The 57,671-nt window shown below is 43.5% G+C and carries 46 protein-coding genes (2 of these 46 running past the window's edge); 26 read left to right on the top strand and 20 right to left on the bottom strand.

The genetic code is table 11. The annotated features are described in order from the left end of the window. The 13 genes from A7985_RS19305 to A7985_RS19245 form a co-directional block, all read left to right on the top strand. Positions 1-889, top strand: the 3' portion of a protein-coding gene (locus A7985_RS19305) for a homocysteine S-methyltransferase family protein (RefSeq protein ID WP_065792084.1). Its footprint begins 203 nt before the window's first position; only the last 889 of its 1,092 coding nucleotides appear in the window; its start codon lies off the left edge, out of view; it ends in the stop codon at positions 887-889. A gap of 11 nt (positions 890-900) precedes the next feature. Then, the gene (gene metH / locus A7985_RS19300) at positions 901-3,528 is read left to right on the top strand and encodes a methionine synthase (protein ID WP_065792082.1); all 2,628 of its coding nucleotides are present in this window, start codon (positions 901-903) and stop codon (positions 3,526-3,528) included. A 459-nt stretch (positions 3,529-3,987) separates the two neighbouring features. After that, on the top strand, positions 3,988-4,698 hold the full coding sequence (locus tag A7985_RS19295; protein WP_065792078.1) for an ABC transporter ATP-binding protein: 711 nt from the start codon (positions 3,988-3,990) through the stop codon (positions 4,696-4,698). 369 nt (positions 4,699-5,067) lie between these two features. Further along, a complete protein-coding gene (locus A7985_RS19290) occupies positions 5,068-5,757 on the top strand; it encodes an ABC transporter ATP-binding protein (protein ID WP_065792076.1) in 690 nt (229 codons plus the stop codon). Continuing rightward, positions 5,754-7,097, top strand: coding sequence for an ABC transporter permease (locus tag A7985_RS19285; protein WP_256096807.1), 1,344 nt, complete (start codon positions 5,754-5,756; stop codon positions 7,095-7,097). Before A7985_RS19290 ends, A7985_RS19285 begins: the two co-directional genes overlap by 4 nt. Before the next feature lie 11 nt (positions 7,098-7,108). Then, the gene (locus A7985_RS19280) at positions 7,109-8,317 is read left to right on the top strand and encodes an ABC transporter permease (RefSeq protein WP_065792074.1); all 1,209 of its coding nucleotides are present in this window, start codon (positions 7,109-7,111) and stop codon (positions 8,315-8,317) included. 340 nt (positions 8,318-8,657) lie between these two features. Beyond that, on the top strand, positions 8,658-9,341 hold the full coding sequence (locus A7985_RS19275; protein ID WP_065792072.1) for an ABC transporter ATP-binding protein: 684 nt from the start codon (positions 8,658-8,660) through the stop codon (positions 9,339-9,341). An 8-nt stretch (positions 9,342-9,349) separates the two neighbouring features. After that, positions 9,350-10,684, top strand: coding sequence for an ABC transporter permease (locus A7985_RS19270; RefSeq protein WP_065792070.1), 1,335 nt, complete (start codon positions 9,350-9,352; stop codon positions 10,682-10,684). Between the two features lie 9 nt (positions 10,685-10,693). Further along, positions 10,694-11,902, top strand: a complete 1,209-nt coding sequence (locus A7985_RS19265) for an ABC transporter permease (RefSeq protein ID WP_065792069.1) — start codon at positions 10,694-10,696, stop codon at positions 11,900-11,902. 285 nt (positions 11,903-12,187) lie between these two features. After that, positions 12,188-13,081 carry a hypothetical protein gene (locus A7985_RS19260; RefSeq protein WP_065792068.1) on the top strand — a complete coding sequence of 298 codons (894 nt, stop codon included), beginning with the start codon at positions 12,188-12,190 and terminating at the stop codon, positions 13,079-13,081. Continuing rightward, positions 13,078-14,940 (top strand): sensor domain-containing diguanylate cyclase, encoded by a 1,863-nt coding sequence (locus tag A7985_RS19255; RefSeq protein ID WP_065792067.1) that lies wholly within the window; start codon positions 13,078-13,080, stop codon positions 14,938-14,940. The genes A7985_RS19260 and A7985_RS19255 overlap by 4 nt, the downstream gene beginning before the upstream one ends. 71 nt (positions 14,941-15,011) lie before the next feature. Beyond that, positions 15,012-17,447: an ATP-dependent helicase HrpB gene (hrpB, locus tag A7985_RS19250; RefSeq protein WP_065792066.1), complete on the top strand. Its 2,436-nt coding sequence runs from the start codon at positions 15,012-15,014 to the stop codon at positions 17,445-17,447. A gap of 114 nt (positions 17,448-17,561) precedes the next feature. Further along, the gene (locus tag A7985_RS19245; protein WP_065792065.1) at positions 17,562-18,791 is read left to right on the top strand and encodes an MDR family MFS transporter; all 1,230 of its coding nucleotides are present in this window, start codon (positions 17,562-17,564) and stop codon (positions 18,789-18,791) included. Between the two features lie 46 nt (positions 18,792-18,837). Here A7985_RS19245 and A7985_RS19240 read toward each other — a convergent pair whose 3' ends face one another. Then, positions 18,838-20,556, bottom strand: coding sequence for an alkaline phosphatase D family protein (locus A7985_RS19240; RefSeq protein ID WP_065792063.1), 1,719 nt, complete (start codon positions 20,554-20,556; stop codon positions 18,838-18,840). 582 nt (positions 20,557-21,138) lie between these two features. Continuing rightward, on the bottom strand, positions 21,139-22,668 hold the full coding sequence (locus tag A7985_RS19235; RefSeq protein WP_065792061.1) for a hypothetical protein: 1,530 nt from the start codon (positions 22,666-22,668) through the stop codon (positions 21,139-21,141). A gap of 246 nt (positions 22,669-22,914) precedes the next feature. Between A7985_RS19235 and A7985_RS19230 the strand changes: the two genes are divergently transcribed. Further along, the gene (locus A7985_RS19230; RefSeq protein ID WP_141685400.1) at positions 22,915-25,221 is read left to right on the top strand and encodes a methyl-accepting chemotaxis protein; all 2,307 of its coding nucleotides are present in this window, start codon (positions 22,915-22,917) and stop codon (positions 25,219-25,221) included. 57 nt (positions 25,222-25,278) lie between these two features. Here the strand turns inward: A7985_RS19230 and A7985_RS19225 are convergent, their stop codons facing one another. Then, positions 25,279-25,971, bottom strand: a complete 693-nt coding sequence (locus A7985_RS19225) for an SOS response-associated peptidase family protein (RefSeq protein WP_065792057.1) — start codon at positions 25,969-25,971, stop codon at positions 25,279-25,281. A gap of 148 nt (positions 25,972-26,119) precedes the next feature. Between A7985_RS19225 and imuA the strand changes: the two genes are divergently transcribed. The 3 genes from imuA to A7985_RS19210 are packed head-to-tail and all read left to right on the top strand — an operon-like array spanning position 26,120 to position 31,311. Next, positions 26,120-26,821 (top strand): translesion DNA synthesis-associated protein ImuA, encoded by a 702-nt coding sequence (imuA, locus tag A7985_RS19220; RefSeq protein WP_065792055.1) that lies wholly within the window; start codon positions 26,120-26,122, stop codon positions 26,819-26,821. Positions 26,822-26,824: 3 nt separating this feature from the next. Continuing rightward, complete coding sequence (locus tag A7985_RS19215; protein WP_065792053.1) at positions 26,825-28,240, top strand: Y-family DNA polymerase; 1,416 nt, start codon at positions 26,825-26,827, stop codon at positions 28,238-28,240. Beyond that, on the top strand, positions 28,240-31,311 hold the full coding sequence (locus tag A7985_RS19210; RefSeq protein WP_065792051.1) for an error-prone DNA polymerase: 3,072 nt from the start codon (positions 28,240-28,242) through the stop codon (positions 31,309-31,311). Before A7985_RS19215 ends, A7985_RS19210 begins: the two co-directional genes overlap by 1 nt. A 90-nt stretch (positions 31,312-31,401) precedes the next feature. Here the strand turns inward: A7985_RS19210 and A7985_RS19205 are convergent, their stop codons facing one another. The 3 genes from A7985_RS19205 to A7985_RS19195 all read right to left on the bottom strand — a co-directional run bounded on the left by A7985_RS19205 (position 31,402) and on the right by A7985_RS19195 (position 34,564). Beyond that, positions 31,402-32,064 (bottom strand): hypothetical protein, encoded by a 663-nt coding sequence (locus A7985_RS19205; RefSeq protein WP_065792049.1) that lies wholly within the window; start codon positions 32,062-32,064, stop codon positions 31,402-31,404. A gap of 94 nt (positions 32,065-32,158) precedes the next feature. Further along, positions 32,159-33,346, bottom strand: a complete 1,188-nt coding sequence (locus A7985_RS19200) for a GGDEF domain-containing protein (RefSeq protein ID WP_065792047.1) — start codon at positions 33,344-33,346, stop codon at positions 32,159-32,161. 180 nt (positions 33,347-33,526) lie between these two features. Continuing rightward, positions 33,527-34,564, bottom strand: coding sequence for a GGDEF domain-containing protein (locus A7985_RS19195; protein WP_065792045.1), 1,038 nt, complete (start codon positions 34,562-34,564; stop codon positions 33,527-33,529). Between the two features lie 193 nt (positions 34,565-34,757). Between A7985_RS19195 and A7985_RS19190 the strand changes: the two genes are divergently transcribed. Continuing rightward, positions 34,758-35,222: a hypothetical protein gene (locus A7985_RS19190; protein WP_065792044.1), complete on the top strand. Its 465-nt coding sequence runs from the start codon at positions 34,758-34,760 to the stop codon at positions 35,220-35,222. 14 nt (positions 35,223-35,236) lie between these two features. On the opposite strand, the gene A7985_RS19185 is transcribed toward A7985_RS19190, so the two are convergent. The 5 genes from A7985_RS19185 to A7985_RS19165 form a co-directional block, all read right to left on the bottom strand. Further along, entirely contained in the window at positions 35,237-35,767 is a 531-nt protein-coding gene (locus A7985_RS19185) for a methylated-DNA--[protein]-cysteine S-methyltransferase (RefSeq protein ID WP_065792043.1), read from the bottom strand. Next, complete coding sequence (locus A7985_RS19180; protein ID WP_065792042.1) at positions 35,764-37,194, bottom strand: DNA-3-methyladenine glycosylase 2 family protein; 1,431 nt, start codon at positions 37,192-37,194, stop codon at positions 35,764-35,766. The genes A7985_RS19185 and A7985_RS19180 overlap by 4 nt, the downstream gene beginning before the upstream one ends. A gap of 159 nt (positions 37,195-37,353) precedes the next feature. Further along, positions 37,354-38,727, bottom strand: a complete 1,374-nt coding sequence (locus A7985_RS19175; RefSeq protein WP_065792041.1) for a nicotinate phosphoribosyltransferase — start codon at positions 38,725-38,727, stop codon at positions 37,354-37,356. A 61-nt stretch (positions 38,728-38,788) separates the two neighbouring features. Then, a complete protein-coding gene (locus tag A7985_RS19170) occupies positions 38,789-39,850 on the bottom strand; it encodes a bifunctional nicotinamide-nucleotide adenylyltransferase/Nudix hydroxylase (RefSeq protein ID WP_065792040.1) in 1,062 nt (353 codons plus the stop codon). Between the two features lie 194 nt (positions 39,851-40,044). Further along, a complete protein-coding gene (locus A7985_RS19165) occupies positions 40,045-41,442 on the bottom strand; it encodes a hypothetical protein (RefSeq protein ID WP_065792038.1) in 1,398 nt (465 codons plus the stop codon). Positions 41,443-42,272: 830 nt separating this feature from the next. Between A7985_RS19165 and A7985_RS19155 the strand changes: the two genes are divergently transcribed. From A7985_RS19155 to A7985_RS19135, 5 genes are all read left to right on the top strand, one after another. Continuing rightward, positions 42,273-43,157 (top strand): DMT family transporter, encoded by an 885-nt coding sequence (locus A7985_RS19155; protein WP_065792035.1) that lies wholly within the window; start codon positions 42,273-42,275, stop codon positions 43,155-43,157. 258 nt (positions 43,158-43,415) lie between these two features. Continuing rightward, positions 43,416-43,916, top strand: coding sequence for a winged helix-turn-helix domain-containing protein (locus A7985_RS25840; protein WP_081310634.1), 501 nt, complete (start codon positions 43,416-43,418; stop codon positions 43,914-43,916). A 262-nt stretch (positions 43,917-44,178) separates the two neighbouring features. Continuing rightward, positions 44,179-44,640 (top strand): proteasome subunit alpha, encoded by a 462-nt coding sequence (locus A7985_RS19145; protein ID WP_065792034.1) that lies wholly within the window; start codon positions 44,179-44,181, stop codon positions 44,638-44,640. 102 nt (positions 44,641-44,742) lie between these two features. Beyond that, a complete protein-coding gene (locus A7985_RS19140; RefSeq protein WP_065792033.1) occupies positions 44,743-45,474 on the top strand; it encodes an SIR2 family NAD-dependent protein deacylase in 732 nt (243 codons plus the stop codon). Further along, positions 45,458-46,060, top strand: a complete 603-nt coding sequence (locus tag A7985_RS19135; RefSeq protein WP_256096806.1) for a GNAT family N-acetyltransferase — start codon at positions 45,458-45,460, stop codon at positions 46,058-46,060. The genes A7985_RS19140 and A7985_RS19135 overlap by 17 nt, the downstream gene beginning before the upstream one ends. Here A7985_RS19135 and A7985_RS19130 read toward each other — a convergent pair. Beyond that, positions 46,057-46,764, bottom strand: a complete 708-nt coding sequence (locus A7985_RS19130) for a hypothetical protein (RefSeq protein ID WP_065792031.1) — start codon at positions 46,762-46,764, stop codon at positions 46,057-46,059. The two genes, A7985_RS19135 and A7985_RS19130, sit on opposite strands and share 4 nt — an antisense overlap. A gap of 161 nt (positions 46,765-46,925) precedes the next feature. Here A7985_RS19130 and A7985_RS19125 point away from each other — a divergent pair, with 161 nt between their 5' ends. Both A7985_RS19125 and A7985_RS27230 read left to right on the top strand, forming a co-directional pair. Continuing rightward, positions 46,926-47,147, top strand: coding sequence for a hypothetical protein (locus A7985_RS19125; protein WP_065792029.1), 222 nt, complete (start codon positions 46,926-46,928; stop codon positions 47,145-47,147). Positions 47,148-47,204: 57 nt separating this feature from the next. Beyond that, complete coding sequence (locus A7985_RS27230) at positions 47,205-47,585, top strand: ACT domain-containing protein (protein ID WP_256096805.1); 381 nt, start codon at positions 47,205-47,207, stop codon at positions 47,583-47,585. An 89-nt stretch (positions 47,586-47,674) separates the two neighbouring features. On the opposite strand, the gene A7985_RS19115 is transcribed toward A7985_RS27230, so the two are convergent. The 6 genes from A7985_RS19115 to adhP all read right to left on the bottom strand — a co-directional run bounded on the left by A7985_RS19115 (position 47,675) and on the right by adhP (position 54,275). Then, complete coding sequence (locus A7985_RS19115; RefSeq protein ID WP_065792027.1) at positions 47,675-48,841, bottom strand: hypothetical protein; 1,167 nt, start codon at positions 48,839-48,841, stop codon at positions 47,675-47,677. 2 nt (positions 48,842-48,843) lie between these two features. Further along, positions 48,844-49,638, bottom strand: coding sequence for an outer membrane lipoprotein-sorting protein (locus A7985_RS19110; RefSeq protein WP_065792025.1), 795 nt, complete (start codon positions 49,636-49,638; stop codon positions 48,844-48,846). A 65-nt stretch (positions 49,639-49,703) separates the two neighbouring features. Beyond that, complete coding sequence (locus tag A7985_RS19105; RefSeq protein WP_256096804.1) at positions 49,704-51,701, bottom strand: efflux RND transporter permease subunit; 1,998 nt, start codon at positions 51,699-51,701, stop codon at positions 49,704-49,706. Beyond that, positions 51,683-52,054, bottom strand: a complete 372-nt coding sequence (locus A7985_RS26980) for a hypothetical protein (protein ID WP_256096803.1) — start codon at positions 52,052-52,054, stop codon at positions 51,683-51,685. The genes A7985_RS19105 and A7985_RS26980 overlap by 19 nt, the downstream gene beginning before the upstream one ends. Positions 52,055-52,210: 156 nt before the next feature. Then, a complete protein-coding gene (locus A7985_RS19100) occupies positions 52,211-52,993 on the bottom strand; it encodes a TetR/AcrR family transcriptional regulator (protein WP_065792024.1) in 783 nt (260 codons plus the stop codon). A 268-nt stretch (positions 52,994-53,261) separates the two neighbouring features. Beyond that, positions 53,262-54,275 (bottom strand): alcohol dehydrogenase AdhP, encoded by a 1,014-nt coding sequence (adhP, locus tag A7985_RS19095; RefSeq protein ID WP_065792022.1) that lies wholly within the window; start codon positions 54,273-54,275, stop codon positions 53,262-53,264. A gap of 322 nt (positions 54,276-54,597) precedes the next feature. Between adhP and A7985_RS19090 the strand changes: the two genes are divergently transcribed. Next, positions 54,598-55,971 carry an MATE family efflux transporter gene (locus tag A7985_RS19090; protein ID WP_081310633.1) on the top strand — a complete coding sequence of 458 codons (1,374 nt, stop codon included), beginning with the start codon at positions 54,598-54,600 and terminating at the stop codon, positions 55,969-55,971. A gap of 41 nt (positions 55,972-56,012) precedes the next feature. Here the strand turns inward: A7985_RS19090 and A7985_RS19085 are convergent, their stop codons facing one another. Beyond that, entirely contained in the window at positions 56,013-57,491 is a 1,479-nt protein-coding gene (locus A7985_RS19085; RefSeq protein WP_065792020.1) for a HAMP domain-containing sensor histidine kinase, read from the bottom strand. Continuing rightward, positions 57,488-57,671: the 3' portion of a response regulator transcription factor gene (locus A7985_RS19080; RefSeq protein WP_065792018.1), read on the bottom strand. Its footprint extends 548 nt past the window's final position; the window shows 184 of its 732 coding nt (coding positions 549-732); its start codon lies off the right edge, out of view — the gene reads right to left on this strand; its stop codon occupies positions 57,488-57,490. The genes A7985_RS19085 and A7985_RS19080 overlap by 4 nt, the downstream gene beginning before the upstream one ends.

The raw sequence follows: 57,671 nt of genomic DNA, 5'->3' as shown, positions 1-57,671 counted from the left end.
GAGCTTGACCCAACCAGAAGTGATTCGACAAATCCATAGAGAATATCTCGAAGCGGGTGCCGACATTATAGAAACAAATACCTTCAATGCGACGACCATTTCGATGGAAGATTATGACATGGCCAGTTTAAGTCGTGAGATAAACTTTGAGTCGGCAAAGTTGGCGCGCGAAGTGTGTGATGAATTTACTGCAAAAGACCCAAGCAAGCCACGCTATGTAGGTGGTGTGTTGGGCCCAACATCTAAAACCTGCTCGATTTCACCTGATGTAAATGACCCTGGTTATCGTAATGTTACGTTTGATGCGCTGGTGGAAGCGTATATAGAATCAACGCTCGCCCTAATAGAAGGGGGAGCGCATTTAATTCTCATTGAAACTATATTTGATACGCTGAATGCCAAAGCAGCAGCTTATGGCGTAGAAGAAGCGTTTGAGCAAGCAGGTATTCGATTGCCAGTGATGATTTCAGGTACTATTACAGATGCGTCAGGCCGTACACTGTCGGGTCAAACAACAGAAGCTTTTTATAACTCTATTCGTCATATCAAACCGATTTCAATTGGCCTTAATTGTGCTTTAGGCCCTGATCTATTGCGCCCTTACGTTGAAGAGCTATCGCGTGTCTGTGAAACCTTCACCTCTGTACACCCGAACGCGGGTTTACCCAATGAGTTTGGAGAATATGACTTAGAAGCTGATGAAATGAGCGTAGAGATAGTTGACTGGGGTAAAGAGGGCTTTATCAACATCGTAGGTGGGTGTTGTGGCACCACACCTGAGCATATCAAAGCATTTGCAGATAAGCTTGCTGAGGTTAAGCCTCGTCCACTGCCCGATCTCGAAGTTCGCATGCGCTTATCAGGTTTAGAAGCCTGTAACCTGAATTAGGAAGTATCACTATGACGCAATCTACAGCCATTTTTACTAACGTCGGCGAGAGAACCAATGTTACGGGTTCGGCGCGTTTTAAGCGCCTGATTTTAGAAGAAGACTACGAAACTGCACTCGAAGTTGCGAGAGAGCAAGTAGAAGGTGGTGCGCAGGTCATTGACATCAACATGGATGAAGCCATGTTGGACTCTAAGATGGCCATGGTGAAATTCCTTAATCTAATCGCTTCTGAGCCTGAAATCTCGAAAGTACCAATCATGGTTGACTCGTCGAAGTGGGATGTCATCGTGGCGGGCCTAAAGTGCATTCAAGGCAAGGCAATCGTTAACTCAATCTCTTTAAAAGAGGGGAGAGAACCTTTTGTAAAGCAAGCAAAAGTCTTAAAGCGCTTTGGCGCTGCGGTTGTGGTAATGGCTTTCGATGAAGTTGGTCAAGCGGAAACCGCGGATCGCAAGTATGAAATTTGCGAACGCTCTTATAAAATCCTCGTGGATGAGCTGGGCTTTCCGCCAGAGGACATTATCTTTGATCCCAATATTTTCGCGGTTGCGACAGGTATCGAGGAGCATGATAACTACGCAGTTGAATTTATTGAAGGGACGCGTCGTATTAAGCAGAACTTGCCTCACTGTAAAGTGTCGGGCGGTGTGTCCAATGTATCATTCTCATTTCGCGGCAATAATCCAGTTCGTGAAGCGATTCACTCAGTGTTTTTATACCATGCGATTAAGGCTGGTATGGACATGGGTATCGTGAATGCCAGCCAGTTAGCGGTTTATGACGATATCCCTCTTGAGCTTCGAAATGCCGTTGAAGATGTGATACTTAACACAGACTCCGGAGCGGGTGAGCGCCTTGTTGAGATTGCCCCCAAATACTCAGGCATGGCACAAGCTGAGAAGAAAGAAGATTTGGAATGGCGTACTTGGCCCGTTACTAAGCGACTAGAGCATGCTTTGGTTAAAGGTATTACTGAATACATCGAAGAAGATACTGAAGAGTGCCGCGTGAGCTTTGATAAACCTATTCAGGTTATCGAAGGGCCATTGATGGATGGTATGAATGTCGTTGGTGATTTATTTGGTGCTGGCAAGATGTTCTTACCTCAGGTTGTTAAGTCAGCTCGCGTGATGAAACGTGCAGTTGCTTACCTTGACCCATTTATCGAAGCTGAAAAAGAGGAAGGGGCGAGTAACGGTAAGATTATCATGGCAACGGTAAAAGGCGATGTGCACGATATCGGTAAAAATATCGTGGGCGTTGTGTTGCAATGTAACAACTATGAAGTGGTCGACCTTGGTGTGATGGTACCTGCTGAAAAAATATTGCAAACCGCCATTGATGAAAATGCCGATGCGATAGGGTTATCGGGCCTCATCACGCCATCGCTGGATGAGATGGTGCATGTCGCAAAAGAAATGACTCGTCGCGGTTTTGAAATACCTTTACTAATTGGTGGTGCGACAACATCTAAGGCACATACTGCGGTTAAGATTGAACCGCAATATGATAAGGGGGTGATTTATGTTAACAATGCGAGCCGAGCTGTAGGCGTGGTTTCAAGTTTACTTAGTGCAACGCAAAAACCAGTATTTTTAGAAAAAACCGCCAATGAGTATGTCAAAGTACGCGAACAACAAGCGCGTAAAAAGCCACGCTCAAAGCCTGTAACTTTGGCACGTGCGCGAGACAATGCAGCTAAACTCGATTGGGACAATTATACGCCCCCTAAGCCCAAAAAACTGGGTATTACCGAATTTAAAGATGTGAGCATTCAGACTTTACGTAAGTATATCGACTGGACTCCTTACTTTATGACCTGGTCTTTGGCGGGTAAATATCCGCGTATTCTTGAAGATGAAATTGTCGGTGAAGAGGCTAAAAAGTTATTTGCAGACGCAAATGCGATGCTAGACGAACTAGAGCGCAGCGGCTCGCTACAGCCTCTTGGTGTCATTGGATTATTTCCTGCCAACCGTGTGGAAGACGACATCGAAATCTATAAAGATGAGTCGCGATCAGAAGTATTGTTACGTTCTTGTCAGCTACGTCAACAAACTGAAAAACCAGATTTTCCTAATTACTGTCTTGCCGACTATATCGCGCCTAAAGGGGTTGAAGACTATTTTGGTGCCTTCGCTGTGACTGGTGGACTTGAAGAAGACGATCTCGCTGATGCATTTGATGCGCAGCAAGACGACTACAACAAGATCATGGTCAAGGCGGTCGCAGATAGATTAGCAGAGGCATTTGCAGAGTACTTGCATGAGCAAGTACGTAAAGAATATTGGGGATTTGCGGCTGATGAAGCGCTGAGCAATGAAGAGCTGATCCGTGAAAATTATCAAGGTATTCGACCAGCTCCGGGCTATCCTGCATGCCCAGAGCATACTGAAAAACGCAAAATTTGGGAACTTTTAGATGTTGAAAGCCGCATTGGTATGAAATTAACAAGCTCTTACGCAATGTGGCCAGGTGCAGCGGTTTCTGGCTGGTACTTCTCGCACCCAGACTCCAAGTACTTCGCCGTTGCGACAATCCAAAAAGACCAAGTTGAGGACTATGCGACACGCAGCAACATGTCTCTAGAAGAGGCTGAGCGCTGGCTTTCACCTAATTTAGGGTATGATGTGTAAAAATATTGCACCTTTGATTATGCAGTAATTTAGCGGCTATGGCTCTGAATTACTGCATTGTCCATACACACCGTGCTTTTTGCTTCTAGGCACATGTCTAAACTGTACTTGATAACATAATGCTAATTAGCACACCCAATTAAAACGCCAATTGTCTGCATTTTAGGCATTTATTTGTCCGCGAATTATTCAAGCTCGAGTAGGATGGTTCTCTAGCACTTTATATGGTTACTTTCTTGATGTTTTATCGTGACTTACGTAATCCCTTTGTGTATCTTTTGACAAGAAATAGCAATGTATAAAGTTGTATTTAGTTCGATATTCCAATCTGTTGAATACTACTGAAAAGCGGTTAAATCGAATAATAGAAAGCTCTATTATAGTCGCGAAGCCGAGATTATTTGTCTGAACAAGTCAAACTCTCTATTAAAAAATATATTAGGCTAGGAAGTATTGTATATGCTTAAAATGTCTGGGGTAGCAAAAGCTTACACAACGGATACAATTCAAACTCAGGCGTTACAGCCCTTTGACCTTGACGTTGAACAGGGCGAATTCATTGCAGTAGTTGGCCCATCTGGCTCTGGAAAAACGACATTCTTAAATATATTAGGCCTATTAGAAGATCCTTGTGAGGGGCAGTATTACTTGGATGGGGAAGCTGTTTTACAGCTTAAAGATAGGCAAAAGTCGCGACTTAGAAATTCAAAAATAGGAATTATATTTCAAAGCTTTAATTTGCTTCCAGAGTTGTCAGTTTACGACAATGTTGAGGTGCCTTTGAGATATCGTTCACTGTCTGCGAAAGAACGAAAAAATCGCGTTATGACGGTATTAGACAAGGTAGGTCTTACGAGTCGTGCACACCACAAACCGCATCAACTTTCTGGAGGGCAGCAACAACGAGCTGCAATTGCGCGGGCGCTAGTTGGTGAGCCTACAATTGTGCTCGCCGACGAACCCACGGGAAACCTTGATTCTAGCAAAGCTGAAGAAATTATGAGCTTATTACAAAGCTTTAATAGCCATGGCACGACTATCTTGATGGTAACGCATGACCCTATCTTGGCTATGAGAGCAAAGCGCACGATTGAAATTAGAGATGGTGTATTGAAAGAGCGCAGTGGCAAACACTATGCAGCACGTTGGCGCACTGAAGCGATAGCTTAATTAGCCGTTTAGTTTAGCCAAACAGCTTAAAGCTATAAGAGCTGAACGGCGCGTAAAAATGAAAGATCTACACTCGTCATTATGCTCGAGGAGGCGCTCTTTAACATAAAGACAAGTTAAAATTGCCGTGGCTTAGCAAAGATATATTAACCTTTTAAATAATAAGCGATATTAAATTAATGTTTTATTTTGGTGACTTTAAGGTTTGGTTTATGTATCTTTCAGTGCGTGATACCTTAATGTATTAAGATTTTGCATGCAGTAATTGGCCAAGTAAAGATTATCTATACTTAGTTAAAAATTAGCAATTTAGCACATTCGGGCGATGGAAAGTCCTAACTAAGTCAGCAATAGCAACAAGGAATTATAATGTTAAAAATGTCAAACGTTGCAAAAATATACGTAACAGATACAGTTAAAACGCAAGCTTTACGGTCATTTGATTTAGAGATTGAAGCTGGGGAATTTGTGTCAGTTGTCGGTCCGTCAGGTTCTGGAAAAACGACCTTCCTTAATATTGCCGGGCTATTGGAAGATTATTCTGAAGGGAATTATTACCTTAACAATCAAGATGTCACCAAGTTGACTGATACTCAGAAGTCACGTCTAAGAAATGAACAAATAGGCTTTATTTTTCAAAGTTTTAATTTGATACCTGAGCTTAATTTATTCGACAATGTTGAAATGCCATTAAGATACCGTTCGTTTTCAGCTAAAGAACGTCAGCGCCGAGTAATCGATGCTTTAACTAAAGTAGGGCTGGCGAATAGAAAATCACACTATCCGCAACAGCTTTCAGGTGGTCAGCAGCAGCGAGTTGCTATTGCTAGAGCACTTGCTGGATCTCCATCATTTTTACTGGCGGATGAGCCAACAGGTAATTTAGATTCGAACATGGCTGATGGCATCATGTCCTTGCTAAAAGATATTAACGCTTCTGGCACCTGTATATTGATGGTTACACACGATTTGGAGCAAGCTCATCTTGCGGATCGCATAATAGAAATTAAAGATGGTGTACTCACTGAAGGTATACCTTCACAAAATGTGGTGGCATGAGGTTTAGCATGTTGCGTTACTATTTTAAGCTTGCGTTTATTAGCCTTAAGAAAACGCCGTTATTGAGCTTTTTGATGATTGCGACAATCGCAATAGGCATCGCCGCTACTATGGTTACCTATACAGTTCATTACATGATGACTCAAGATCCAGTTCCTGGAAAAAGTGACCGCCTTTTCACCGTGCACCTCAGTAGTTGGGATCCCAATGTAAGCTATAAGTTAAAAGATGGAAAAGAGGATATCCCGATCTTTATGACTTACCAAGATGCGACAAACTTATACGCTGATAAAAAAGCTGATAAACAAACCATTATTAGTTTTCATAAAACGATGATGCGGGCCGCTGAGCAACCTTCAGGTATGGCAACAATGACGTATCTTAGGCCAACGACGCATGAATTTTTTAGTATGCTCGATGTGCCTTTCTTATTTGGTTCACCTTGGAGTGCAAGCGATGACAGCCAAGGTAACCCTGTTGTGGTGTTATCTAAAAAGAAAAATCAGCAGCTATTTCGAGGAGAAAACTCTCTAGGTAAGGAAGTTTTGATTGGCGGAGTTTTGTATCGGGTCGTTGGCGTGTTAGACGAATGGACGCCATTACCTCGTTTTTACACAACACGAAGTGAAGCATTTCGAGAGCCTAGAGGTGTATTTATTCCTTTTCAATCGAGCATTCAGAATAACTGGTCACTCAGTACAGATGGCAGCGTGTATTGTTGGGGTGAAGTGGATTTTGTGGACTTAGAGTCAGTAAAAGCATCTGAATGTGTTTGGTTATTTTACTGGGTTGAATTGAGCTCTGCTGAACAGCGTGAAGATTACCTCGCATATATTAATCGTTACGCTCAAGAGCAGCGGGCGATGGGGCGTTTTCAGCGGGAGCAAATGAATCGTATATTGAATGTTGCAGAATATATCGAATATAACGAAGTGGTAAGAAAAGATGGCCGTATTGCTATTTGGTTATCTGCGGCTTTTCTAATCGCCTGTTTGCTCAATTGCATGAGTCTAATGATGACTAAATTTCATGGAAAAGGGGCCGAAGTAGGTCTGAGGCGTGCTATTGGAGCCAGTAAGGTCAACATTGCGTGGCAATTTAGTTGCGAAACAGTCATTGTTGGGGTTTGCGGAGGCGTGATTGGCTTATTGTTAGCACAGCTAGGGTTGCAAATTACGGCTCAAGTATATAGCCATTTACATACTGAACTGATGGAAATGAACCTCGAGCTAGTGATAATGACACTCGTGTTGTCTGTATTTTCCAGCTCTCTTTTTGGCCTCTATCCTATATATAGAGCATGCCAGATCCAGCCTTCAAGCCACTTAAAAAGTTTGTAGGAAGTAGTGAAATGAAAGATTTAAAGCCGATAATAAAATCCTTAATACGGGAAAAAACGGGCCCATTACTGCTTTTACTGCAAATCGCCGTAACATACACAGTCTTAGTCAATGCGGTGTTTATGTTATTGCAAAAGCATGAAGAGATTCATGTTTCCAGTGGTTTAGCTGAAAGTGAGCTATTTTGGTTTCAAATGTCATTGCATGGAGAGCCAGAGGAAATGAAAGCTAGCTTATTTCGTGACCTTGAAGCGATAAAATCATTGGATACTGTTAAAAACGCGGTGACATTGAACTCTATTCCATTTTCCGAGTGGGGAGTCGGACATGAAATCAGATTGGATCGTAACGCTGAAGGGTTTATCACCAAGGCTGCGTTTTACACTGGTAGCCACGATGCTGCAGAAACTTTGGGTCTTAAACTGATTGCAGGTCAGGGATTTGAACTCAGTGATGAGAGGCGCTTATTTGATTTTGGCTTAGATACCCCTTCAGGCATTGTAATAAGTAAGGCCTTGGCTGAGCAATTGTATCCACTTGATTGGCAACAAGTGCTAGGTAAGACGGTATACCTCAATGAAGATGCCCAGGTTGTAAAAGGGGTTGTAGAGCATTTAATTGGCCCTTGGAGCTACTGGGAAAATAGCAATTATAACGTCCTATTTTCTACAGCCACGGTGTCATCTGAAGTGTTTCTAATGATCCGAATACAGGGAGAAAGTGCTAAACAAAGTATGCAGGATGTAATGCGCATTGTTATGCAGGAACCGAATCGTACGGTAGATCACTTAGAAATGTTAACAGAGTCAAGAGCGAGCGCTTATCGCTCTCAAGTCGCTGCGTATAGTACTTTGAAAGCTGTTGTGATTGGGTTAGCTTTAATTACAATGTTAGGTGTATTTGGGCAGGCGCGTTTTGCTATTTTGAAACGGCGGAAGCAAATTGGTACACGCAGAGCATTGGGGGCGAGCCGAATAGCAATCGTTCGTTATTACTTATTGGAAAATGCGGTAATTAACTTGATTGGTATCGCTTTAGGGATGGTGCTCGCAATAGTAGCTAATAATTTACTGATATCACACTTTAATTTATTGCCAGTACCGAGTATTTACCTATTCTATGGCAGTGTTATCATTTTTGGTGCAGGCACACTGGCTGTTGTACAACCGGCGATTCGTGCTGCAAGTATATCGCCATCAGAAGCGACACGCTCAGTATAGTATTATTTGGCTCAACTCGATTGAGCCAACCCATTTCATTTATTCCCTCGTTATTATCCTGTGCTAATGGTTTTCATCAGTCTTCAGAATTGGTTACCAACTTAAGAGGTTAATTAAAATTTTAATTTAAGGTGAAATTTTAATTAATATTGTGTTTTAATTGACCTTTTTCATTTACAATGAGCCGGATTTTTTTTGGGTACTTAAACCTAATAGCCAAGTCGTCGACATGATGCACAGCCAATAAGGCAGTCAGCTATGTTTCTTCGTCATCTACAAACTGATGACAATATAGGGAGGTGCTGTTAGGGCGACTTGTGAAAAAGTTAAAGGATATACAATGTTAAAAATGCGAGGGGTAGCTAAGTCATTTGTGACGGATACCATAAAAACTCAAGCACTTCAGCCATTTAATTTAGATATTGAGCAGGGGGATTTTATTTCAGTTGTGGGGCCTTCAGGTTCAGGTAAAACCACCTTTTTAAATATTGCCGGGCTATTAGAAGCGCACTCAGAAGGACAGTACTATTTAGATGATGAAGATGTCACGAGGTTGTCAGACCGTCAGAAATCTTCTCTGAGAAATCAAAAGATTGGATTTATCTTTCAGAGTTTTAATCTCATTCCAGAGCTCAATTTAATTGATAACGTTGAAATGCCATTGCGTTACCGGCACTTTAGCTCAAAAGAACGCGCGCAGCGAGCTCAGGAAGCTTTGTTGAAAGTAGGTCTTGCCGGGCGACAAACACACTATCCACAACAGTTATCTGGTGGACAGCAGCAGCGGGTTGCCATTGCGAGAGCGTTGGCTGGTAGCCCTTCTTTTTTGTTGGCGGATGAGCCAACAGGAAACTTGGACTCGCAAATGGCTGATGGGATTATGTCTCTTTTAAAAGAGATCAATGAGCAAGGGACCAGCATTTTGATGGTGACACACGATATGGAGCAGGCGAAGCAGGCTAGTCGGATTATTGAAATACGAGATGGATACTTATCAGAACATCAGGAAGCATTGTTAGCATAGGGATAAGCATGGTTAATTATTACATCAAATTGGCGTGGCTAAGTTTAAGAAAAACGCCATTATTGAGTTTTTTAATGGTAAGCACCATTGCCATTGGCATTGCGGCTGCAATGGTCACAATCACTGTGGGTTATATGATGGCGCAAGACCCACTGCCACATAAAAGTGACCGAGTTGCGATGGTCCATCTCAACTCATGGGATCCGATGCAACCATATGGCTATCGACGTAATGGTAAAAACGATATTCCTAGTACGTTGACTTATCAGGACGCAATGGCACTTTTACATGCCAATAAAGCGGATAAGCACACACTGTTTGCCCAGTTTTCAGATATGATCAGGGCGGCATCCGCGGATATTCGAGATGCTCAATTGCACCCCGTACGTTCTACAACTCGTGACTTCTTTGATATGTTTGGCGCGCCATTTATTTTTGGTGGCACTTGGAGTGAGGAAGCCGATCTCAACGGCGAACAAGTGATCGTATTGTCTAAACATGAAAATGACCGCATTTTTGGTGGGGGAAACTCCATTGGCAAAGAGCTCCTTATAGGTACATTGCTCTATCGTGTGGTTGGGGTTATCGATGATTGGCAGCCTACACCACGCTTTTATACACACCGATACTTAATGTACCAACCGACATTAAAGTATTTTGTGCCCTTGGAGTCGCAAATTCGCAACGAATTGTTTTCACCGACTTCAATGGGATGGTCATGTTGGGGGGATGCACCAAATTCTACACTGGCCGATTTACTCGTTTCAGAATGTGTATGGATACATATGTGGGTTGAATTTGACTCGGTGGCTAAAAAAGACGATTACTTTGGCTTTATGTCCGATTATTCTGAAGAGCAACGGAAAATTGGGCGATTTGCACGTCCCGAGCCTAACCGCCTTATGACTGTGCCTGAATACCTCAAAATGGAGGGGGCGCTGAGCAATGAGAATATCATGGGAATAGGGTTTGCGCTGGCATTTCTACTAGCCTGCTTATGTAATGTCATGAGCTTAATGATGACTAAGTTTCATGGAAAGGGCGGAGAAATTGGGCTTCGTAGGGCCGTTGGCGCAAATAAGAAAGACATCATTATTCAATTTGGTTTTGAGTCAGTATTTATTGGTTTAGTTGGCGGGATAATTGGCCTTCTTCTGGCGCAAGCTGGTTTATCGGTACTAGCCGAGATGTTCTCTAACATGCATCAAAATGTGATGACGATGGACATTTACCTTATGCTTGGCACGATAGGTTTGGCAGTAAGCACCTCTGTTTTGTTTGGTCTATGGCCGATATATCGAGCGAGTCAAATACAGCCATCTAGCCAATTGAACAGTTTATAGGAGCGCGATATGAAGGATTTAAAACCCATTTTAAAGACCTTATGGAAAAGTAAAACTGGTCCTATCTTGTTAATCATTCAAATCGCTGTTGCTTTTACCATTTTAATTAATGTGGGTTATATGGCTGTTCATAAATGGCATGAAATTAATAAACCCAGTGGGCTGAATGAAGAGCGCTTATTCACTTTCATGGCTAACTTGCCAGTTGAACCCGATAACTATAAAGCGCAGCTTGAACAAGACTTTGCTGATATTCTTGAGCTGAGTAGTGTGGAGAATGTCATTGCAACTAACTCAATCCCATTAACGAGTTGGGGGCTGGGCTTAGCGCTTAATAAGACTGAAAGCGATGAAAGTTATATCACCTATGCGGGTGTTTATAGTATGACGGATGGCTTTATAGACACACTTGGTTTGGAAGTCGTGATGGGACGAAAGTTTGACCATGCTGAGATGCTGCTTTCTAGTACTGACTACACGGTGCAATCAAGTACCGTGATGGTGACGCAAGCAGTCGCTAAAAAAATATCGCCTGAGGATTGGACCCTTACTGTAGGGAAAACTATCTATATCAATAGCCGACCTTATCAAATCATTGGTATTGTTGACGAGTTGATTGCAACTTGGCCTACTTGGTGGGGGAATGAACGAAGCGTCATTTACCCAGTGTATACACTGACCAGTGAAAGTAAATTTATGGTTAAGGCCCGTGAAGGTCAGCTTAAACAGGCTATGGAGGACGTACAAGCTTTATTAATGCGTCAACCAGGCAGGATCATAGATGACTATCAGACCTTTGCCCATACAAGGGAGCAAGGGTATAAACCGATGGTTTCGTCCTTGGCTATACTGATAGCGGTTACTATCGGTCTAATAGTAATTACTATGCTCGGCACGTTTGGGCAAGCGCGCTTTGCAATTCTTAGACGTAAAAGGCAGATCGGAACTCGAAGGGCACTGGGAGCAAGCAAATGGCAAATCGTACGCTACTATGTTTTAGAGAACATTGTTATCACAACGCTGGGTATCCTGTTTGGGGTTGTATGCGCGATTTTGCTCAATGTAAAGCTCATGGAGTTTTTTGACCTGTTATCTGTCCCATCAGAATACTTTTTGTTTGGCGCACTCGCGGTATTAGTAGCCGGTCAACTCGCAGTGATTCCCCCGGCATTGGGTGCTGCTAATATTCCCCCAGCATCTGCGACTCGATCTATTTAATTCACTTCTTTGAAGATTAGACACTGCACTTTTGCAGTGTCTATCCAACGCTGTACTTTGTACCGTTATTTTCAACATTTATTCAGCTTTAATTTTGCCCAATTAAAATTTGCAATAACTATCAATATCTTGCAAATAGTCATGATTTTTACTCAGAGATAAATAATTTCATGGCTGGATTTTTAGTTATAAAAGCTTACTTTACTGTTATTTTTTGGTTAACATTCATCCTGTTTTTTTAGTATACTCCGGTATGTGTAGTGAAGGTGTGATTTGGGAGCGGTCATGAAGTGGTTGGTTTTAGTGTTACTAGTAGTTTGCTCTAGTTCTGCTTTTTCACACAATCAGCTCGTTGTTGATATTATGAGTAGTGAAAACTTCAGCCAGCGTTACAATGCGTTCCTTAATGGCCGTTCACCTCTCGATGTTCAAGACTTCCATCCCACAACGAACGGATCCCACATTGAAATTATAGAAATGGTTTTGTTACAGCAAGCTCTGTTTCTTGGTGGAGAAACCAGAGAAGTGGTTTTTAATCCTAAACCCTCTGTAAATATTATTGAGTTCTCAGACATGATAGCTGGCGACAGCCTGATTTTAGCGCGCTCCGTTTGGCATGAAGATATTCTTAATTACCGAGGCTCGCTTTATGTGAGTGATGCCGTGGTTGAGTTTGGTGATTATGAAGCTGGGCTATATGTGACAAAACGCAACATTGCACTACAAAACTTACCCAAAGAGCAACTCGAGCAGCTCACGGTGGTGGCAAACCCAAGATGGCGAGTTGACTGGCGCGCATTGAATAATACGTCAATTAATATTGTAAGCTTTATTGGTCCTTGGGAGACGATGCTTAACATGGTTGAAACAGATATTGTCGATGCCATGTTGGTTAATTTTAGTGTCAGTGAGAACTTACTGCTTAATTTTGAGGGGAGAGAGTATGTGCCTATTCAGAATCTCAAAATGATGCTACCAGACTCTCGGCATTTTATTGTCAGCAAAAGGCATCCGCAAGGGGAACAGATCTTTGCCGCGCTGAATCGCGGCCTCAAAATACTTAAAAAGAAAGGCGTACTACGTAGGGCTTTAATGCAATCAGGGTTTATTAATCATTTAGTCAGCGATTGGCAGTTTATAAATGAAGACATGATGGCAACATCAAGGGTGGTAAAATGAAACTACATTGGTGTGCATTACCATTCATCTGGTTATTGAGTTTTGAGGTGTGGGCAAATCTGGGTAGCAGCAGTAGCGCTTCTCAGAAGGAAGATCTCAGTAAAATGCTAGGCCAATTAACGTCACAGCTAAAAGAAGATTATGACCTCAATTTGTTGCCGCAAATCCGTGTGTTAAGGGAGCAATCAAGGCAACTAGGTGAAAAGCGTTTACACGCAAAATCATTGTTGCTCGAAGGGCTGATACGACAACATTACGGTGATTATAAGAATAGTTTAGTGCTGCATAATGATGCGCTTGATATTGTCACTGATATGAACTTACCCGAGCTTGAAGCCGATATTTATTTAGCACTTGCCCAGCTTGAAATGAGCTTGGAACGCTTTCGTTTTGCGCAGCAATTATTGGAACGTGCCTATACGCTTATTACTAAAAGCGTGTCTAATGAACATGTTAGGAACTTATTAGCTGAGCACGCTCTGTGGCAAGGTACTTTGCATATTATGCGTGGCAGCTACCGCCAAGCACTGGTGATATTAGAGAGTGTGGACTCTGATGCAAAGCAAGAGCTGTCGAGCAAATTGGCGTTAACTCGAGCATGGGCGCACCTAAGTATTGGAGAGCATCGCAGTGCAAGCACCTTATTAAAACAGGTGTCGCAAGAAAAAACGGCTTTGAAAGAGAATTTACGACTTAGAGTTCGCTATAAGTTGATGAGTGCCATGGCGTACTTACAAGCTGGTGAGTTTACCGAGGCAATCAATCAAGCCAATCGCGCGCTTGGTGAAACATTCGGTACGCGATTTCTAACAGAGCAGTCTATGCTTCAGAAAATCCTGGCTGGTGCTTATGCGCAGTTAGGTGATTTCGAGCAAGCGCATTTATATTTAAAGCGTTTTGCCATGACAGAGCAGGCTTTAAATCTTCAGAAAAGAAATAACAAGTTATTGCAACTCGAAGCGCAATATACATTAGCTGCGCAAAAGCAGCAGTTGAGTGTACTAGAAAAAGACAATGCACTGCAGGCTCAGCAGCTAATTCAACACCAACAAAAAATTGATAATGCACATTTGGCACAGCAGCGAGGTGTGTTGGGAATGTTGCTGGTGGTTTTGGTCTTTGGTTTTGGCTATTGGAGGTGGCAAAACAAACGATATTTAACAGTATTAAAGCGGCAAGTAGCGGAACGCACAGCAGAGCTTGCCGAGCGAAACAAGCGTTTGCAAGCTCTGAGCTTTACCGATAGTTTGACTGGCCTTAATAACCGCCATTATTTTTTCAGCATTATAGATTCACAAGTCAATGCCAGTGCGACTACACATGCCGAATCAAGCGAAAAGCATGAAATGATTTTTTGTTTGTTAGACATCGACCATTTTAAAAAAGTGAATGATACATATGGTCATGCGGCGGGAGACACCGTACTTCAATCTGTGGCTGATATTCTAAAGCAATGCACACGAGACAGTGATTTGGTGATCCGTTGGGGCGGAGAAGAGTTTTTAGTTGTCATGCCAAATATGACCCATGGCGAGGCTGCTGAAGCCGTGGAGCGAGTAAGGCGTCAGGTTGAGTGTTTTCCATTTGTTGTCAATGAACAAGCTATCCAAGTAACCTGCTCTATTGGGTTTGCGCCATATCCGTTACGTAATCAAGGTGGGAAATCGCTAAGCTGGGAGCAAGTACTCGAATTGGCGGATAATGGGCTTTATATGGCTAAAGAAGAAAGCCGAAATGCTTGGGTTGGGTTGCAAGGGTTGAGCCGACCATTTAATGCACCCGCTGAGCAGCTCATTAGTGACTACAAAAGTTTGATTCATAGTGGCCATTTGCTCGCTTCTACAAGTTACCATTCATAAAGTAAGTTACTGTAATTCAGCCTAACAGTGATAGAATATTGCTATGTTTACGCAATCTGAATCATGTCACTGTGCTACCTATTGAAGAAGTTTACTCGCAATTAGTTGAACAACTCTCCTCCCGAGAAACGGTGCTCCTGCAAGCGCCTCCGGGGGCGGGTAAGTCGACTTGGCTACCTTTACAATTGATGCAAGATGGGCACTTTAAGCGCATTGTAATGTTAGAACCTCGGCGATTAGCGGCTAGAAATATCGCTCAATTTTTGGCTTCACAGTTGAATGAGCCCGTGGGGGAACAGGTTGGTTTACGAATTCGTCAAGAAGTGAAGGTGTCAAAACGCACGCGGTTAGAGATAGTGACTGAGGGCATGTTGACGCGCATGATCCAACAAGACCCGGAGCTGTCAGGTATTGACCTATTAATTTTTGACGAATTTCACGAGCGTTCATTGGCGGCAGATACCGCATTGGCGTTTGCGTTAGAGTCTCAGGCAGCGTTGCGTGAAGATTTAAAAATCTTGGTCATGTCAGCAACTTTGGATAGTGAGCGTTATGAAGCATTTTTAGCGTGTCCGGTGGTGCGCTCAGAAGGTCGCAGTTATCCCATTGAGGAGCGCTACATTACGCTCAAAGATGAAAGCCAATGGTTGCTGCAAATTGCGCCTATGGTGCGTCAAGCGCTGAGCGAGCAAAGTGGCAGTATTTTGGTGTTTCTACCCGGTCAAAAAGAGATCCGTTTTGTCGCTAATGCTCTATCAGAAGAGTTAGAGCAAAACCCTCATGTACAACTGGCAACGTTATATGGCGATCAGAGCAAAGCGAGCCAGCAGGCGGCCATTGCGCCAGTGCAATCAGGGCAAAGAAAAGTGGTTCTGACAACGAATGTGGCTGAAACATCACTGACAATCGAAGGGATCCGAGTTGTGATTGATTCAGGAAAGCGGCGCGCTGGTGTTTTTAATTTGCGCACGGGCGTGACTGAGCTTACGACGCTTTCTATTTCTCGGGCTTCAGCAATACAGCGTGCAGGTCGGGCTGGTCGAATTGAGTCTGGGGTTGTATATCGGCTCGGTAGTAAAGCGATGTTTGAGAGACGCGATGCACACGATAAGCCGGATATATTGAGCTCAGATATCAGTGGACTGCTATTGGAAGCAAAGGTTTGGGGAACAGGCATCAAAGAGTTACCTTTGCTAGACAGACCGAGCGAGGCCCAAATAAATCAGGCTGAGCAGTTGCTTATAGAGCTTGAAGCACTCGATGAACAAGGTAAGTTGCAAGGGGTGGGGTCAAAAATACATGCTCTGGGCGGCGAACCAAGATATGCACACATGCTACTTAAAGTGCAGGAACTAGAGTCTCAGCTATCTGGTATAACGCGCTTAGCCTGCTATTTTATGGCATTACAAGATAGTAGAGTGAAATGTGCTCCGGAGCTGAGTTTAGCTTTGCAGCAACTACAGCATAAGGTCCCACCACAGTTTACAAAACAGTTGCAATATTGGTGCAAGCGTGCACACATTGAATGTAGCACTGCTGAGCTGGCTATCGAACACCTTGCCATTGTGGTGGCATTGGCATACCCAGATAGGCTAGCCAAGCGAAGAGGTAATGGCTTTGTATTGGCAAACGGTGCCGGTGTAAATGCCCACAGTGAGTATTGGCTAGACACCCCATTTTTAGCAATCGCGCAATTGGGCGGCCATAAAGGGCAGTCGATATTTAGTGCTACAGCCTTTGATCCCAATGCGCTAGAGGACGTATTACCTCATTTATTTATAGCAAGAACGGTTTGTGAATTTGACCAAAAATCAGCTCAGTTTATTCATCAAGATAGAGTGTATCTAGGCCAGTGTGTGGTTTCAGCTAAGCCAAGTACGACCCCACTCGATCAAGCTGCAAGAACCGCTGCGTGGCTTAATATTGTGCAGCAGCAAGGGTTGAAACTATTCAATCAGTTTCAAGAATGCGCCCCTTTATTAGTGCGTTTGCAGCTAGCAAAGCAGCTTTATCCAGAAGAGTTTGAGTCATTTAGTGAGGCCGAATTACTGGCGAGTGTAGATACTTGGCTGGCTCCATTTCTAGATGATATTAAACAGTTCAATCAACTTAAGAAGTTAGATCTAAAAGCAGCACTTATGGCGCGAGTAGATTGGCAAAAGCAACAGCGCCTCAATGAATTATTACCAGAGCGAATAGCCGTACCAAGTGGCTCTAATTTGCGTATTCAATATGAGCTGGACGGCCCGGCCCGATTGGCTGTTAGGATGCAAGAAGTTTATGGTATGAGTCAAAGCCCCATTTTATGTGAAGGTCGCTTACCGGTCTTAATGGAGCTGTTGTCGCCAGCACAAAGGCCTCTGCAATTGACGCAGGACTTGGCACACTTTTGGCAAACCAGTTATCGCGAAGTTCAAAAGGAAATGAAAGGGCGTTACCCAAAGCATTTTTGGCCAGATGACCCGGCTACCGCGCAGGCGACTAATAAAGTAAAAAGCCGTATGTAATAACGAGAAAAAATGGCTGTGTGATTTTTCCAAAGGAATGCAAATAATGCTTTACCTCAGGTTAGGTTGAGGTTTTATTGTGTTGCGCAAAGATAATAAAAACAGGATTTTAAGATGGAACTAACTCAATTCTCAACACAGATCACACGTTTCACGCCACTGGTTTGGACCATGTTGTTAGGCAACTTTTTTGTTCGAGCCAGTTACTATATGGTGTGGCCATTTCTTGCGGTGATCCTGTATACCAAGTTTTCTTTAAGCGCGACGGAAGTGGGCGTCTTACTGACTGGCAGCGCGACATTTGCTGTTTTACTTGGGTTTTATACAGGAAATTTAGCAGATCGATTTGGTCGCTTTAAGATACTGTACGCCGCTGTGATAATGGGGGTGTTAGCATTTACCGCACTTGCTATCGTAGATGAACTCTGGGCATTTTGCTTGGCGGTATTTTTTGCGTGTATGCCAAGAACACTCTGGGATGCACCGAGCAAGGCCCTGTTGAGTGATGAACTAGCGCAGGATAATGATAGAGAGTTAGCGCTTCACCTGCTGTATTTTTTAGTCAATGTCGGTGCTGCTCTGGGGCCTCTATTTGGGTTGTGGGCAGGCCTTAACGGTGAGCAGTTTAGTTTTATTTACACCGCAGTTGCATACTTGGCGTTGTTCTGTGCATTACTGCTAAAGCAGCGCCAAGCGAGAGTTAGCAAATCTTCGAGCCAGCCAACAAACATCCCTCGTTTTAGAGAATGGCTGACACTGTTACGTAATGATAAAAGGTTTTTGTGGGTGCTGGTTGCAACTTTTTTGGTTTACCTTGTGTTTGGCCAAGGTGATTCTAGTTTAGTTCAATACCTTACAAGGGCTGAAGTCCCGGAGCTGGCACTTTTAATCTCCAGCCTGATTGTGACCAACTCCCTGATCATTGTGGTATTTCAATTTCCGCTTTTACACTTGATGAAAGACTGGTCTATCCAATTCCGACTGCTAGTTGGTGGCGGTGTGTTAGCTGTGTCGCAGTTAATGATGGTACTCACCGATGTGCATAGTTTTTGGGCGTGGATTATATGCATCGCTGTGTTGAGCTTGAGCGAAGCGATACTGTTTTCAAACATCAATATTCATATCGATAGAATGGCACCTCAACATTTAAAAGCCAGCTACTTTGGTGCTGCGGGACTTTGTTCGTTAGGGTTTGCTTTCGCGCCTTTAGTTGGCGGGGTGATCCTTGATTTAGCAAGCGGTAGTTGGCTATTTATAACAATGACAATAGCTTGTTTGGTTGCAAACTGGCTGTACATAATGTCTGAAAAATCAGAAGAAAACGCAAAGGCGTATGAAGGATAGGCATAAAATAGCGCCTTAAATTAGGCGCTATTTCTGAATCTGTCCGTTAAAACTTGATGATGGTAGATACTGCTTCTTCTTCGGTTGTTTGAATAGAAAGTTTAATAGTGTGCTTTTCCCAATCAATATCAACCATGCCATAGTTACTCCCTGATTTATTAACCAGATGCCTATCGCTGGTGGTTAAATTGGCAATGTTGCTGCTAACAAGTCCTACTTGCCCATCAGGTGTCACAGCGCCACTCGGCGCACAATTTCCCCACTCACCGCTGATACCTTTGCCATTGTCGTCAACTTTGGTGTAGCACCATGGTTTGTCGTTATCTTTTGTTGTGCAGCCACGGTAGGTGGTGAGACCATACGTGAAAGGGAATTTACATTGTTGAGTGTACTGGCCATCACCTTTGGTATCGGCATAAACGGGCAGTCTTAACGGGTTTTCTATATGATATGGCCAATTTTGACCAAACCCAGATGCTGTGACTTCATATACTGTAACGGCCTTACCATATTGCGCGCTGGCTGGGATTTCTTTTTTCAATAACTCACCCCAATGTTGATCTCCAGATAAGAAAATCACAGCTTTGGTTTTTCCACTGTTAATTGACTTTTGCACGAGACGCATCAACTTAGCGCGTTCTGTTGGGACTTCAGCCCATGATTCGTAGCTTGTACCTGACATATCGGACTCTGCCATATCTGCGATGGCTTGTTCAAACTGCTTGCCATCTCCATAGGCGCAGTACTTACTTTTACTACGACCTTGGTAAAGTGGCGGAAGTACCTGAATACCACTGGCGATTAGCTTAATTTCAGAAGGCGTATTCAGTTGTTGTTCAAGCCACTGCCATTGCTGCGCACCTAAAATCGTGGTTTTATCACCTTCACATGTGCCGTAATTACTAAATGTAGGTGAGCGAAAATAGCGCGCATCCAGTGTAATAACATGGGTGCGCTCATTGGTTGGCCCCAATAACTTAGCTTCATATATTCCAGCTTGACCGTTTAGCCTTGGGTCATCCGCTGGGACATCAAAGTGGCGTAAATATTCCTTTTGGCTATTTACGCGCTGGGGGTAGTGTTTACCATCATTGTTGGCGCCATAGTCATGGTCATCCCAAGTCGCCATGACAGGAATATTGGCCGCGAGAAATTTTTGATAATCAATATTACGTTTTTTGTCATCATACTTTTGGCGCATTGTTGCCATGTTTGTAGTGTCTGCGTAGATATTGTCTCCAAGCCATAAGAATAGGTCAGGTTGATGAGAAATAAGCTTCGCAAGTGCTTGTGGCATATCGCCTTTCGTTTTAAAGCAAGAGCCAAGAGCAACCCGATCTAATCGTTTACTCGCTTGTGGATGAGTATGCTTGGGTAGCGGATCACTTTCAACTGGTGCGCACTCTTCCCAATTCCCTTGCTCGTCAATATAGCACCAAGGTGTCGTATGGTTTATCGATGAACAGCCGTAAAACGCTTCTCCTTGATATTGAGAAGGAGTATTACACACTTTACCTGTACTAGTTGTAAAGGTGGGAATGGTCTCTGTACGTACATTACCCCATGAGCTGCCATCAATTGCGTTTTTTAAATAGCACCATTGATTACCGCTATTATTTTTGTCGGTGGTGCCTTGGTAGCTGGCTGTCTGATAGCCAAATACAGGTTGGCATTGGTCATAGTGTACTTCGGGAGCCGCGTGTGCAATGGGTATTATGCTGAGTAAAGCGAGTGTTGTGAGCGCAACAGTTGTATATGTCATCATGATTCCTGTGAGTTTATTGTCTTTTCTCCTTCCTTGTGAGCAAACGAACAGTCCCGATTGACTGTTTTATTCTTCCAGATTGAACGCGTGGCAGTGTATTCCCCAAAAATGAAACTCCGTTGTCAAAACAATGGCAAAAATATGTCTGCCGTCTTTTAAAAGCCACGTTACGTGCCTATGGGTGAGATTTAACGTGTTGATAAATATGGTTTTTATGATTATATTTATATCTGCATATTTTTTCTGGAATTACATCGCGATTGCTTGAACTTGTCCCTTGAATTAGCTATTTTGGAGACGTAAAAGTATTTTCCGCATACATTTACAGACTATCTAACCCAAGAAATGTTGGCAGAGCTTAATACGATTTATTGTTAAGCCTATTAAAATAATGGCAGCTCGTATTGGAGGCTTATTGAGCCTTTTGAAAGGCGATATTTGTTTTGGTAGTCGTGGTATTGTGTTACGCAATTAATGGTATCACTTACTACACATTTGAAATTTGCAAGAAAAAAGCGGGGCTAACTAGCTCCGCTTTTTTGCATGTGATTTTATACTCGAATTTTATCAAGTCATGACGGTTTAATTAAAAGCTGGCTGCCAGTACTTCAAAGAGAAATTGTCGATATTGACAGTGGCTGGTGAACTACTAAACGAGCGAACGCGAATTAGGAAGCGGTGCAGCGGCTTAGTTGGATCAATAGGGTACATTTCATTGATTTGGTAGCTACCAGTACCTAGTGTACGCACCTCACAAAAAGTATCTTTGCCACCCGTTCTATAGTACACATCGGTACATACTTGCACAGGCTTACCGTAGGTTGCTGCAGTAATATTGGCATCTAACTGGGTATGTATTTGTGTGGCAAAACGCGTTTCTCCCCAAGGGAAAAAGTAAGAGTAACTGGCCTGTCGCCATGGTGAAAGTGCCAATTTAAGGCTCGGTGAGCTGTTGAATTGACTGTTACTTTCAATGCTAATTGAGACATCCTCAGGGTACTGTGTCGTAAAATCAATATGACCAGAATCATAGTTATTAAAGACTTGATAGAAAGCACCATCGGAGCGAATCTCTGCAGTGTGAACCCTTGCACTGTCAATGAGTATTGAGCGTTCAGCTTCAATTTCAAACTGCATGGATGAAATGCCAGAGGTATAGTAATCGTCGCTAAAATCAAGCATCAAAGGCACTGTTTTACGCGCATTCGGTGCAAGTGTTAATCTATCGTATCGGCTTGTTGTATTAGCTTGCCCGGTGAGTTCACGATTAAAGTATGCTTGCCCTGAAAGCTTGACCTCAACAGCTTCGGTACTTGGATTGTGCAATGTGAGGCTGGTGGCAATGTAGTTGGGTGTTGAGTGTACAATAAACAAGTTGCTCAACTCGAACTTGGTTCTATATCGGCCCTCACTGTCTGCGTTAATTTGCAAACTTGGTGCATTTGAGTTTCCGTATTCGTGCGAGAGCACGATATTACCGCTAAAGCGTTGTTGTAATTGCTCAATGGTCGCTGTGGTGGTGTCATCCATCAAGAAATGTTGGATCACAGTGCTGTCATGCTCACTATTGTCTGTAAGCTGGGCTTCGATGTTGTCGAAAAGCACCGGCATCTCATCTAATAAATGGGTACTCCAGTATGCCGTGACCTGTTTAATATGCTTGCCGCTAGGTAATGTTGTGGCGACGTCAAAAGAGTGAATACTATGTGGTTGTTGGCTAATATTGTCGCCTTCAGAGGTATAAACTTGCATTTGACTACCGTCGTCAAATTCAACCATTAAAGACGTATAGAGGGATGTGTTTCCCTGATACTTTGAGTTTTGAATTTCTGGTAGCTGGACGTCAAAGCTCACTTTAAACTGTGTGGGGTTGCTCAGAGTTTGATTAATTTCAAAAACACGCATTATCTCAAAGTGACTTAGGGCACTCACTTTTAAACTATAGCTCCCCGAGATCGGGTTTACATTCGTTTGCTCAATAGCTGTGACATCACCGTAATTGACCTCTACCTGTTCAGTTGAACGTTCAAAGTCTAGTTTTTCTAGCATTTGAGCCTGTCCTTGTGTGGTAAAAATACTCGATAAAATTAATGCCAAAGACTTAAGTTGCATATTCCTTTCCTTATTTAGTTGTAGTTTTCCCTCAGTTTGTCGGTTGTTTGAATAATATATTTAGCTTTATTTTTATGGAATTAAGTAATTAATAGTTTTGTATGGGTTTTTATGGTTGTTTTTTGCTCTCTTATGGATAAATAATTAAAAGTCATAAAAGTGCATCGAGCAGCTTTTAAGATATGACTAGCGGGCTGAGGCCAATTGAGCCACAGTGAATAAACAAACAGGTAGTTGGGAGTGGAAGTGCGCTTAAAAACACGTTTAAGTATTGTATCTGTATTGCTCGCTGTTGTACCGCTGTTAATAGCGTGTTTTGCAATTGGCTTTATTGCGTATCAAGAAGGCAAGGCTGCAGTTTCTAAAGAAGTCGAAAATAACCTTGTATCGAGAAGAAACGCGATGCAAAACCAAGTTGAACGCTACTTTGCAACCATGCAATCTCAGGCCACCACCTTGGCGCACTCAACGATGGTGATAGAAGCGGCGAAGGCTTTTAATACAGCATTTAATAGTACTGCCTCTATTAACGAGCGCGGTTACCAAGCGCTAGAAAGCTATTATTTGAACCAATTTAGGCCTGTTTTAATCGATAAAAGCCCACTCCAAGAAAGCGAGGCTACGCGTTTATTTACGCGACTTTCTGAACGAGCTAAGTCATTACAATCACAATATATTGCAGATAATCCGCATCCACTTGGAAGTAAAGATCAGCTGCTCATGGGGCCTAATAGTAACGCCTATGATGTGGTTCATCGCAAATATCATCAGGCATTACGTGATTTCCAATCGCAATTCGGCTTTTATGACATCTTTATTGTGAGCCCTGAGGGCGATGTGGTGTATTCGGTTTTCAAAGAGGTGGATTTTGCAACTTCTCTGACGCAAGGGCCATTTAGTGACTCAGGTTTGGCGAGGGCATTTCATGTTGCTAGTCGACAAACCACACGTCAAGGTAACTTCATTGATTTCGCACCCTATTTCCCCTCTTACAATGCTGCTGCGGGGTTTATTAGCTCCGCGATTATTGATGATGGAAAACTGTTAGGCGTGTTGGTTTTTCAATTACCAGTGGATGAAATCAATAATATGCTGACCTTCTCGGGTCAGTGGAAAGCACAAGGGCTGGGGGACTCCGGTGAAATTTATGTGGTAAACCAAGCGAGAAAGCTGCTGACGAACAGTCGATTTTTTGTTGAAGATAAGTCTCAATTTTTGGCCATATTAGAAGCACATAACGTCGCACAAGACACCATTGCTAAGATTGAGCAGCAAGATACGACCGTTGGCATATTGGAGGTGGACTCTCCCGGTACTCGAGCTGCACTTAACGGTGAATCTGGCGTGGCGATTTTTGATGATTATCGTTCGGTTGCCGTGGCATCAGCGTATGCGCCACTCAATATTGAAGGCTTAAACTGGGCCATTGTCAGTGAAGTGGATTATGCCGAGGCGTTTGCGATGATTTCATCATTGCAAAGCTCAATTTTTAAGTCAGCACTGGTGTTTGTTTTGATTGCGGGTGTGGTTGCAACCTTAATTGGTATTTTTATCGCAACGAGAGTAACTCAACCAATTTTGGCTGCCAGTAATGCGATCCGAGATATCGCTGATAACAATGATTTTCGCTTGCGTGCGCCAACTAAAGGTGATGCAGAAATTCGCGAACTCAGTGAATCTGTGAATCGTTTAGTAGGACGTTTGCAAGGAAACTTCAGCGATATGCTGAGTAGCGCTCACACGTTGAAAGAGATGTCTATCGTATTGTCTGAACGAATGGGCGCGTTGATCAATGCGGTTAATCAGCAATCATTAGACTGTGAACAGTCAGCCACTGCGGGTTCTCAGATGCAGCAAGCTGTGCAGGAAGTGGCGAGTAGTGCACTAAAAACCTCTGAACAAACGCAACAAGTTAATAGCCTCACAGATAATACCAACGATTTGGTTGCTCGATGTGCCATGATATCTCAACAATTGGCTGCAGAGATGGCTTCAGTGGGTGAGATGATGGATATCTTGTCTTCTCAAAGTGCTAAAATCGGCAGTGTGTTAGATGTGATCCAGTCGGTTGCGGAGCAAACCAATTTATTAGCGCTGAATGCTGCTATAGAAGCTGCGCGAGCGGGCGACGCAGGGCGAGGATTTGCTGTTGTTGCTGACGAAGTAAGGGGGTTGGCAATACGCACTCAGCAAGCGACAGGAGAAATTGAAGACATGATTAAGCGCTTGCAGTCAGGGGTTGAAAAGGCGCAAGGGCGTGTACAGCAGAGTCAATCTCAAAGCGTGAATAATGCAGAAACCTCCGAGCAAGCTAAGTCGTCACTAGGGGATGTGACTTCAGCGATTGCGCAAATAGCAGCAATGAATACACAAGTGGCGACGGCCTCTAAACAGCAGTCAGATGCTGTTCAGCAAATAAGTCAATCCATTTCAGCTATCAGCCAAGAAGCCTGCGATAATTTATCTCGAGGCCGTGAAATTGATGAACGAGCAGCGGAGTTGGAGCAACTTGCTGTGAAGCTAGATGGTATTTTAACTCACTATCGGGTGTGAACCCTCAGGAGCTAGCCTGTTAGGTCGAATGTAACATTCATGAAATGGCCTATTGAGTTAATCATGTATCAATGACCGTGCTGGTGCAATAGGCCGATAACTACTTGGCCTGTCAATTTTCTGCACAGTGAGAGATTGGTGTAAATGGGGCACCAAGAGGTGATTAAACCCTGTGACGTCATGGCGCTGGTCGTCCAGCCATTGATTCAATAAATCCGAGCTTTGAGGGAGCATCAAAGGACTCGCTTTATCATGATAAGGACGTAACTTGGGGTGTGGTGGCAGTGTGATGATTGAGCAAGAAAGCACTTGCTCTCCAGTCGCTGGGTGGCACCAATGTTTGTACAATCCTGCCAGGCATAGTGCCCCATCTTCTGCGATAAAATCATGATAGTGTAAAGGTTTGCCATCTTGGTACTGTGTTTCTCCAAACCCTTTGACGACAACAATACAACGGCCATATCTGAATGGTTGATAAGCGGCGCTACTTTTGAGGTGCAACTTATCGTATCGACTGTTAAATGAAGTGTACTTAGAAGGTTTAAACCCGGATTGCGTTTGTGTTAGTAGTAACCACCAAGTGGCATGGCTAAGGCTGCGTTGACCGTTATATTGGTGAACGATACTGATGGTGTCAGTCGCGCGCTTAAAGCGACCAAATAGCATCTGTTCTCGAGGGTTTTCAATGCCTAGATCTAGCAGTATTTGGATCACAAAAGGGTCATCTGTAATATTCAATCTACCACACATTTTTTGCCTCCCATTTTACCTTAAGTATTGGCTGCTCTTGATTTTATTGTAGCCAGTTAAATTTACTTTGCGATATGCCTTGAAGAACTCGCTTGCACTTTTGATTTCGATCTATAATACTGTATATGTATACAGTAAAGTGTGTGTTATGGCCAATTTAATTGATTTTTTACAGCATCAGAACCTTGTTTGGCAGGGAACTGAAAATGCGCCTGTCTCTCGTCAGGTATATGAAACCGTCAGCACAGGGTTTGATGACCTTGATAAACAGCTGCATGGTGGACTGCCAAAGCAAGGCGTTGTGGATATTCAAAGCCAAATTGGAATTGGAGAGTTGAGACTATTGTTGCCTTATTTGCGTGAGCAGACACGCATGTGTGCGGTAATAAATCCCCCTGCACTGATAAATGCTCATGCGCTTTTTCATCAGGGCGTCGATACTGGGCAGTTTTTAGTGATCAGACCTAACTCGCCACAAGAGGCGCTCTGGGCAGCAGAGCAGTGCCTGAAAAGCGGTGCTTGTAGCAGTGTTTTATTGTGGCACGGTGATTTAGAGGTACATCAAGTTAAACGCTTACAGCTTGCTGCGCAAACGGGGCAAGGACTGATTTGTTTAATGCGCAGTAACCTGACACAGTCCGCATCATTACCCGTTTGTTTAAGCCTAAAGTTATTACCTCATGCGTTGGGCCTTAAAGTGCAGATAACAAAGCGCAGAGGAGGATGGGCTAAGCCTGATTTTGTACTAGATATGTCATCAAGTTGGCCAGAGTTAACAGCGCAGGTTAAAGTTTCTCAAGGCGCTGAAGTTGTCGCATTTGAGCATGCCCTGCAGCAGGTAAGTAGGTGAATTATGGCACTTTGGCTTTACCTGCATTTTCCGCAATTACAACTTGATAATCTGTATCACCATGAGGCCCAGCGACAACCGACGATTATTGTTGCAGGTCGTGGGCACAGTGTGGTGCAGTTGAATTCGGTGGCGTATGACGCTGGTATTCGCCAAGGAATGGGGCTTGGGGCCGCTGCAGCAACGTGTTCATCTCTGTGTGTGCATGAATATGATGAAATACAAACGAAGCAGCGTTTGGCCGAGCTGGCTCAGTGGTTGTATTTAAATACTGCAGAGATCCATTTATCTGGCACGACGGGGTTATTGCTTAAAGTCTCGGGTATGCTGACCATGTATCGAGATATTACAGAGTATTGGCATACTCTACGGGCTCGGTTACATGCACAAAATGTCTGTTACCACTTCAGCCTTGGTTACTCCCCTTTGGCTGCACAGCTTTTGGCTGAAGCGAAATTTGATGCCCTTTGTGAAGACAGTAAGCAATTAGAGCATCGCTTGGGGCGCTTGCCCGTAAGCGTATTAGGGTTACCTGATAAGCAGCGTCAGAGCTTAAAGCGTGTTGGTATTCAGTCGGTACACGCTCTTTTTGACATCCCAATGCTAGAACTCGGTAAGCGCTTTAACACTGAATTAGTTCATTATGTCGGGCGCTTACGCGGTAAGTTACACCATCCGGTGACGTTTTATCAGCCGCCGGAACTGTTCGAGCGACAGCTGACTTTACTCTATGAGTTAGAAAATCTAGATTGGCTTGCAAAGCCTTTATGCAAGTTACTTATACAGTTAGAGCAATTTTTAAAGCTTCGAAATAAGCTGACTAAGTCAATTCAGATAACATTGTTACAGCGAGATAGTGACCCCTTGATGCTGGAAGTTGGGAGTGCAGAAGGGGAGTATCGTGCTGATAAATGGCAGGGGTTGTGCCAGTTAGTACTAGAAAGAACACAATTAGTTGCTCCTTTACAGGGGGTTTCTTTAGCTGTTACAAGCTTTTGTGAGCCAGATGAGCTGAGCACCGATTTGTTCAGTGAACGCTGCGGCACTATGACGGCAGCTGGGCTGCTCGCGGTGCTGCAAGCAAAGTTGGGAGAAAGTGCTGTGCAAGGTATTAAGCCAAGTGCAGATGCCCGCCCTGAGCTGGCAACGACGCATTGTGCGCCTTTGACTTCAAAAACACAGACGCATAGTAAGGCTGAACTTGAACCCATGTTACGGCCTAATTTGCTGCTTCCCCAAATTCTCCCATTACAACAATCTGTCACCTTAGTGCAGGGGCCTGAGCGGATTTGTACTGGCTGGTGGGATGGCCACGAAGTGGAGCGAGATTACTTTATTGCACAAGACGAGTCTAAGCGCTGGCTTTGGGTTTTTAGAGATCGGCAACAACGTTGGTATTTGCATGGAGTGTTTAGTTAATGCAATACGCAGAGCTGTTTTGTCAGAGCAACTTTTCTTTTTTACAAGGAGCCTCTCGACCTGAAGAGCTGGTTAGGCAGGCACAGTTTTTAGGTTATTCTGCGTTGGCTATCACTGATGAGTGCTCCTTAGCAGGTGTCGTACGTGCTCATTCTCTGATTAAGAATGAGCGGCTTAGTATCAAACTCATTATTGGCAGTTTATTGCGTTTTGAAGGCTTAGAAGTCGTTCTGATTTGTCCTGATAAAACAGCTTATAGCGAGTTGTGCAGGGTGATAAGCAATGCGCGGCGGCGAAGCAGCAAGGGGGACTACGCACTTGAAAAGTGGGATCTGATGTCGCTACGTCATTGTTTTATCATTTGGTTACCAGCTGGCAATGCTGTTGATGAAGGCTGGGGGGAGTGGTTAGCACGTTATCATTACACTCGTACTTGGATAGGAGTGCAGCGGCGTTTGGATAATCAGGAAAAGCGCTATGTTGCGCATTGTGAGGCGCTTTCTAAACAGTATCAGATACCTATATGTGCAGTGGGGGGCGTGCTAATGCATTCACCAACTCGGTTGCGCTTGCAGCATGCGTTAACCGCGATTGCACATAATCAGGCGGTTGATCAGGTTAAGGCGCAGCTGCTAGTAAATACTGAGCGTGCTATGCGGCCCAAAACAAAACTCACCAAACTGTTTCAGCCAAATTGGCTTGAAGAGTCGCAGCGTATTGCTAAACGCTGTATGTTTGACCTTGATAAGCTACGTTATCAATACCCCAGCGAACTGGTGCCCGCAGAGCAAACCGCCATGCAATATTTGCGTACTTTGGTTGAGCAAGGGAAGCAGCAGCGATTTCCTGACGGTGTACCGAGTGAGATTAACGAGACCATAAGCAAAGAGCTGAACTTAATTGAGGAACTGGATTACCCTTATTTCTTTTTGACGATTTATGACATTGTGATGTTTGCAAAAAGCCGGGGGATTTTATACCAAGGCAGGGGATCTGCAGCGAACTCCGTGGTGTGTTACTGCCTAGAAATTACAGCGGTTGATCCTCGTCAGGTGGCGGTTTTATTCGAGCGCTTTATTAGTAAAGAGCGCAATGAACCTCCCGATATTGATGTAGATTTTGAGCATCAGAGGCGCGAAGAAGTCATTCAATACATCTACCAAAAGTATGGCCGCAAGCGTGCAGCGCTCGCTGCGACTGTGATCACTTATCGTTTTAAAAGTGCAGTGCGTGATATTGGCAAAGCGTTGGGCATTGCCCAGTCGCAACTTGAGTATTTCATTAAAAATGTTAATCGACGTGATCGCAGCTTGAATTGGCAGGCACAGATTGTTGAACTGGGGCTGGAACCTGATTCTATGAAAGGTCAGCAGTTTATTGAGCTGGTGAATGAAATCATAGGTTTTCCCCGTCATCTATCACAGCATGTAGGTGGTTTTGTGATTTCGGCAGGGCCATTACATGACTTAGTCCCCGTAGAAAATGCAGCCATGGCAGACAGAACGGTTATCCAATGGGATAAAGATGATTTAGAGAGCTTGAAACTGCTGAAAGTGGATGTGCTGGCTCTAGGGATGCTCACCGCCATTCGTAAAGCGTTTGATTTGGTAAAGCAACATACCGATAGACGCTTGAGCATTGCAGATTTAACGCGCATGCAAGATGATCCTGCGGTGTACAACATGATCCAAAAAGCTGACACCGTGGGTGTCTTTCAAATTGAATCACGGGCGCAAATGAGTATGTTGCCCCGTTTAAAGCCTGCTTGTTACTATGACTTGGTCATTCAGATTGCGATTGTGCGCCCAGGCCCCATTCAAGGGGATATGGTCCACCCATTCTTAAAACGCCGTAGCGGAGAAGAGGAAATAGAATATCCCTCCGAAGCGGTTAAATCGGTACTTGAACGCACTTTAGGGGTGCCCATTTTTCAGGAGCAGGTGATCAAACTCGCGATGGTTGCGGCTGGATTTTCGGGTGGTGAGGCGGATCAGCTGAGACGAGCGATGGCTTCTTGGAAAAAAACCGGTGAGCTGATGCAATTTAAGGATAAGTTATTAAAAGGTATGACTGAGCGGGGGTATGACAGTGCCTTTGCTGAGCGCATTTTTGAGCAGATCTGTGGCTTTGGTGAATATGGCTTTCCAGAAAGCCATTCAGCTTCTTTTGCTGTGCTGGCTTATGCCTCGTCTTGGTTGAAATATTATTACCCCGCAATGTTTTTCACTGCACTGCTTAATAGCTTACCAATGGGCTTTTACAGTGCTTCCCAGTTGTTGCAGGATGTAAGGCGTCATCAAGTTGCAGTGTTCCCTATATGTGTTAATCAGTCAGAATATGATCATGTGGTTTGCCAATACCACGGTCAATGGGGTATTCGGTTAGGGTTGCGTCTAATAAAGGGGCTCAATCAGAATATGGCTACACAGATTGTGACACAGCGGCCAGAGCAAGGTTATCGCCGTGTGCAATGTTTGACTGACATTGGTATTGATAAAGGGACTTTGGAGCGATTAGCTTCTGCCAATGCATTACACAGTTTTAGCGGAGATAGGTATGCAGCCCGCTGGCAGATAATGGATAGTGAAGCAAACTTACCTTTATTCCAGACTGAGTCACAAGAAGAGACAGCGCAGCATATACAATCACCAGATGCGTTTGCGGACTTAATTGAAGATTATACAGCCACGGGTGTGACACTGAATAAACACCCGATCACCTTATTAGAAGAAGCTGGTTTATTGCGGCCATTTACTCGAATGAATGAACTGCCCAGTAAAGCGCATAAGAGTTTAGTCACGGTAGTGGGAGTCGTCACAGGTCGACAAGCCCCAGGGACAGCCGCTGGTGTGACATTTTTTACTCTAGAAGATGATACCGGTAATATTAATGTCGTGGTGTGGGCCGGAACGGCAAGAGCACAAAAACAAGCTTATTTAGGGTCTAAATTACTGCGTGTAAAAGGCATTGTGGAAAAGGAAGGCGAAGTGATCCATGTGATTGCAGGTCGTCTGATTGATGAAAGCGATTTACTACATGGGTTTAATCATAAATCGCGTAACTTTCACTAACGAGATGCCTATGGCAGCTTTACAGATGAGGCAAACTTGCTAGGGCCTAGGTGCATTATTGGACTGCCTAGGCACAGCAGTAAGAGCCCGCTATTGGTAGGCATCTGCGTCAAAATAGAGTTGCTTCAAGGTGCCACAATTCACAAACTTATATATCAGTTCAGACACTTTTGGAACCCTTTTAGAAGTCTTAAATCTTTGCATACAAGCACTGGTTAAATCCACGAAAATTAAATGGTTGAAGCTTGGTGTTTGGGTGATTTTGTGGACGTAGATACGCTCAGTTTTGTTGATTTCTATACTGTCGTACTCTTGCCATTGACCTGAAGGTTTTAAATCTTTCATTTTTCTTGAATAGAGTTTATCACTGAACACGATACTGCGCTCTGAGTACACTTTAAATCCGTCTTTTTTATAATGGCCTTCATAGACATCAGCAACAACGGTGATTTCTTCACCTCGTTCTAAGCGTTGTAAATTAAACGCTTTGGGCTTAATAGTAATGAGCTCAGAATCACGTACTAAATTTAAAAACGCCACGTCAGGGTTATCTATTTTATAAACAACCTGAATGTCGCCAGGCAACTTGTAAGAAGGGAAATTTGTTGCGTATATTTTTGAACCGCGATTCATCAGTACCATACCGTGTTCACCTTGGTATGCGGGGTTAAGAGGGGGGAGTTCTTTCTTTTCTTCTGCGACAGATGAAAAGCCAATGGTTAAAAAAATTAACATGCAATAAAAGTGCTTCATAAAGTATCCTTTGCTGAGCTAAGCATGGCCTGAGTATAGCAATAGACAGTCAGTCTGCTATCTATTACTGAGAAATAAGCTGACATAGAGTAAGTTAATCACTGACGTTATTACGGCCTTTTTTCTTGGCGCGATACAGTGCTTCATCAGCGCTTTTAATGACCTGTTCGAAGGCCTGTTTTGTCTGTCTTGTGGCAACACCGATTGATACCGTAACATTAACCACTTTTCTATCGGCGGGGGGCTTACTTTGCCGAGACTTTTTAGACTGGCGCTGCTGCTGCCTGATAATCATGTCATAATTGGCAATGTCCTCTCGCAGTTGCTCTAATGCATTGAATGCGATATCGGGCGGTTTATTCGGAAAAACCACTGTAAATTCTTCGCCGCCATAACGAAAGACCTTGCCACCACTTTTCACTTTTGCCAGCTTAGAGGCAACAAGCTTCAGTACTTGGTCGCCAATATCATGGCCGTAGGTATCGTTAAACTTTTTAAAATGGTCGATATCAAGCATGGCGACCGTATATTTGCGGCCCAGAGACAGGGATAGTTGATTGAGTGCGCGCCGTGTGGGCAGTGCCGTTAAATCGTCTCTATATGCCAGGAAGTAACTATCGATAGATACTGTCAGTAAGTAGACTAAGGCAACAATTGCAACCACGACATCAAGCGGTAAGGTCAGCCAATTCACATGCATAGCGAGCCACAGTACAAAACTACTAAATAGAGTAGCTAGGGTGAGGCACTTATGCGTGATACTGCGCCACAATAATAGGCTGCCAATTAACAGCAGAGGAATATGGGCCGTGATATAGGGGGACAGTACTTTTGTGAAAGCATGTCTGGTTAACAGAGTATCGATTAACGCTTGATATGTAAGCCAAAAATACACACATACTCCGATTGTACTTAGCATGACGATACGTGTTAATACATGGCGTGAAAGCAGCGCACGGTCCTGCGTTAAGGATGTCATCAATAAAATTAACGCACCACACAAAAGCAACCAGGAGGTACTGCTTTGTATCCAATTAGACCAAGGGAAAGCGTATGTCTGGGATGCAAAAAGCAGTGCCCACAGCACACAGATAAGAGCAAGTCGGCTACGGTTAAACTGAGCAGAAAACATTGCTGAAAAAAGCAAAATGGGAAGGGTTAACTGGCTTATTGTGGTTGTGTACGCCTGCCAATACTGCTCAAAGTGTTGAGCGCCTAGCAGGCAAATAGCAAGGCCGAAAAGGCAGCCAAGTGTGGTTTTAACCCCTTCAAATTTATACAACAATGATCTCCAAAAATTGATGAGTTAACATGTTTTTGAACATTGTAATTTGACGACTTGAAAATTACTACAAGAGTTTATTCGGTCGTGTAAATCAATGAGCTTGCAGAACAAAAATTAGCCAACGGATGTGGAAGTTAAACGGCGATTTCGTACGTTTACTTAGGATACTCAAAAGCTTTAGGCCGCCACATCTTCAATTTTGTCGCAGTTGAGATTGTACAAGCAGGCCCTGTCTCGGCCTCTTTGCTTTGCTGCATAAAGCGCTTTGTCAGCGCAGCTCATCCATTTAGTTTGGGTTAGACGATTATCGGTGGCGCAAATGCCTAAGCTGACAGTCACTGGGTGATCTTCAATCAGTGTCGAGGTTCTGATAGTGGCTCGTAACTTTTCTGCGACTTTTTCAGCCGTTTCTAAAGTCGTATTGGGGAGCAATATGACAAATTCTTCACCGCCAACCCGAAATAGCAAATCGGTTTCTCGGATCTGTGTATTGATACCGGAAGCAAGGCTTATAAGCACTTCATCCCCTTTTGCATGGCCATACAAGTCATTGATTTTTTTGAAATGGTCAACATCAATCATAATGAGTGTTGAGTCGCTGTGGTAGTGGAGTTTATTGGCCAGTGCGTCTTTCAAAAACAGATTAAGTTGGCGACGGTTGAGGGCTCCTGTTAATGCGTCTTTACTCGACTCTTCCTTAAGTAGCTCATGTAAGGAGTCAATGTGTCGCAACAGCAGGTTTACGACCGTGATCGTCATTAATAAAGCGATAAATAGGCGCATGGCATCTGCGACTTGATAATTTAATAAAACGTAGACCGTGGCACTCACTAGCAAGGGGAAATTAAAAATTATTGCAGTTCTAATAGGAAACAAAAAACTCATGATGATACTTACTGGAAAAACCCAGAAAATGGTGCCATCGCCTAAAGTAAAGAGAGATAGGGTTACAGCGAGTACGGCGAGCGTAGCCACAATATGTTCATTAATTGGTAGCTTTCTACCATTTACGAGTGCAAAAGAGTCCGCACTAAAAGTGAGAACAAAAAGACTAATGGCTGAAGCCAATGGATATTCACCAATAATGAAATTTTTAACCGCCAGTGGTGAAAATACGGCGAGTATGATTAAAGTGACAGCAGGGAATACTTTTCCTTTTTTGCCAAAATACGCACTTAATCGTAAGGGATCGTTTGGGCCATTATAAAAAGACACGTAATTCTTTCCACTTAATAAACTATACCTCGTTCATTGTATAAATATATATAATTTATTCCTATATTAAAGGTTTTTTGTGTTAATTATTTGATAATAGGGTGTGCTTGGGTATGGAATAAAGTGCTAAAATAAGTCTTGTGTCTAGTTTAGATGTGTTTTAATTGGTTTTATAAGAAAGACTTGGAGGCGTATGCACAATTCTAAGAGGGTGGTAAAGTATTTAGTCACTGGCATACTTTTTTTTAGTATTTACTCAAAAGCGACTGCTTTTACAATGGTGACGGTGCCAGATTCGACTGAAGTGGCGCAAATAGAAACATCGGATCGGACTTACATACTTAAAATGTCTGGGGTCAGAGATGAAGAGAAAGCCCATATGTGGGCTGAAAGATTAAAACTCGCATTTGTATCGAGCCAAGGGCTGAAGGTCTTAGCCGCGACGAAGTGTTTGACACCGGTGGTACGGGTCGTAAAGAAACGTGGCTTAAAGACAGGATCTCAGCCATGGTTTGTTGTTGAAGTAGCACTAGGTAAAACAAAGCGAGAAATGGTACATGCGCAGGAATTGTCCAAACAGCATCTGTCAGACAATCCCCAGTCATTTATTTTGCGCGCTGACGACAAGGAGCTTGAGGGTTTAAGCATGCGCTGCTAGTTATACCAACAGTACTACTGCAAAAACTCCGTCTTCGCTTGGCGAGTATTAACAAGTAGAGCCAATTCATCTGTACTTGGTTTGATATCCATAATACCTTCATGGGCCAATAACCACTGTTTTCTGGTTACTCCACCTGCATAACCTGTCAGCTTGCCATTGGCACCTATGACTCGGTGACAAGGCACAATCAAGGTAATAGGGTTTCGGCCATTGGCACCCCCTACGGCACGCACGGCTTTAGGGTTATTGAGCTGTTCAGCTAATTCTAAATAGGTCATGCTTTTGCCGAATGGAATCTCAGTGAGTGCCTGCCACACTTGTTGCTGGAAAGGCGTACCTTGCCAGTCTAAATCTAAGTCAAACTGTGTAAGATTTCCCGAAAAGTACGCGTCTAATTGTCTGTTACATTCCTTGAGTAGATTGCAAGAGCGCGTTTGGGTAATTTGTTCGCCGCAGAAAATTAGCTGACGTATCCCAATTTCCGATGCTTTTATTTCAATTAGTCCAAGTGGGCTTTGGAAGTAATCCGTGTATAAATTCATAGTTGGCTCCATAGCTGAAAAGTAAGGTAACTGCGCCACGGAGACGCTAAGTCGGGCGTAAGAGTAGGTATAGGTTCGGGCGAAGGTTCGGGCGAAGCCTCGGGCGAAACCGCTATTGTGCTTTCAGGGGCAGCTGTTTGTGCTTTAAGCGCTTTAATTACGCCTAAATCTGAACCTAAAAAGATATCTGGGTCGCTCTGACCACGCATTTTTGCGTAGGCTACAGTCCAGGGACCTATGCCTTTGAGCTGTAACCAATCATCAGGTACTTCTGGTTCATTGGTGTCACAGAAGTACTGCGCAAAACGGATCAACGTCTGTCTGCGGGAGTCTGGCATTTTTAAAAACTGAAGATCACTGTTTGCTATGGCTCTTGGCGCTGGAAAATAGCGTCCTTCAGGTGCTTTTTCACCAAGTTGATGCACCAGTTGATGCACCAAGTTTTTGGCTGCTTGAACAGAGACCTGTTGACCCAAAATGGCCCTTATTCCCGCTTCAAACAAACTCCAGATGCCAGGTAAGCGCAAGCCTTGGGTAAGTTTAAAAGTTCGGGGGAGCGCGAGGGCTAAATCCTGTTCGATTTGTACTAAATCAGCATCTAAATCTAAAATTCGACGAATATTGTTCACAACAGGCTTGAGTACTTTTAATTCATCCAATTGTATTTCAACTTCAAAGCAGTGTTTGTCTTCGAGATGCGTCGCATTAAACAAACCTTGATGACCCTGCCAAGAAAAGTATCGGCCGTAGCTATGGGGCGTGATCCATTCTAACCCTTCGATCAGCCTTGCTGATAAGAATTGTTGCATTTGCTGCCAATTGAAAGGCGGTCGATAGAACAGTCGCAACACAACTTTTGAGCTGGCCTCTTCTCGTTGCTTACGCATTTGTGTTGGTGTGAGTTTTAGTTGATCTTTAAAGCAGTCGTTGAAGCGCCTAACGCTCTCAAAACCGCTGGCTAAAGCGACTTCAGTAATGGGTAAACTCGTTTGATGCAGCAGTTTTTTGGCAAACAAGCACTGTTGATAAAGTGCGTAGGTTTTTGGCGACACCCCTAAATGCTGATTAAACAACTTTCTTAAGTAGCGATCGCTGACTCCCAATCTGCTTGCGAGCTCAGGCAATGAGTTTTGCTGAAGCGCCCCTTGATCTATCAATTTAATGGCCCTATCTAGAGTTGCCCCGACTCCTTTCCATGCCGGTGAGTCAGGTGCACTGTCCGGTCGACACCTTAAGCAAGGCCTATAACCTGACTGGGCAGCCAGCATGGCACTTTGAAAGTACTCCACATTTTCTTCTTTGGGTGGATGTGCAGGGCATACCGTACGGCAATAAATGCCGGTTGTTTTAACCGCAATAAAAAATTTACCGTCGAACCGAGCATCTCTTGATAGGCGCGCTTTTTGACAAACTTGATGATCTAACATTTCAGTCAATCCTACTACATGAATGGGGTCATTATATCCAACTACTGTAGGTCTACTAGCCAGATCCGGAACTGGCCGTTGAGATAGTATTTATGAATTGTTGCTTCGTTACAAGATACCAATGAAGGCAAAGTTGCGCTTCATTGGTATGGCTTTACGTTATGATAAATTAGCTTTCACTTTATCAAAGCTTTGCTCTATTAAGAGTTCGCCGTTTTTAAATACGGTTCTGAGCAAATTTTTACGGTTGCCTAAATCGCTCTCGCGAACAGTTTTAATGCCTTTTTGCTGATCTGCTACGACAGCAAGGCGGCCTTTTTTACTGCGTTTACCATGATCCGTTATGGGATCTTTAAATACGTCTTGCCACAGTCCTTTAACCTTCACTGCACTTGCTTTCATCGCAAATTGCATCGTGTCTCTGTCCAGTTTTTGTAGCAGTGCTCCGCCCATCCCAAAAGCAATGTTTTCTGCGCTGAGCTGTTTACCTTGCATTGCCTTTAAGATTTCACCAATTGACACTTCATCAATTCCATCACCTTGGATGACCCTGACGCAATCGGGTAAAACACGATATCCCTTGCTGTTAACTCTGTAGCCAAATTTAGCCATTAACTTTTCTATAGTCGTAGTGACAACTTTCACAGGCTCGCCGCTATCAGGGCGTATAACCAAGGTGCCACCGCTGTTTTCGACTTGCGTTTTGAGCTCTTCGCCCCACAGCGTATCAATTGCATGCCACAGGTCATACGAATCGCTGACGACCGCAACCAGCTTACCAGGCCCCGAAAACTGCTTAAGCATGTTTTCATAAGCCTGTTTTTCTCCGTCTTTACCCCAAGCGGTAATCGTGCTGTGCTCTGCTGCTGGAATTGAAAAACCAGGCATGCTTGCACCGTAATAGCGTCTTGCAGCTACAATCGCACTGAGCGTGTCTGTGCCCATAAAATTTAATAGGTGCGCTGCACCACCTATTGATGCTGCCTCTTCGGTTGTCGCACCTCGCGCGCCAAAATCGTGGAGTTTGAACTCAAGGCCGTCTAGCGAGTCAGCAGTTTCCATCATGAAATGGCGTATTGTCTGCTTGCAGTGGTAGGACACGGTTGCAACTGTGGTCGGGTACCAAATCGCGCGAAGTAACGCGGTTTCGACGTAACTGGTTAACCAAGCGCATTTAGGATCTGTGTTGATGACTTGCACCAGTGCATTGCTAATTGGCACAACGGAGCCTTCAGGTAAGGCTTGAATTTTGATAGGCAACATGCCGCCATGTTTATTGACGATATGTCGCCATCCTGCTTCATTAAATGGTACGCCATGTAGCTCTAAAAGCTCTTTGGCTTCGTCTACATCTTCGTGCGTCAATGGGGTTGTCAGGTAAGCTTTAATGAACATCTGCAACCCAAAAAATACCGCTTTTTGATAGTGCCCACCTCGTGGTTCAATATAACTAGATACTTGGCTTGTGCCCTCTGGGTATTGTTTGAAGTGAGAAGCTTTGTAGCTATCTGCGTTTAAAATCATACTGTTCATGATGGAGTTCCTCCTATCGCATTAAATAACAGCGGGTCTATCCCGCTGCATTATCGGTATATTACATACCGGTTAACTCTTGAATAATAAAATAGTGATCTTCGAAAAGTTTACTTGGTTCCAATTCGGCCAATGGTACCCACATGGCATGTTTTGCGTCATCTGAGCCTTTTACTTTAGGTAAAGCTTTATTCGGTTCTAAATCAAAATAAAAAGCATGGGTTATGGTTCTACCTCGCGCTGAGCGATGAGGCTCATCAAAGACTTGCTGCTGCTTGATTGAGCCTTTCAATACGGGTGCGGGGACTTTGAGCTTCGTCTCTTCTCTTAACTCCCTTAAACAGGCATCAACTAACTTTTCATCTCCATTTATAAACCCCCCGGGTAATGCCCAAAGGCCCTTACCAGGTCGCGCTCTACGCTCAATCAATAAGACGTGTCCGCTTTGTATTACTACGGCATCTACGGTCACAAAAGTTGGTGGGTAGGGGGCACTCTGCCAAGCTTGACGATACTTTTCGATGAAGTTATGTTCACTTTGAATTGCTTGATAGTCATCAGTGTGAATAAACTGGCTAAGCATGTTGCGCACAAAAGTTGGCAACTGTAGGCTGTGTTCGCTTTCTAAAAATGATTGGCCCTCAGCGGAAAATACCTGCTTTCTGAGTGGGGTTGCCGAGATTTGTTGGTAATTATCGACTGGTATTGCCCCCCACTGCGGAAACAAATTCAAATAATAAGAAGATTGGTCTTTACTGTGGCCAATCAGACCAATTGTGGGCGGCTTGTGTGGCACTCGATGGTGTGCGGTTACAATGCCCTTTACCGTGGTCTGAACATTACGTACCCACGCATCGTCGTTGTAAACAGTATCCATGAGTGGCGCAATGTGCACTCGCGTGTTTTCAGGTTGTGAGAGCGCGCCGCGGATCATCAGTTCTCTCTCGGAACTTGTCCAAGGGTTTCTCACTGTTCTGGGCTGGTGGGCTGAACCACATAAAATTATCAAGTTTTGGGCACGTTTTAAGCCTTCTTTAACCACCGTCAAATGACCTTGGTGAAAAGGCTGAAAACGACCAATGAATACGAGGAAATCGTACTTTTGATCGACTACTTCTGTCATATCAGCAAACCCCTTGCTGTTTTGTTGAACGCAAAGCAGGTCTATCCCGCAAGCGAATATGGATACCGAATGGTTCCCATCCGATGTCCACTACATTGACATATCGAGGTGTGATTTTCAAACAGTTTTTGCTCACATTTGGGTCATGTCTGGGCACAGTTTATGCCTCGATGTTGCCTCTCAAACAGTCAATTTTAATTGGTCGCGCTAGCTTGCTGTGAACCTTGTTGCTTCTCGATGTTGACATAACTTAACCCTGGCAAGTGGTGGGGAAATTCCTGCTCTTGATTGAATTTGCGAACATCTTTAATTTGTTGCTCTATGAAACCATGTACAATTGTATCAAGATTATTGGTTACCCATCTCTCGATAGAGTCTGAGTGAATAAAGTCATCTGGCTTTTCTTCAAGGTCGGTCATCAAGGCTTGCCAGATTGCGCTTTGGCTTTTTGCTGGTGCATCAAAGGTGTACTCAATTGCTTCATTCATCCAGCTAAGGCCAACTTCGTCATAAGCTTTGAGCATGTTTGCATAAAGGCTTTGCCTTTCCCTATCTGAGGTCAGCGAGTCATGATTGACTGCGTACTCTCCAGTGTCTGCTTGTAAATAATGTTTGTGCTCACGCCAATCAAGTTGCTTACTGATCAATGCAAAAACGTTTTGCTGGTTTGATTTGTCGGTTTCACTGAGCATCGAAAAAAAGCTATCTTGTTGATATGGCTTTATTGATTTAGCCATATCGACAATCCCCACATTCGTTTGGAAGTCCCCTTCGGCAATATGCCCATTAAGCTCAAGCAATTGACCATCAGATAATTTGTTGTCGAGCAGTAAAGTCGCGTAGCGGTGAACATTTGCGGTTTTTTGCAAACCGAAACTTTGCGCCAGTATGCTGTGATCTTTATCATATCGAGCAAGTAGCGGATCTTCTCTCCCTTCTCCATCTAAGATGCCAACTGGAGGCGGATAGGGAGAAAAATCATGTTTTTGGCCTTGCTCAAACAAATGTGACATCGTATTTATTGTGCTACTTAAAACTTCCTCAGACATACTATTAAACTGGGTGATTAAGTCTTCGCTAATATTATTGAAAGTGCCTGTTTTCGGGTCGAAGGAATGTGTGGCGACAATGACATCGGCGAACTTTGCCAGATCTTCATCACTGAGCTTTTTAGTGAGCTCTAATAATTCTTGGGTAGGCTTTAAATGCTGGAATTTGTGCCGCTGTTCAGGTGGCAACCTGTCCACCTGCGCCAGAAAATCATCAATTTCGGCTTCTTCGGTTAATTCTCCAAAACGATAAGACTTGTTAAATTCACCAGTCCCCAAGCCTGATAGCGTAACTTGAGGCTGAGTATAGCTTCGGCCAAAGCCAAGTATGATCGGGCGAGAGAGCATTTTCTCAAGGGCCGCTTCCCTTACTGCATTTTCTTGAGAAGTAGATAGCCGAATCGTGTAATCACTGTCTTGGGTTGACTGTTGTTGTGAAGAAGTCGGAGGCGTCACTTCTGGAGTTCCGCTCTTTTTGAGTGTGTGCGTCGTTGTTGATTGTACTTGAGCGATATTTAGGTGTGTCGTGAGCTTATTAATCATAACCCTATCCTTAGTTATCGATATCTAGATTGTTTTTCGACCTAAATCGTAAAAACTTTAGGAACGGATTGATATTAAATACCAATTTAATTGTGGGAAAAGCGCTTTGGTAGCGCTAGTTAGCGTCTGCTAGAGTACGTTTTGCTTGCAATGAACTTGTGCGTATACACGCAAAGTCAAAAATGTCACAACACCTGCAACGAATGCGCAAAGAATGTGATGTAAAACCAAGTGGCTAACAATAAACGCAGGTATGTCTTGTACCCCATCAATGAATAACGCTTTCACAAGCAGAGAGAGATATGCACACATGTGGCCAGCGAGCGCAACCTTAAAGACTCGTTTGAATTTTTGTCGTACCAACTCGCTTATAGGCAACTTATTGATGCTCATCACACACAGCGCAAATATGCTTAGCAGTATGCTTATAACACCCAGTCCAAGGAGGGATGTCTTGACCAGTATAGCGACCAAAATATACGCGATTATCATGAGTACCTTACTACTAGAATGTGATGCTTGGCGATGGTATGAGAGGGAATTCGTGATGTCTATCTGAAATACTCTGAAATGTAATCAGGTTTTCTTTGTTAATGGTGTTGACTCTAGCAGCTTGCAAGTACATAGTAGGTGTTCAACTTCTCAGGATAAAAAGTAATAACAATGAATCGACTAACTAATACAGTGCTGAATAGCTCATGGCTCCGAGTCATGTGGCTTAGTGTGTAGCGGTTAAGTCTCTTTTTCTAACCGCGACGGTAGATGCGGTTAGCCTATATTTTTCATTTCTTTCCCCGTTTATCGTCCCGTATTTTTAAGGATGTAAACTCATGCCCGTGCAATTGTCTTATGCTTTTGTGGTTTTAATTTGGTCAACGACGCCACTTGCTATAGTTTGGAGTAGTAGCTCTATGGCTCCGACTACAAGTGTCTTATTGCGAATGGCGCTCGCATTAGTGCTGGCTGCACTTGTGATGGCTTGTACCCGAATTAGAATGCAATGGAGTAAAAAAGCGTGGCTATTGTATACGTACTCTGGCGGCGGCATATTGGTGGGCATGCTATTCGCTTATTTGGCATCACAATCAGTCCCTTCTGGTGTTATCTCATTGGTGTTTGGCTTAGCCCCGATACTTTCTGGTTTGCTTGCCCAAAAACTACTTGGAGAAGAAAAGTTTACACTCATTAAAAAATGTGCGTTGGGATTGGCAATGCTGGGTATGCTAATGGTGTGTTATGCCCAGTTACAACAATTGAATTTAGATCCCGTTGGCCTGATCTATGTACTGTGCGCGGTGTTTAATTTTAGTTTAAGTGGTGTACTAATTAAGCGCGTGAAAATTGCGATACACCCAATGGCGACGACTTTTGGGTCTTTATTAATCGCGACTCCGGGGTTTGTTATTGTATGGTTGCTTGCTGGTGCACCATTTGCAATCGAAATGTGGAGTGTAAAATCAATTTGGTCAACCTTATATTTGGGCGTATTTGGTTCACTGCTTGGATTTTTAGCCTATTTCCACATACTTCAGCATATGAAAGCAAGTACAGTCGCACTGACAACGTTAATTACGCCTGGGTTTGCGATGACATTAGGCGCATTGGTTAACGGTGAGCAAATAACGGCTTTATTGTTTATTGGTGCCGTTACCATTATTTTGAGCTTGGCGATGTATCAATTTGGCAGTCTCATCAATAAGCAAAGTAACAAATAAGTGTTTCTTATTTATTTGTGCCAGTGTTATTTGTTCGCTTTTTGAGCGTTAACTTTAATGTAAGTGTCGTACACGGTTTTATAGCAAAGCGAAAATAAATGTAATTTGTTACAAAATCGTTGCGGCGTTCAGTTCGCTGTTTCAAAGGCGCAAATCAAAATTATTCACGATATTAAGAAATAACAGGTTTAATTAACATCCTAGTTTGTGGTAAAAATAGTTACATTGGTGAAAATTATAATTATAAGCTTAGGGACAATGAGATTAGCATTCCAAGATTTTCAATTTGACTGTCAAGAATTGACGCTCTCTAAAGATGGCCGCAAGATTTCTTTAAAAGAAAAGCCAGCACAAATACTGGCGTTGCTTGTAACACAGCCTGAAAAAATACATAGCAAGAGTGAAATATTAGAAGTGGTTTGGCCTGGTAGAACAGTGACTGAGCAAGTTGTATTTCAAAATATTGGCCACTTGCGCGCACTCTTTGGTGATGATGCGATAAAAACCTTTTCAAAAAAAGGCTATCAATGGCAGTTACCTCTTTCGGCTGTAAGCGAGCAAAACGCGGCTCCCCAAATGTCAGAACAATCAGGAAGTAGTGAAGCAATGCCAACAAACGAACAAGTGGACGTTACGCACGAAACTGACCAACAAGCTGATTCAGTCATTGCGAACAAATCATCAAACTTGCCTTGGCCAATTTTAGCGCCTATTTTGATTGCAGCAGCGGCTGTAGCAGGTTATTTAGCGCTAGCATAATGCCCTGACTTGCGCATAAATTTGGGGTATGTCATACATTTAGAATAATCATTGAATTATTTGTCAAAAATTTTAGCCGTGACACGGGTGTACTTTGTGATATTATTTTTTTCATGGCTTTAATACTACTAAAGACGGAACTTTAGTTTATATTCGCTATCCTAAAGTAGGAGGTAGTTTCCTAGCTTAGGACAAGTTTGTCCTGTTGTTAGCGATATTGTTAGGTTAGCTTAAGTGCTATTTGACATCTAAGGAGTATTATTTGACTACGATAGCATATCACCATCCAACACAAACAATTTGCGTTGACAGTTTGACTTCCACTGCAAAAACCATCGTTACTCATCATGCGCAAAAGTGCCAGCCTGTATATAATGGATATGTGTTTGCAACTGGCAACTGTGCTGAGATTTATCATCTGCTCTGCAATTGGAAAAAGAACTGTTTCGACGCCATAGATTGCACGTTTTTCTTTATTGATAAAAAGGACCAAGTTTTTTATGGAGAGATCAGACATGGTAGGCGGTTTATTGAACCATTAGAGGTTAATTGGGCCATTGGCTCAGGCGCCAATTGGGCAATAGCAGCGATGGATTTTGGAAAAAGTGCATTTGAAGCCGTGCAGTATGCATGCCGAAGAGATAAGTCCACTGGAGGACGTATTCATAGTTTTTGCATCAGAAATAAAGCTAAATGGATGAAAGAAGTGCCTGCTCAACATTGATCTTACCCAATATCAGTGATTTATTTCCTTATCGTGACTTTCAATTACGCTCAATGGTATACCTTATGGTTTAATAAGCCTTTCAATTCATAGGTAAATCGCATGACGACTTTATATATCACTGGCGCGGGTGTGAGTGCTGAAAGCGGCATCCCAACTTTTCGTGGTGAAGATGGCTTTTGGACTATTGGCAGTAGAAACTATACACCCCAACAAATGGCTACGCGAGCCATGTATATGGAGAATCCAGCGCAGTTCCTCGCATGGTACTATCAACGTTTTGTCACTTATCGGCATCACGGCCCCAACTCTGTGCATCATTGGCTGGCAGATAAAAATCTAATAACGCAGAATATAGATGGACTGGACGGTAAAGCGGGCAACAACACATTTATTTCTATTCATGGTCGAATAGATAAGATGACTATTTTTCATGAGCAAGGTGAATCAGTTTCAATTGTTGAAGCACCATGGGAGCAGGTGGATGAAAATAATTTAACTTCTTCATTGCTCGAGTTATTCAAAATATCGAGCAAAGGTCCGCAGATAGACCGTTCTTTCAAACCTTACGTCCTATTATTTGATGAGTTTTACACAGAGCTATATGGTATTGATAAAGCGCAAAAGCGTATGTGGGATGCCTCAAAAATGGTATTTATGGGCACTTCATTTAGCGTTAATATTACGCAGATGGCGCTAGACGTTGCAAGGCATAAAGGTCTACCGGTAGAGGTTGTTGACCCGTCACCTGCGCACATTCTTCACGACAATGTTAAGTACTTTCCAATGACAGCAAAAGAGTATATTGCGCATGCTAGTGAAACCGATACTTAAGCAACCCATAGAGTTAAAAACGAAGCGCCTTCGATTGCGTCAATGGTATGAATGTGACAAAACAGCGTTTGCAGCCATCAATGCGGACGCTGAAGTTATGCGCTATTTTCCATCGGTTTTAACTCGTCATGAAAGCGATGTGCTAGCCGACAAAATCGCGCGTCTTATTATTGAAAACGGATATGGTTTTTGGGCACTTACATTAGCGGCTGACGGTGCTATCAAGTCAGAGTATGCCACATCAGAGGAGTTCATAGGCTTCGTGGGCCTACACTGGCAAACACAGATTAATCCTGATCAGCCTTTTATGGAAATAGGATGGAGGTTAGCGCGGAAATATTGGGGTAAAGGGTATGCGTGTGAAGCCGCACAGGCCGCATTGCAGTTTGCATTTGAAGTTTTGAGACTGGCGGAAGTGTATGCTTTTACGGCGTTGCCCAACATGCCTTCTCAAAAGTTGATGACGCGCTTGGGCATGAAAGACTGCAAACAGCACTTTTCACACCCTAACTTACCGGCAGGCCACCCGCTGCAAGCCCATTGTTTATTTCGAGTGACGCCAGAGGAACTGACAAGTCGAACCTAGTGCAGGTTGTATATAGACTCAACAGGTGTTTGGTAATAACTGGCAATAACCAATAATTGCTGACTGTTTTTATCAAAAGTAAGCTTTTGTAAAATAGACTTAACATGCTTGATGTTTCGAATGTCTGGTTGGGACTTATCCGCTCTTTCTGCTTCAATCAGTGCAAACAAGGCCGTAAGCTCATGTTCGGGCATGGCTGCTGCGCGAAGGTTGTATACAAAATAGCACTCGATGGGTGTTAAACTGTGTTGGTTACGACTTCTAAGTGCTTGGACTAACGCTTCATTGCGTTCAAACAATAATAAAGAGCGAATGTAATTAAAAGGGGGGAGTGCATGTTCTGGATTCGCAAACAGGGCATGTAAAAATGTATTGCCTTGGTGGTTTGTTTGGGCAAATGTTTCACTGGCCTGTAAAGCAGGCATAAAAAAGGTTACTCGATCGGTATTATTCAATCCAGCAATGACACCTGAAGGCAGTCCATGCGCTGCGACACATTGCGCGGCGATATTTTGATAGTGTTCGTAATTATTGGGTTGAGAGTTTGCGGTTTCAAAGCAGAATTTAAGCTGAGCTGCTCGAGCTGGATCATCATGCTTATGATAGGCGTTACATATTTTCTCTAAGTCTTTACTTTTAATCGCTAAAATTAAGTCTGCGACCGCTTGCTCCTGTGAGTCACTATTTTGTTGTGTCGATGCCATTACACAGCCCTTTTTCATTCTTAATCAGGTTTATTGTATATCAATCGTTTGAGTTATTGATAGAAAATACACACTCGCTAAATTTATGTCGGCACCTTGAAAGACGGGCAATAGTCCCCCAATTATGAAAAGTATCTAAACTCAATGAAAGGAAACAGTATATGAGTTGGCAAACGATAGCCATAACGGTATTGGTAATCATAATGTTGGCATTGCCATTGTGTAAGGCTGTGACTTGGGCAAAAAAGATGCCTAAGGGCGCTTTTTGGTTTTTAGCGCTGATGCCGCTTATTTCATTATTTCCGATCCCGCCACCACAATTTAAAAATTTAGAGAAGGCGAAGCAAACCCAGCGCAAAAAGCAAAAACAAGACGAACAATAAAATGCGTTTGAGCAACAATTAGATTTAAATCCGTCAAGATAGTTAAGGGGAGCAATTATGACAGGAGAAACCAATCTTGCAGTTCTCATTGCGAGTATGGAGCCAGAGCTACTCGCTGAAACATACGTTTATGCGGTTGTGGATGAGTCAAAGTTTGAGAGTTTACCCATCAATGCCATCACAGGCTTTTTCCGCGAGCGAGAGGGAATTACGGTCATTGTACAACAGCAGCATGCCAATACTTTAGGGCTTGCATATGAAGGAGAGTACCGCTGTATAACTTTAAATGTCCATTCTAGTTTGCAAGCTGTTGGCCTAACTGCGGCTTTTTCCAACGCGTTGGTGATGAAAACATCAGCGCAAATGTGGTCGCAGGCTTTTATCACGACCACATATTTGTGCCGAGCCGTGATGGTGATAAAGCGCTCGCTTGTTTAAAATCGCTCACAAAGCGGCGTTAGGGTTGAAGTAATCGGGCTGACAGTTCAGGGGCTGATTCATGCCCCTGAATCGAATGAAACGTGGGGCTAAAAGTAGTAAGACAGTGAAACTTCTACAAAGTCCTCATCTTTTAAAGTAAAGAGGGGGTCAATGGGTTTATCACTGGCAAAAGCCCATGCGTCAAGTTGCCATTTCCAACTGTCACTGAGCCGTCCTGATGCTTCAAGTTTGGCAGAAAAGGTGTGCTGGGCGTCCAAGTCTTGATTGATACCAAAAAGCACCTCATAGCCATCTATATCATTAAACGCTAGTCGCCAACCAACAAATAAATCGTTTTGATTAAATGTATTGTCGCGTTCATCAAAGCTATATTCAGCAATCCACCCAAGATCCATTATCGTATTAAAAATACCGACTTGGGTGTATTCGAATCCTGTTGTCATTGCAAAATGTGACTCTAAGCTGTCTCTATAAATACCCTCAAATTTGAGTAGCCAATCGCCAAAAACTCCCTGAATATCGGTACCAAGTTGTTGCATATTTGCGTAAAAAGGGGTGATACCGTTGAAGCCTGTTTGCAAGTAAGGCTCTCGATTTACACCATCAAAGTAGCTTAAGCCAATATCCCAATCCTCTAAGGTATGACTGTAACGCACGGCGAAATCCAGTGTTCGTTGCTCGTTGCTTGACTCATATTGAGCATCCAGTAAGGGAGCGGGCAAAGCAAGGCGTCCTTCGGTACTTGGTAGCGTACGCTCTCTGAAGTAGGGAAGCAACCAGATATCAAATGTCCCTATATCCTTAACTGCTTTAAACTGGATCATAGGCTGCCCTAGTTTATCCTCGCCATCAAATCCTTCAATGGAGTCGGTCTGATTGATGACATCGACCAAGTGCTGTGATTCGGTTACGCCCCAAAACACTTTATCGATGCCAACTTTAAATTCATAATCATCCCAATAAGTCAGGTAAGAGAGCTCTCTTATGTCCCAGTGAGTGCGTTCTTTATCATGACTATCTATGCGTGCAAACAGTTTAATTGAGGTGAGGCTGGTATCTTTTACTTGCTGCCAATGAGGCTCCACCATAGCAGAGCCTTGCCAGTGTGTTGGAGCCTCATTGACAAGATCTTGGCTGTGTACAAACATGCGTTGTTGAATTTGCACTTCACCACTTTGTTGCCAAGGCTCTGCATTGGCCGAATGACTCCAAGCCAGCAAAACAGCAGCACTACACAGTGCAGTATGCTTCATTACTACCTCGCTCGTTTTAGACTGGCTTTATTAAAGTCATTACTTTGTAGCCCCGTTTTAAAAACGAGCTCCGTGGTGGTCAAAGTGGTGGCTTTTTGGGTCTGAACATTATTCATCACTAATTTATTAGCACGCCAAATTTTATCTAGGTACAACTGGTATTCTTGTAACTCAAGTGTTTTTAACAACGTGTCCTTTCTGTCGTAGTATTCTACTTTTAGGGGCTGATAGTGAGTTTTTGCCAGCCAAACACGTTGTTTGGTATAACCCGAATAACGATCTACGGGGATTTGTTCCAGCAAATAGACCGGCTGGTCGCCTAGTGTGGTTTCTGCTATGAAGTTAAACGTATATTTTTCTAGCTCAAATGAGCTGAGGTCTTCATAAGCAAATTCACTTCCCATAAAAGGCCCTGATTTATTGCGTGAAGCAATACGTTTTACGCGTTTTAATGCGGGTAAATACAGCCATTGATCGTCCGGTTCTATCGCATGGGAGTGGTTCAAAAATGCGGTGCCTTTGACGTCTCGTGGGGTATCAAAAATGGTTAATCCCTTATCACCGTCGTTAGCAACCTCTAAAGACTTGATACGCAACTTTCTGACGCTGGTGTCTCCGGCTGCATTCTTTAGCTCCATAGTGAGCGTTGCTTGAGAGTCTTGCCAGCCGCTATCTGCTTGTTTGCGTAACTTCGCAAGCTCCAGACCTTTGTTTTGATCTGCTAATACGGTTGCAGAACCAAATAGGCTAACAGCGACAAGGCCTGTCGCTAACGCGGTTTTAAATAGTATTTTCATGGTCAATTCCTGTATAAGTACAAGGCGCTAAGGATACAGAGCGCCTTGTTTGTTTAATCTTTTGATTAGCTATTTGTTTGTGGGTTATTAATGGCGATGCCTGTATGCGCTTCGTCGTTATTGTGGGCTTGCGCGTATTTATACTTATCAAACCACAGTAAAATGCATGGCAGCAGAATAAAGTCGACTATTAAGGCGATGAAAATGACAAGCGCACTAAGTTGTCCCATATCTGAGTTAAGTCTAAAATCGGAAGTACCTAATAGAGCAAATCCGGCCACCAACACTGCTGAAGTGACAACAAGCGCACGGCCAACAGTGATAAATGCATAACGAATAGCTTGCTCAGCACTTTGGCCTAACCTTCTCGCATTCTGGTATTTAGATAAAAAGTGCACCGTATCATCAACCACAATTCCGAGCGTCAAAGTGACCACGACAGAGAGGCCTAAATTGATTTCACCACTGTAAAGTCCCCAGATACCAAACCCGATAATGGCAGGGATCATATTTGGAATAAGACTGATAAGACCGAGCCTTAGAGAGCGCAGTGAGAACACCAGTAGCACAGAAATAAGTAGCAACGCCATTGGCAGTGATTGCAGCATACTTTGCATATTGCGTTCACCAATATGGGCAAACATTAATGTTGGGCTTGAGATCATCACACTGTATTGTGGCGCATTTTGCTCAAACCAAACCCTCAATCTGTTCTCAAGTTCGACCATCTCTTTACTTCCCAAGTTATCGATAGTCAGTTGCAGTTTCAGCGATGATTTATCGAGGTTGAGCTGATTATTGAGATCCAGGCCATAGGGCAACGACATCTCGTACAGCAGTAAATACTGTGCGGCAAGTGCTTGATCCTGTGGCAAAGTGTGATATCGCTCATCATCATTGTGCATGTTTTTGTTAAGTCGTTTAAGTGTATCTGCGAGGCTCTGAACATGGTGGATCTCGGGTTGAACACGCATCCAGTCGGTTGCTTTGCCAAGCATGGCGACAAACTCTGGGCTACTTATTCCTTGCTCGCTGCCACTGTTTATCGCAACACTAAGTGAGCTCATACCACTTATGTTTTCCGCCATAAAGTCAGCGGCTTGACGAAATTCACTTTGTGTCGAAAAGTATTTTACCGCTTCGTCATTTACTTGATTCTTGGTGATACTAAACGCACTGCCGATCACCACAATGAATGCACCTAAACCGAGCACTTTATTGTGTCTAATGACCCATAATGCAAAACGATCGTAGCGGTCATTACTGCGAGAAGCTGATACCTTAGCAACTCTGAAAGGGAGTACGCTGAGCATCGCGGGAAGTAACGTTAACGAAAGTAAGCCAGCTAAAATAACGCCCAAAGCAGAGAGATTCCCTAAATCGCGGATCACAGGCACATCTAAGCTGTTCATTAAAATAAAACCTAAGGCAGTAGTCACTGAAGTAATGGTAATTGGCATCCAGTTTTGCTCGAGACTTTTGGCTATCGCTTGCTGCTTTGTATGGCCTTGTCGCATATAGTGACGGACACTAGCCAGCATATGCACGCAGTCTGCAACAGCAATCGTCAGTATCATAGTAGGGACGTTCACTGTCGGGGTACTTAAGAAAAATCCAAGCCAACCGGCCAGTCCTAAAGTGGCTAATACTGCGCCAACAATGACCACTAGCGTGTAAATAACCGCGGCAACACTACGTAGTGCAATACCTAAAAATACCATTACGAGCAGTAGCATGGCAGGCACTAAGGTGGCAAAGTCTTCTTGAGATGAAAGCATAAAAGCGTAGTTCATTGCTACGATGCCAGCTTGATGAAATTCCATGTCCGGATAATTGGCTTGATACTCTGAAATTAGCTGGTTTACATACTCTTTGACCTCGACCATTTTTTCAGTATTGTCTGCTTCAGGCAGCTGCACGGTAATATTGATGACAGCGACTTTGCCTGATTGTGAGAGTAATGATTGGCGCAGTGCTGGCTCACTGAGTGCAACTTGCTTTACAGATGCGATATCGCCATCGGTAAACGTCATTTCTGGTGGCATTAAATCCAGTACAACCAAATCGTCTGCTCCGCAAACGTATGCTGGTAATTGGCAATAGAATCGACTCGACTCGAGTAAGGCACTTGCCAAGCGCGTTCAGTGAGCTCTCTGATGAGGCTTAAAGTCTGTGGAGTAAAAATATCCTCTTGCTTCGGTGCCATGACAATGGAGATGAGATCGCTCTTATTGAAAATAGATTCAATCTTCTGAAATTCATATAGTTGGGTGTTTGTGTCGTCAAAAAATATTTGGTAATCACCTCGAAAGTAGAGGTTGCCGGCCCCCACCGTCGCGCCAGCAATTAAGACCAAACATATTACTATCCAAGTTTTAGGGTAATTGAGAATACGCCTGTGCCATAGATCGTCCATAACAGCTCCATAAAGTGACGAAACGTCAATAGTAGTTAAAAAAAACAGCAATAACTGCTGGTAAATCGATAAAATCTAGTATCATAGTCAAATGTGACGATTCGTCACTTTAACTTCAAACAAAGCCCGTAAATTACGGGCCGATTATTTATATTGTTAGCGACCTATTTGAGCTAAATAAGCCGTTTCATCTGCAAAAATCGTTTGTTCAACTTCTCGCCAGACTTTTTTATAGTCTCTGCGGCTGGACAATGGCTGCCAATTCATACCATCCAGTACGATATTCACGTTGTAGAGTACCGAGTAGGGATCCTCAATACGCTGTATGCACTGACTATTGGTGGCGTTATTTAACAAGGCGTTTGAGCCAAACGCCACGGCCCAGTTTGCAAATATATATGCATCAGTGCTGGCCGTCGCAGCCAATGTCAAATCTTCTCCATCAATGGCGTCGAGTATAAATTTGTCGGCTATTTCAACGAGCTTTTCTTCTGCTAAGTTTTGCTTCTCAATGTTTTCAGCTGTGCTTTTCTCTACCACCCAAGGTGTTTTAGAGGTGAGGACACACATAAACAAAACCGGTTCTAATCTCGAAAAAATCCGGTAAGCCACATGTAGCGCCACGACTTTATCACGGCTACCGCCCTCAAACTGATAAGCCTTTTTGTACATCTGAGCGAGTGTTTTCAAAGCTTCACAGCTAATGGTTACAATCACATCCTCTTTACTGGCGAAGTGATTATAAATTGTACCTTTTGAGTAACCGCTCGCCGATGCCAGTTTATCCATTGTAAAGCCGTGAAATCCTTCAGCTGAAATGATGTCTTTTGCGATCAGTAACAATTCACGATGGCGCTCTGCAATAGCCATCTGCTTTTTGCTTCTATTAGGGATCACTTCATCATCATTGTCGTTGATTTCACTGCCAAATTTAAACATTTCTTCACTAAGCTACTATTACAATCTAGCGCAAGCATATCACAATAGTGCTTAACACTCATAACCCTGTCAGTTTAGTGATAAATTCCATTTCTTGACCTTAAGTCATTTTGTGACTTTTCGTCATTATAGGCTGGGTTTACAATTGGTCAAGCAGAATTTTTAATCGATTTGCGATTCTGGATGTGGAAAATAGAGTGGGTGACTTAAGTTAAATTGTGTGAGGAAAGTAAAAAGGCTGCTCTCACAGCCTAGCAAGTTGGGATTATTACGTCATGGTCAAAACAATTCGACCTTGAATTTCGTTGTTTTGCATTTGCTCAAATACGTGATTGATATTGTCGAGTGACTCAGTTTGCACTATGGCTTTTACTTTTCCTGCTGCGGCAAAATCCAAGCACTCAATGAGATCTTGGCGAGTGCCAACAATGCTGCCAATCACGCTGATACCTTTTAACACGGTATCAAATATCGGGATCGGCAAGTCGTCATTTGGTAGTCCAACTAAGACACACTTGCCGCCGCGTTTTACGCTATGGTAAGCCCCCGAGAAAGCAGCTTTCGATGCAGCTGTACAGATAACTGCTTGAACGCCGCCTAATTTCTCTTGAATTTGTTCGGCGGGATTATGTAGTTGATAGTCAATGCAGTGATCAGCACCAAGTGCTTTAGCGAGTGACATTTTTTGCTCAGTGCTATCAACGGCGACAACATTGAGCCCCATGGCCTTTGCATATTGAATGGCCAAATGTCCAAGTCCACCTACGCCAACAATAGCGACCCATTGCCCAGGTTTGGCGTCACTGACTTTGAGTGCTTTATACGTTGTAACGCCCGCACAAAATAGGGGAGCTGCCTCGACAAAACTTAAACTTTTTGGGATTTTTACGACATAGTCAGCGTTGGCTAGACAGTATTCTGCATATCCGCCATCGACAGAGTAACCACTGTTTTGCTGTGAGGGACACAAGTTTTCATTGCCTTGAAGGCAGTGCTCGCAGTGACCACAGGCCGAATGTAACCAAGGTATTCCGACTTCATCACCAATGAATAAATGGTCGACATCATCAGCGACAGCGACCACGGTACCCACCCCTTCATGACCCGGGATGAGAGGTAGTTTAGGCTTAACTGGCCAGTCACCATGGCAGGCGTGTAAGTCCGTGTGGCAAACCCCACAGGCGGCTATTTTTACCAAAACAGTGCCCGGTTTCACATCAGGCTGCGCTAACTGCTCAATGCGCAGCGGCGTTTGAAATTCGTATGCAACGGCTGCTTTCATGTTTTTTCCTTAACTGAAGAACGAGGCGTGATTGTGTAAAACAGAGTGTATCGAGTCATCCAGAAACACTATTGATCGGGCGCAATAAATTGATATTGAAGTGGCATTTACATAGAGGTGAATTCTTAAAGGTGGGCATGTTTCGAATTTAAATATTTGTAGTGAGATGATTGTTTAACCGTAGCTGAAAGAGTAACATCATTGATGTTGTGAATTTCCGTATATTCATTTCTAGTATGGCGCATACTGCTCCACAATAAAAATAGCCCAAAAAGCATCTATGTCGATTATCTATCCCACCTATCTGTTATAAGGATATTAAATGAAAGACCTTACACAAGGGCCAATATACAAGCATCTGATCTCAATGAGTGTGCCAATTCTGTTTGGGATGTTTGTCCAAACTTTGTATTTCCTTATTGATCTGTACTTTGTTGGGCAGCTCGGTGATGCGGCGTTAGCGGGGGTGAGCAGTGCGGGTGTGCTGTTTTTCTTCGTAATGGCCCTCACACAGGTGCTTAACGTTGGAGTTGGGACACTGGTATCTCACGCGGTAGGTAAAAAAGATAAACAAGAGGCACGTTTATTGTTGAGTCAGGGGTTATTGATCAGTGCGATATGTATCTCTGTTCTCTTGATAATGGCACTCGCTGGTGGACGTTGGTACTTTACGAGCATTGCACCAGACAAAGATACTCTTGTGGCGAGTTTAACGTATTTCTACTGGTTTTTGCCTGCGCTGTTTATACAGTTTCCGTTGACTGTGTTGTTGGCGGCATTACGCGGTGCTGGCGTGGTAAAGCAACCAATGCTAATTAACATGTTTGCACTTGCATTAAATGCAATTTTGTCGCCGATTTTAATCACGGGTTGGGGCTTTGGAATCGAAATGGGAGTCGCTGGGGCTGCATTAGCCAGTTCCATCTCAACTGGTATTGGTTTGGTGCTGATCTGGGTGTACTTCAATATGAGAGAGTCATACTTAACTGTCTCACTAAGTAGCTGTATCCCTTGCCTTAAAACCATTAAGAAAATCATCAACCTGGGGTTACCTGCAGGGGGAGAGTTTCTTTTAACATTTATCTATATGTCACTTATCTATTGGGTGTTAAGCGACTTTGACGCGTCGGCGCAAGCTGGGTTTGGATTGGGGGCTCGCATTATGCAGGCACTTTTCCTTCCTGTACTTGCAGTGGCATTTGCTGCACCAGCGATTGCTGGACAAAACTTTGCTGCGGGCAACACGAAACGTGTGTATCAAACTTATTATCAAAGTGCACTGCTGACATGTGGCTTGATGTTGTTGATCAATATAGTCTGTGTTCTCAATGTTGAGGCCTTTTTAGCACCCTTTTCTAAAGATCCGAATGTGATTGATGTCGCAAGTATTTTCTTGGGGTATGTATGCTTTAACTTTGTACCGGCAGGCTACGTTTTAGCGGCCTCTGGCATGTTCCAAGCTATGGGAAATGCATGGCCTGCGTTGATCAGTAGCGCTGTAAGGTTAAGCCTATTCGCCGCATCTGTAATATTTGTGGCATCACAAGCAGATTTTAGTATTGAGCAGATCTGGGTGATATCTATGGCAACGGTTTATATTCAGGCGATTATCAGCTTCTATCTATTACGACGTGAGCTTAATAAAAAGTTAAATCAATCAACGTCAGAAGAGTTGGCTCAGGTACAAACGTCTTAAAAGCGTGTAGTGACACACGCTTATTGGGCCTATGATGTTATCTAATTTGAAGATGCGTTAGCGCCTCTAACTTGAAAAATAAACTCACTGCCCTGACCGAGGCGGCTGTTTACTTTAATTTCTGATTTGATTAAATCTATGAGCCGCGCCGTGATTGCAAGACCTAGCCCTGCGTGTGATTTCTTGCATCCTTTACTGTTGCTCGCCTGATATCTGGCCTCAAAAATATAGGGCAGCTCTTTGGGGCTAATCCCCACTCCCGTATCTTGCACAGCAATGTTATACGCGTTATCGATGGCACAAATGGAAATGCATATGTTGCCTTTTGCGGGTGTGTGGCGCAGTGCGTTCTCGATTAGGTTACTTAATATACGCTCTAACTTGGCAATGTCAGAGTAAACGGTAAAGTCGCACTCAGCAGGAAAGACACTTAACGACACATCCGCTTGCTGTGCCTTGAGGGCAAATTTTGCCATGATGTCGTAAATGAGCTCGCCTAAATTAAACACTTCAAAGTGTACATTTGATTGTCCAGACTCAAGGTGTGCCAATTCAAATATTTGATCGATCAATCCCTTTAATTGATTGCAATTTTTTAACGAAATGGCCAGATATTCTTGCTCTTGGATACCGGCTGGTGGACGCCTTTCTATCAACTCGAGATACCCCTGCAATGACGCCAATGGCGTGCGCAAATCATGAGATAAATGCGCCAATAGCTTGCGACGTTGCTCATCTAACGTAGTGAGCTGGGTCATTTGCTGATTTATGGTTTCAAGCATGCCGTTAACACTCTGGCCCACTAAATGAATTTCGTTGCTATCAGAGGGCCACTCAAGGGTTGGCACTGCTTTGATATCAAAATTGTTTTGTTCAACCTTGCGAATGTACTTGCCCAGTTTTTGCAGCGGTTGTGTCATGGTGCGAAAAAGCAGTAGCAACGTGATAAACAGTAGCGCCACCATGATGATGAGTCCTGCGGTATTCTTGACGAGTTGCTCAGAACTTTTAATTTGCGCTGTAATGGAGTCTGAGATAGAGGAACCAATAATAACGTATAAATAACCTTGCAGGGTTTCGCCATTATAAACTGGGGACACCGAAAATATTTTACTTTGCTCCGTTGAGCGTGGATCATCGCCGTAAACGGGTAGTTTATCAGGTTCGTTGATCAGCTGTATGAGTGGTCGAAGGTCGACTGCTTGGCGTTTGACTTCACCCGGTTTGGCAGAGTAAGTGAGTAGCTTACCGCTTGGATCAACAAAGTAAAACTCAAAAGAAGGACCAAGGACCATGAGCATATGAAACAAGTTTTCTAATGCTTTGTAATCATAAACACCTTGCTTTAAAAGCGGATTATCTTGTGCTAAATGTTCCGCAAGGCCAAGGTGTAGCTGCTGCTCAGCTTGTGCTCTTGAAACCGCAGATAAATTTTGAGACCAAAAAACAAACGCCGAAACAGTGATCATAAAGACACTGGTGATGACAATCGCAAGACGATGATAAAGAGAGAGTGTCATATCATTTCCTGTTGTAGTGGCTTTGAATTTAACTTATAGCCAACCCCCCACACCGTTTCGATGATGGGCTTGTCTGTCAACTTTTCTAATTTGGTTCGAATGCGATTAATGTGAGAATTTACCGTGTGCTCATAACCTAAGTGGTCATAACCCCAGACAGACTCTAATAGCTGAGAACGT

It is taken from the genome of Pseudoalteromonas luteoviolacea (genome assembly GCF_001696455.1).
Taxonomy (GTDB): domain Bacteria; phylum Pseudomonadota; class Gammaproteobacteria; order Enterobacterales; family Alteromonadaceae; genus Pseudoalteromonas; species Pseudoalteromonas luteoviolacea_C.
Note: the sequence above shows the minus strand (reverse complement) of the source record. Positions and strands in the feature narration are given on the sequence as shown.

Bases quoted from the DNA above. Each gene is read 5' to 3' on its own strand.
- metH (WP_065792082.1), top strand. From the start codon at position 901: ATGACGCAATCTACAGCCATTTTTACTAACGTCGGCGAGAGAACCAAT.
- A7985_RS19295 (WP_065792078.1), top strand. From the start codon at position 3,988: ATGCTTAAAATGTCTGGGGTAGCAAAAGCTTACACAACGGATACAATT.
- A7985_RS19290 (WP_065792076.1), top strand. From the start codon at position 5,068: ATGTTAAAAATGTCAAACGTTGCAAAAATATACGTAACAGATACAGTT.
- A7985_RS19285 (WP_256096807.1), top strand. From the start codon at position 5,754: ATGAGGTTTAGCATGTTGCGTTACTATTTTAAGCTTGCGTTTATTAGC.
- A7985_RS19280 (WP_065792074.1), top strand. From the start codon at position 7,109: ATGAAAGATTTAAAGCCGATAATAAAATCCTTAATACGGGAAAAAACG.
- A7985_RS19275 (WP_065792072.1), top strand. From the start codon at position 8,658: ATGTTAAAAATGCGAGGGGTAGCTAAGTCATTTGTGACGGATACCATA.
- A7985_RS19270 (WP_065792070.1), top strand. From the start codon at position 9,350: ATGGTTAATTATTACATCAAATTGGCGTGGCTAAGTTTAAGAAAAACG.
- A7985_RS19265 (WP_065792069.1), top strand. From the start codon at position 10,694: ATGAAGGATTTAAAACCCATTTTAAAGACCTTATGGAAAAGTAAAACT.
- A7985_RS19260 (WP_065792068.1), top strand. From the start codon at position 12,188: ATGAAGTGGTTGGTTTTAGTGTTACTAGTAGTTTGCTCTAGTTCTGCT.
- A7985_RS19255 (WP_065792067.1), top strand. From the start codon at position 13,078: ATGAAACTACATTGGTGTGCATTACCATTCATCTGGTTATTGAGTTTT.
- A7985_RS19245 (WP_065792065.1), top strand. From the start codon at position 17,562: ATGGAACTAACTCAATTCTCAACACAGATCACACGTTTCACGCCACTG.
- A7985_RS19240 (WP_065792063.1), bottom strand. From the start codon at position 20,556: ATGATGACATATACAACTGTTGCGCTCACAACACTCGCTTTACTCAGC.
- A7985_RS19235 (WP_065792061.1), bottom strand. From the start codon at position 22,668: ATGCAACTTAAGTCTTTGGCATTAATTTTATCGAGTATTTTTACCACA.
- A7985_RS19225 (WP_065792057.1), bottom strand. From the start codon at position 25,971: ATGTGTGGTAGATTGAATATTACAGATGACCCTTTTGTGATCCAAATA.
- imuA (WP_065792055.1), top strand. From the start codon at position 26,120: ATGGCCAATTTAATTGATTTTTTACAGCATCAGAACCTTGTTTGGCAG.
- A7985_RS19215 (WP_065792053.1), top strand. From the start codon at position 26,825: ATGGCACTTTGGCTTTACCTGCATTTTCCGCAATTACAACTTGATAAT.
- A7985_RS19210 (WP_065792051.1), top strand. From the start codon at position 28,240: ATGCAATACGCAGAGCTGTTTTGTCAGAGCAACTTTTCTTTTTTACAA.
- A7985_RS19205 (WP_065792049.1), bottom strand. From the start codon at position 32,064: ATGAAGCACTTTTATTGCATGTTAATTTTTTTAACCATTGGCTTTTCA.
- A7985_RS19190 (WP_065792044.1), top strand. From the start codon at position 34,758: ATGCACAATTCTAAGAGGGTGGTAAAGTATTTAGTCACTGGCATACTT.
- A7985_RS19185 (WP_065792043.1), bottom strand. From the start codon at position 35,767: ATGAATTTATACACGGATTACTTCCAAAGCCCACTTGGACTAATTGAA.
- A7985_RS19180 (WP_065792042.1), bottom strand. From the start codon at position 37,194: ATGTTAGATCATCAAGTTTGTCAAAAAGCGCGCCTATCAAGAGATGCT.
- A7985_RS19175 (WP_065792041.1), bottom strand. From the start codon at position 38,727: ATGAACAGTATGATTTTAAACGCAGATAGCTACAAAGCTTCTCACTTC.
- A7985_RS19170 (WP_065792040.1), bottom strand. From the start codon at position 39,850: ATGACAGAAGTAGTCGATCAAAAGTACGATTTCCTCGTATTCATTGGT.
- A7985_RS19165 (WP_065792038.1), bottom strand. From the start codon at position 41,442: ATGATTAATAAGCTCACGACACACCTAAATATCGCTCAAGTACAATCA.
- A7985_RS19155 (WP_065792035.1), top strand. From the start codon at position 42,273: ATGCCCGTGCAATTGTCTTATGCTTTTGTGGTTTTAATTTGGTCAACG.
- A7985_RS25840 (WP_081310634.1), top strand. From the start codon at position 43,416: ATGAGATTAGCATTCCAAGATTTTCAATTTGACTGTCAAGAATTGACG.
- A7985_RS19140 (WP_065792033.1), top strand. From the start codon at position 44,743: ATGACGACTTTATATATCACTGGCGCGGGTGTGAGTGCTGAAAGCGGC.
- A7985_RS19130 (WP_065792031.1), bottom strand. From the start codon at position 46,764: ATGGCATCGACACAACAAAATAGTGACTCACAGGAGCAAGCGGTCGCA.
- A7985_RS19125 (WP_065792029.1), top strand. From the start codon at position 46,926: ATGAGTTGGCAAACGATAGCCATAACGGTATTGGTAATCATAATGTTG.
- A7985_RS27230 (WP_256096805.1), top strand. From the start codon at position 47,205: ATGACAGGAGAAACCAATCTTGCAGTTCTCATTGCGAGTATGGAGCCA.
- A7985_RS19115 (WP_065792027.1), bottom strand. From the start codon at position 48,841: ATGAAGCATACTGCACTGTGTAGTGCTGCTGTTTTGCTGGCTTGGAGT.
- A7985_RS19110 (WP_065792025.1), bottom strand. From the start codon at position 49,638: ATGAAAATACTATTTAAAACCGCGTTAGCGACAGGCCTTGTCGCTGTT.
- A7985_RS26980 (WP_256096803.1), bottom strand. From the start codon at position 52,054: ATGGACGATCTATGGCACAGGCGTATTCTCAATTACCCTAAAACTTGG.
- A7985_RS19100 (WP_065792024.1), bottom strand. From the start codon at position 52,993: ATGTTTAAATTTGGCAGTGAAATCAACGACAATGATGATGAAGTGATC.
- adhP (WP_065792022.1), bottom strand. From the start codon at position 54,275: ATGAAAGCAGCCGTTGCATACGAATTTCAAACGCCGCTGCGCATTGAG.
- A7985_RS19090 (WP_081310633.1), top strand. From the start codon at position 54,598: ATGAAAGACCTTACACAAGGGCCAATATACAAGCATCTGATCTCAATG.
- A7985_RS19085 (WP_065792020.1), bottom strand. From the start codon at position 57,491: ATGACACTCTCTCTTTATCATCGTCTTGCGATTGTCATCACCAGTGTC.